General features: G+C 33.7%; 45 protein-coding genes and 1 tRNA gene. 21 read left to right on the top strand and 25 right to left on the bottom strand.

The annotated features are described in order from the left end of the window. Positions 1–320: 320 nt before the first annotated feature. The gene (gene odhB / locus FLACOL7796_RS06165; RefSeq protein ID WP_173969939.1) at positions 321–1,559 is read right to left on the bottom strand and encodes a 2-oxoglutarate dehydrogenase complex dihydrolipoyllysine-residue succinyltransferase; all 1,239 of its coding nucleotides are present in this window, start codon (positions 1,557–1,559) and stop codon (positions 321–323) included. 82 nt (positions 1,560–1,641) lie between these two features. Continuing rightward, positions 1,642–4,416, bottom strand: a complete 2,775-nt coding sequence (locus tag FLACOL7796_RS06170; protein ID WP_173969940.1) for a 2-oxoglutarate dehydrogenase E1 component — start codon at positions 4,414–4,416, stop codon at positions 1,642–1,644. Positions 4,417–4,532: 116 nt separating this feature from the next. Between FLACOL7796_RS06170 and FLACOL7796_RS06175 the strand changes: the two genes are divergently transcribed. After that, entirely contained in the window at positions 4,533–5,084 is a 552-nt protein-coding gene (locus FLACOL7796_RS06175; protein WP_173969941.1) for a hypothetical protein, read from the top strand. Positions 5,085–5,138: 54 nt separating this feature from the next. Further along, positions 5,139–5,702 carry a hypothetical protein gene (locus FLACOL7796_RS06180; RefSeq protein WP_173969942.1) on the top strand — a complete coding sequence of 188 codons (564 nt, stop codon included), beginning with the start codon at positions 5,139–5,141 and terminating at the stop codon, positions 5,700–5,702. A gap of 29 nt (positions 5,703–5,731) precedes the next feature. On the opposite strand, the gene FLACOL7796_RS06185 is transcribed toward FLACOL7796_RS06180, so the two are convergent. Beyond that, positions 5,732–6,085, bottom strand: a complete 354-nt coding sequence (locus FLACOL7796_RS06185; RefSeq protein WP_173969943.1) for a hypothetical protein — start codon at positions 6,083–6,085, stop codon at positions 5,732–5,734. A gap of 40 nt (positions 6,086–6,125) precedes the next feature. Further along, positions 6,126–7,151: a LacI family DNA-binding transcriptional regulator gene (locus tag FLACOL7796_RS06190; protein ID WP_173969944.1), complete on the bottom strand. Its 1,026-nt coding sequence runs from the start codon at positions 7,149–7,151 to the stop codon at positions 6,126–6,128. Positions 7,152–7,314: 163 nt separating this feature from the next. On the opposite strand from FLACOL7796_RS06190, the gene FLACOL7796_RS06195 reads away from it, so the two are divergent. The 3 genes from FLACOL7796_RS06195 (at position 7,315) to FLACOL7796_RS06205 (ending at position 13,130) form a co-directional block, all read left to right on the top strand. Next, complete coding sequence (locus FLACOL7796_RS06195; RefSeq protein WP_173969945.1) at positions 7,315–9,954, top strand: TonB-dependent receptor; 2,640 nt, start codon at positions 7,315–7,317, stop codon at positions 9,952–9,954. Positions 9,955–10,054: 100 nt separating this feature from the next. Continuing rightward, on the top strand, positions 10,055–11,275 hold the full coding sequence (locus FLACOL7796_RS06200; protein ID WP_173969946.1) for an MFS transporter: 1,221 nt from the start codon (positions 10,055–10,057) through the stop codon (positions 11,273–11,275). Next, the gene (locus FLACOL7796_RS06205) at positions 11,265–13,130 is read left to right on the top strand and encodes a trehalase family glycosidase (RefSeq protein WP_173969947.1); all 1,866 of its coding nucleotides are present in this window, start codon (positions 11,265–11,267) and stop codon (positions 13,128–13,130) included. Before FLACOL7796_RS06200 ends, FLACOL7796_RS06205 begins: the two co-directional genes overlap by 11 nt. Positions 13,131–13,384: 254 nt before the next feature. Here the strand turns inward: FLACOL7796_RS06205 and FLACOL7796_RS06210 are convergent, their stop codons facing one another. Beyond that, entirely contained in the window at positions 13,385–14,359 is a 975-nt protein-coding gene (locus tag FLACOL7796_RS06210; RefSeq protein WP_173969948.1) for a polyprenyl synthetase family protein, read from the bottom strand. A 268-nt stretch (positions 14,360–14,627) separates the two neighbouring features. Between FLACOL7796_RS06210 and FLACOL7796_RS06215 the strand changes: the two genes are divergently transcribed. The 5 genes from FLACOL7796_RS06215 to FLACOL7796_RS06235 all read left to right on the top strand — a co-directional run bounded on the left by FLACOL7796_RS06215 (position 14,628) and on the right by FLACOL7796_RS06235 (position 21,546). Continuing rightward, a complete protein-coding gene (locus tag FLACOL7796_RS06215) occupies positions 14,628–15,149 on the top strand; it encodes a YceI family protein (RefSeq protein ID WP_173969949.1) in 522 nt (173 codons plus the stop codon). Positions 15,150–15,256: 107 nt separating this feature from the next. After that, positions 15,257–15,856 (top strand): TetR/AcrR family transcriptional regulator, encoded by a 600-nt coding sequence (locus FLACOL7796_RS06220; protein WP_173969950.1) that lies wholly within the window; start codon positions 15,257–15,259, stop codon positions 15,854–15,856. 10 nt (positions 15,857–15,866) lie between these two features. Beyond that, positions 15,867–17,201, top strand: coding sequence for a TolC family protein (locus FLACOL7796_RS06225; RefSeq protein WP_173969951.1), 1,335 nt, complete (start codon positions 15,867–15,869; stop codon positions 17,199–17,201). Positions 17,202–17,210: 9 nt separating this feature from the next. After that, positions 17,211–18,278 carry an efflux RND transporter periplasmic adaptor subunit gene (locus FLACOL7796_RS06230; protein WP_173969952.1) on the top strand — a complete coding sequence of 356 codons (1,068 nt, stop codon included), beginning with the start codon at positions 17,211–17,213 and terminating at the stop codon, positions 18,276–18,278. A 91-nt stretch (positions 18,279–18,369) separates the two neighbouring features. Beyond that, positions 18,370–21,546 (top strand): efflux RND transporter permease subunit, encoded by a 3,177-nt coding sequence (locus FLACOL7796_RS06235; protein ID WP_173969953.1) that lies wholly within the window; start codon positions 18,370–18,372, stop codon positions 21,544–21,546. A gap of 116 nt (positions 21,547–21,662) precedes the next feature. Here the strand turns inward: FLACOL7796_RS06235 and FLACOL7796_RS06240 are convergent, their stop codons facing one another. The 5 genes from FLACOL7796_RS06240 to FLACOL7796_RS06260 form a co-directional block, all read right to left on the bottom strand. Then, the gene (locus FLACOL7796_RS06240; RefSeq protein ID WP_173969954.1) at positions 21,663–22,103 is read right to left on the bottom strand and encodes a retropepsin-like aspartic protease; all 441 of its coding nucleotides are present in this window, start codon (positions 22,101–22,103) and stop codon (positions 21,663–21,665) included. Further along, on the bottom strand, positions 22,055–24,718 hold the full coding sequence (locus FLACOL7796_RS06245) for a CHAT domain-containing protein (protein ID WP_173969955.1): 2,664 nt from the start codon (positions 24,716–24,718) through the stop codon (positions 22,055–22,057). The genes FLACOL7796_RS06240 and FLACOL7796_RS06245 overlap by 49 nt, the downstream gene beginning before the upstream one ends. Before the next feature lie 192 nt (positions 24,719–24,910). Beyond that, a complete protein-coding gene (locus FLACOL7796_RS06250) occupies positions 24,911–26,863 on the bottom strand; it encodes a DUF7849 domain-containing protein (protein ID WP_173969956.1) in 1,953 nt (650 codons plus the stop codon). Positions 26,864–27,046: 183 nt separating this feature from the next. Beyond that, positions 27,047–28,039, bottom strand: coding sequence for a hypothetical protein (locus FLACOL7796_RS06255; protein ID WP_173969957.1), 993 nt, complete (start codon positions 28,037–28,039; stop codon positions 27,047–27,049). Positions 28,040–28,227: 188 nt separating this feature from the next. After that, positions 28,228–28,533, bottom strand: coding sequence for a hypothetical protein (locus tag FLACOL7796_RS06260; protein WP_173969958.1), 306 nt, complete (start codon positions 28,531–28,533; stop codon positions 28,228–28,230). 236 nt (positions 28,534–28,769) lie between these two features. On the opposite strand from FLACOL7796_RS06260, the gene FLACOL7796_RS06265 reads away from it, so the two are divergent. The 6 genes from FLACOL7796_RS06265 to FLACOL7796_RS06290 all read left to right on the top strand — a co-directional run bounded on the left by FLACOL7796_RS06265 (position 28,770) and on the right by FLACOL7796_RS06290 (position 35,402). Further along, entirely contained in the window at positions 28,770–29,354 is a 585-nt protein-coding gene (locus FLACOL7796_RS06265) for an RNA polymerase sigma factor (RefSeq protein ID WP_173969959.1), read from the top strand. 2 nt (positions 29,355–29,356) lie between these two features. Next, the gene (locus tag FLACOL7796_RS06270) at positions 29,357–30,079 is read left to right on the top strand and encodes a tetratricopeptide repeat protein (protein WP_173969960.1); all 723 of its coding nucleotides are present in this window, start codon (positions 29,357–29,359) and stop codon (positions 30,077–30,079) included. Positions 30,080–30,346: 267 nt separating this feature from the next. Next, positions 30,347–31,993: a S41 family peptidase gene (locus FLACOL7796_RS06275; protein ID WP_173969961.1), complete on the top strand. Its 1,647-nt coding sequence runs from the start codon at positions 30,347–30,349 to the stop codon at positions 31,991–31,993. Between the two features lie 407 nt (positions 31,994–32,400). Then, positions 32,401–33,180, top strand: coding sequence for a TatD family hydrolase (locus FLACOL7796_RS06280; protein WP_173969962.1), 780 nt, complete (start codon positions 32,401–32,403; stop codon positions 33,178–33,180). A gap of 64 nt (positions 33,181–33,244) precedes the next feature. Then, positions 33,245–34,381 carry a 1-acyl-sn-glycerol-3-phosphate acyltransferase gene (locus FLACOL7796_RS06285; protein ID WP_173969963.1) on the top strand — a complete coding sequence of 379 codons (1,137 nt, stop codon included), beginning with the start codon at positions 33,245–33,247 and terminating at the stop codon, positions 34,379–34,381. Further along, complete coding sequence (locus tag FLACOL7796_RS06290) at positions 34,371–35,402, top strand: asparaginase (RefSeq protein WP_173969964.1); 1,032 nt, start codon at positions 34,371–34,373, stop codon at positions 35,400–35,402. Before FLACOL7796_RS06285 ends, FLACOL7796_RS06290 begins: the two co-directional genes overlap by 11 nt. A 194-nt stretch (positions 35,403–35,596) precedes the next feature. Here FLACOL7796_RS06290 and FLACOL7796_RS06295 read toward each other — a convergent pair whose 3' ends face one another. Beyond that, positions 35,597–36,832, bottom strand: coding sequence for an MFS transporter (locus FLACOL7796_RS06295; RefSeq protein WP_173969965.1), 1,236 nt, complete (start codon positions 36,830–36,832; stop codon positions 35,597–35,599). Between the two features lie 91 nt (positions 36,833–36,923). Between FLACOL7796_RS06295 and FLACOL7796_RS06300 the strand changes: the two genes are divergently transcribed. Then, positions 36,924–37,805: a LysR substrate-binding domain-containing protein gene (locus tag FLACOL7796_RS06300; protein WP_173969966.1), complete on the top strand. Its 882-nt coding sequence runs from the start codon at positions 36,924–36,926 to the stop codon at positions 37,803–37,805. 51 nt (positions 37,806–37,856) lie between these two features. Next, positions 37,857–37,943, top strand: a tRNA-Ser gene (locus FLACOL7796_RS06305). A gap of 42 nt (positions 37,944–37,985) precedes the next feature. On the opposite strand, the gene FLACOL7796_RS06310 is transcribed toward FLACOL7796_RS06305, so the two are convergent. Then, positions 37,986–39,278, bottom strand: coding sequence for a sensor histidine kinase (locus tag FLACOL7796_RS06310; protein ID WP_173969967.1), 1,293 nt, complete (start codon positions 39,276–39,278; stop codon positions 37,986–37,988). A gap of 240 nt (positions 39,279–39,518) precedes the next feature. On the opposite strand from FLACOL7796_RS06310, the gene FLACOL7796_RS06315 reads away from it, so the two are divergent. Further along, entirely contained in the window at positions 39,519–39,695 is a 177-nt protein-coding gene (locus FLACOL7796_RS06315) for a MarR family transcriptional regulator (RefSeq protein ID WP_173969968.1), read from the top strand. A gap of 292 nt (positions 39,696–39,987) precedes the next feature. Here FLACOL7796_RS06315 and FLACOL7796_RS06320 read toward each other — a convergent pair whose 3' ends face one another. The 7 genes from FLACOL7796_RS06320 to FLACOL7796_RS06350 all read right to left on the bottom strand — a co-directional run bounded on the left by FLACOL7796_RS06320 (position 39,988) and on the right by FLACOL7796_RS06350 (position 46,283). Next, positions 39,988–40,494: a GNAT family N-acetyltransferase gene (locus tag FLACOL7796_RS06320; protein ID WP_173969969.1), complete on the bottom strand. Its 507-nt coding sequence runs from the start codon at positions 40,492–40,494 to the stop codon at positions 39,988–39,990. A gap of 73 nt (positions 40,495–40,567) precedes the next feature. Continuing rightward, on the bottom strand, positions 40,568–41,533 hold the full coding sequence (locus FLACOL7796_RS06325; RefSeq protein ID WP_173969970.1) for a nitrilase family protein: 966 nt from the start codon (positions 41,531–41,533) through the stop codon (positions 40,568–40,570). 286 nt (positions 41,534–41,819) lie between these two features. Next, positions 41,820–42,638: a helix-turn-helix domain-containing protein gene (locus FLACOL7796_RS06330; protein ID WP_173969971.1), complete on the bottom strand. Its 819-nt coding sequence runs from the start codon at positions 42,636–42,638 to the stop codon at positions 41,820–41,822. 15 nt (positions 42,639–42,653) lie between these two features. Beyond that, positions 42,654–43,109 carry an isochorismatase family cysteine hydrolase gene (locus tag FLACOL7796_RS06335; protein WP_173969983.1) on the bottom strand — a complete coding sequence of 152 codons (456 nt, stop codon included), beginning with the start codon at positions 43,107–43,109 and terminating at the stop codon, positions 42,654–42,656. A 290-nt stretch (positions 43,110–43,399) separates the two neighbouring features. Further along, the gene (locus FLACOL7796_RS06340) at positions 43,400–44,167 is read right to left on the bottom strand and encodes an SGNH/GDSL hydrolase family protein (protein WP_173969972.1); all 768 of its coding nucleotides are present in this window, start codon (positions 44,165–44,167) and stop codon (positions 43,400–43,402) included. Between the two features lie 67 nt (positions 44,168–44,234). Continuing rightward, complete coding sequence (locus tag FLACOL7796_RS06345) at positions 44,235–45,017, bottom strand: DUF3050 domain-containing protein (RefSeq protein WP_173969973.1); 783 nt, start codon at positions 45,015–45,017, stop codon at positions 44,235–44,237. Positions 45,018–45,104: 87 nt separating this feature from the next. Further along, a complete protein-coding gene (locus FLACOL7796_RS06350) occupies positions 45,105–46,283 on the bottom strand; it encodes an acyl-CoA dehydrogenase family protein (RefSeq protein ID WP_173969974.1) in 1,179 nt (392 codons plus the stop codon). 168 nt (positions 46,284–46,451) lie between these two features. On the opposite strand from FLACOL7796_RS06350, the gene FLACOL7796_RS06355 reads away from it, so the two are divergent. Further along, positions 46,452–48,212, top strand: coding sequence for an AraC family transcriptional regulator (locus tag FLACOL7796_RS06355; RefSeq protein ID WP_173969975.1), 1,761 nt, complete (start codon positions 46,452–46,454; stop codon positions 48,210–48,212). 158 nt (positions 48,213–48,370) lie between these two features. Here the strand turns inward: FLACOL7796_RS06355 and FLACOL7796_RS06360 are convergent, their stop codons facing one another. From FLACOL7796_RS06360 to FLACOL7796_RS06380, 5 genes are all read right to left on the bottom strand, one after another. Further along, positions 48,371–48,505 carry an rSAM-modified peptide gene (locus tag FLACOL7796_RS06360; protein WP_173969976.1) on the bottom strand — a complete coding sequence of 45 codons (135 nt, stop codon included), beginning with the start codon at positions 48,503–48,505 and terminating at the stop codon, positions 48,371–48,373. A 58-nt stretch (positions 48,506–48,563) separates the two neighbouring features. Then, entirely contained in the window at positions 48,564–48,722 is a 159-nt protein-coding gene (locus FLACOL7796_RS06365; protein ID WP_173969977.1) for an rSAM-modified peptide, read from the bottom strand. Positions 48,723–48,829: 107 nt separating this feature from the next. Beyond that, a complete protein-coding gene (locus tag FLACOL7796_RS06370) occupies positions 48,830–48,973 on the bottom strand; it encodes an rSAM-modified peptide (RefSeq protein ID WP_173969978.1) in 144 nt (47 codons plus the stop codon). Positions 48,974–49,083: 110 nt separating this feature from the next. Continuing rightward, a complete protein-coding gene (locus FLACOL7796_RS06375; protein WP_173969979.1) occupies positions 49,084–49,215 on the bottom strand; it encodes an rSAM-modified peptide in 132 nt (43 codons plus the stop codon). Between the two features lie 134 nt (positions 49,216–49,349). Beyond that, positions 49,350–49,484 carry an rSAM-modified peptide gene (locus FLACOL7796_RS06380; RefSeq protein ID WP_173969980.1) on the bottom strand — a complete coding sequence of 45 codons (135 nt, stop codon included), beginning with the start codon at positions 49,482–49,484 and terminating at the stop codon, positions 49,350–49,352. 260 nt (positions 49,485–49,744) lie between these two features. Between FLACOL7796_RS06380 and FLACOL7796_RS06385 the strand changes: the two genes are divergently transcribed. Then, a complete protein-coding gene (locus FLACOL7796_RS06385; RefSeq protein WP_173969981.1) occupies positions 49,745–51,301 on the top strand; it encodes a vitamin K epoxide reductase family protein in 1,557 nt (518 codons plus the stop codon). 5 nt (positions 51,302–51,306) lie between these two features. On the opposite strand, the gene FLACOL7796_RS06390 is transcribed toward FLACOL7796_RS06385, so the two are convergent. Further along, on the bottom strand, positions 51,307–52,147 hold an 841-nt coding region (locus FLACOL7796_RS06390), incomplete at its 5' end, for an IS4 family transposase (RefSeq protein ID WP_173969982.1).

Genomic DNA, 52,147 nt, shown 5'->3' on the forward strand with positions numbered 1-52,147 from the left:
TAATTTGACCTTTAATATAGGCTCTTTCTTGTGCTGAGATACTTGTAGCAGCCAATAGAAAAAAGCAAAAGCTCAAAAAAGAAATTGTAAATTTATATTTCATTTTTATTTAGAATTGGTTTTAATAGCGCAAATTTAGTTGTTGATTATCAACTATACAAGCTATTTTTATTTGTTCTAAATAAAATATTTTTTAAAAGGTAAAATTTAAATTTGTGTAAAAAATTAACATCTTAAGCAAGATTTAAGCTAATATTAAGAAAAAAAAGCCTGTTCAAATGAATGAACAGGCTTTTTTGTATTGTTGAAAATTATTACAATTATAATTCTAAAGCACGTTTAGCGTCTCCGTTCATCAATAATTCTAAAGGATTTTCTAAAGCTTCTTTTACAGCTACTAAGAAACCAACAGACTCACGTCCGTCGATGATTCTGTGGTCATAAGAAAGAGCAACGTACATCATTGGGTGAATTTCAACTTTTCCGTTTACAGCAATCGGACGCTCAATAATATTGTGCATTCCTAAAATTCCTGATTGAGGAGGGTTGATGATTGGAGTAGATAACATACTTCCGAAAACACCACCATTAGTAATAGTGAAAGTTCCGCCAGTCATATCGTCAACAGTAATCTGACCATCACGAGCTCTAAGTGCTAATCTTTTAATTTCAGCTTCAATTCCGCGGAAAGATAAGTTTTCAGCATTACGAACTACAGGAACCATTAAACCTTTTGGTCCTGAAACTGCGATAGAGATATCAGCAAAATCGTAAGCTACTTTATAATCACCATCCATCATAGAGTTTACGTCTGGATATAATTCTAAAGCTCTAGTAACTGCTTTTGTAAAGAATGACATAAATCCTAAACCTAAACCACCATGTTTAGCTTTGAAAGCATCTTTGTATTCGTTACGGATCAGGTTGATTGGCGTCATGTTAACTTCATTGAAAGTTGTTAACATTGCTGTTTCGTTTTTAGCAGCAACTAATCTCTCTGCTACTTTACGACGTAACATTGATAATTTTGTACGCTCAGATCCACGGTTTCCTCCAGTTGGAGTTCCCATAGAAGGTACTGCGTTTACAGCATCTTCTTTAGTAATTCTTCCGTCTTTACCAGTTCCTGAAATAGTTGCCGGTGCTATGTTTTTTTCGTCTAATATTTTTCTTGCTGCCGGAGATGGAGTTCCTGTAGCGTAAGTCGCTGCCGGAGCAGGCGCTGCTTTAGGTGCCTCCGCTTTTACTTCTGCTTTTGGAGCTTCAGTTTTTGCTTCTGCTTTTGGAGCTTCTGCTGCCGGAGCAGATCCTGATGGTTTTGCTGCACTTGTATCAATTAAACAAACTACAGCTCCTACAGCAACTGCATCACCTTCTTCAGCTTTTAGCGTGATAATTCCGCTCATTTCAGCAGGTAATTCAAGAGTTGCTTTGTCTGAATCAACTTCAGCAATAGCTTGATCTTTTTCTACATAATCTCCGTCTTTTACTAACCAAGTTGCAATTTCAACTTCTTTTATTGATTCCCCTGGTGATGGGACTTTCATTTCTAAAATCATCTTTGTTTTTGTTTAAGGTTTGTATTGTTTAAAGCTTAAAGTGTTTGGTTCGACTTTAAGCCTTAAACGTTAAACTAATTTTTTATCTGAATAAATCTTTATCGAATACCATTCTAATTGCATCTGCATGACGACGTTTTGCACGTGTGTAACTTCCTGATGCTGGTGCAGCGTAAGCTTTTAATGAAGCCAATCTCCATTTTACAAGATCAAAGTTCATTAACATAAAGCTGTAAGCTCCCATGTTTTTAGGTTCTTCCTGAGCCCAAACATAATCATCAGCATTTGGATATTGTGCAATGATTTCTTTAAGTTGTGCAGCAGGGAAAGGGAATAATTGCTCAATACGAACAACTGCAACATCATTTCTTCCGTTGTTTTCTCTTTCAGCAACGATATCATAGTAGAATTTACCAGTAACAAAAACTAAAGTTTTTACTGCTTTTTTATCTACTGTATTATCATCAATTGTTTCTTGGAAACTTCCGTTTGCTAACTCGTCAACTGTAGATACGCATCTTGGATCACGTAATAAACTTTTTGGAGAGAAAACTACTAAAGGTTTACGGAAATTTGTTTTCATTTGTCTTCTCAACAAGTGAAAGAAGTTGGCTGGCGTTGTACAATCTGCAACATACATATTTTGTCTTGCACAAAGTTGTAAGTAACGCTCCATTCTTGCAGAAGAGTGTTCTGCACCTTGACCTTCATATCCGTGAGGTAATAATAAAACGATACCATTTTGGTTGTTCCATTTATCTTCACCACAAGAAATATACTGGTCAATCATGATTTGTGCTCCATTAGAGAAATCTCCAAATTGGGCTTCCCAAATCGTTAAAGCATTTGGATTTGCTAATGCATATCCGTAATCAAAACCAAGAACTCCATATTCAGATAAAAGAGAGTTGAACACTCCAAATTTTCCTTTTTTGTTCTCGATACTATTCAATAAGATTACCTCTTCTTCAGAATCTTCAACTTTTACAACAGCATGACGGTGAGAGAATGTACCACGCTCTACGTCCTGACCAGAAATACGAACATCGAATCCTTCTGTTAAAAGTGAACCGTAAGCTAATGCTTCTGCAGTTCCCCAATCAAGAGTATTGTTGTCGTATCCTGCTTTTCTGTCTGTAACAATTTTAGTTATCTTATTGATAAACTTTTTGTCTGATGGTAAAGTTGAGATCGTATTGATGATAGAATCTAATCCTGTTTTGTCAAAAGTAGTATTTACTTTTTCAAGCATTTGCGTATCTGTTACCTGAACAAATCCGTCCCATTCGTTTTTCATGAATGGAGTTATGATTGTCAAATCTTTTTTACGGGAAGCTTCTAAGTTTTCCTCTAAAGCAGATTTGTATTCCTTTTCTAAAGCATTTACATAAGATGCATCGATTACGCCGTCTGACAATAATTTCTCTGCATAAATATCTCTTGGATTTTTATGTTTTGCGATAATTTTATATAAAACTGGTTGAGTAAAACGAGGTTCATCACCTTCGTTATGACCGTATTTTCTGTATCCTAACAAATCGATAAATACGTCACGACCAAACTGCATTCTGTAGTCTAATGCAAAAGATACAGCGTGTACAACAGCCTCTGCATCATCAGCATTTACGTGTAATACTGGTGATAAAGTTACTTTAGCAACATCTGTACAATAAGTAGATGAACGAGCATCTAAGTAGTTTGTAGTAAAACCAACCTGGTTATTAATTACAATATGGATTGTTCCTCCGGTTTTGTAACCATCAAGCTGTGCCATTTGAATGATTTCGTACAAGATACCCTGACCTGCGATTGCAGCATCTCCGTGAACGGCAATAGGTAATACTTTAGAGAAATCATCAGCGTAATATTTATCTTGTTTTGCTCTTGTGATTCCTTCAATTACAGCTCCAACCGTTTCTAAGTGAGAAGGGTTTGGTGCTAAATTGATATTGATGTTTTTTCCTGTTCTTGTTTTCTTGTCAGCCGTAAGACCTAAGTGGTATTTTACGTCACCATCAAAATATTCCTGATCGTAATCTTTACCGTCGAACTCGCCAAAAATATCCTGAGTCGATTTTCCGAAGATGTTTGCCAAAACGTTCAAACGACCACGGTGAGCCATTCCCATTACGAATTGTTCAACACCTTTTTCAGCAGCTTGCTCGATCAAAGCATCTAAAGCAGGAATGATAGATTCTCCACCTTCGAGTGAAAACCTTTTCTGACCTACATATTTAGTGTGAAGGAAGTTCTCGAAAGAAACCGCCTGATTTAATTTGTTTAAGATAGTTTTCTTTTCTTCAGAAGAGAAATTAGGCTGATTAACATTTACAGCCAGTTTATCCTGAATCCATTTTACAACGCCAGGATTTCTGATGTACATATATTCAATACCAATATGTTGGCAGTAAATAGATTTAAGACGCGTTACAATATCTTGTAAAGTAGAAGGTCCCACTCCAATAGTTTGAGCAGCATCAAAAACTGTAGAAAGATCAGCAGTTGTTAATCCGAAATTTTCAATATCTAATGTTGGAGAAGATGTTCTACGATCACGAACTGGATTTGTTTTTGTAAACAAGTGTCCGCGAGTACGGTAAGCATCGATTAACTTTAGTACATTGAATTCTTTTTGTAGTTTGTCAGAAACAAGGCTACAATCTGTGTTGTCGCTAGTCACATATTCAACAATTCGTTGAACTGGATTTTCGTCATTATAAGTAGTTTGTCCAAAGTCGAAACCTTGAAAAAAACTTCTCCAGCTTGGCTCAACGCTATCTGGGTTTACTAAATACTGATCATATAATTGTGCGAAAAACTCTGTATGCGCTGCATTTAAAAATGAAAACCTATCCATAATATGTGTGAATATACTTTTTGTTAAATAGAAAGGCAAAAGTACAACAATCGCATTTATTTAAATCTTTTTTTTACGTACTTTTACGTAAAAATTTGTTAAAAATAGACTCAACTATGAATTATAATCAAATCTCAATCGTTTTCAAGCCTTTTTTTGTGATTTTGGTGATGTTGTTTTCAATTTCAGCATTTTCGCAGCAAAAGTATGTTATAGACAACAGCAATCATTTTTGGGAGAAAGTTCAGTTTGGTGGAGGACTTGGTTTAGGAATTGGTTCCGGCTACACCGATATTTCTGTAATGCCAAGTGCCATTTATAATGTAAATGAAATTGTGGCTGTTGGTGTTGGTTTGCAATTTGGTTATTTGTCTTCTAAAAGTTATTACAATTCTTATGTTTACGGAGGAAGTTTAGTGGGACTTGTAAATCCAATTCCGGAAATTCAGTTGTCTGCAGAATTAGAGCAGGTAAGAGTAAATACTGATTATAATTCGACTCCGTACAGACCAAGTTATTCAGATAATTATTGGAATACGGCCTTATATCTTGGTGCCGGTTACAGAACAGGAAGTGTTACTGTTGGTGCTCGTTACGATGTTTTGTATGATCCTAACAGAAGTCTTTACGGTTCAGGATTTATGCCTTTTGTGAGAGTATATTTCTAAGAGGTTCACAGGCTCAGAGGGACAAAGGTTCAAAGGTTTTAAATCTGAAAAATTTTGAAGAAATATATTTTCATACTTATTGTTATTGTATTTTGGAGTTGTAATGACTCTAAAAAAACAAATATTGAAAGTCAAAAAGTTGTAAAGAAAGAATTGCGACCTTTTTTTGATTCCGATAAGATTGATCACTATTATTTGAATTTTTCTGAGAAAGATTTTTTTACACTAGTTACTAAAGATAATAACACTAAAAAGGAAAAAGAATTTCTTAATATTTTCGAGTTTGAATTTCCCGATACTATTGCACAAAAAAACTTTGAAAAAATTCTATTAAATCATAATTACAAGAAATCCAATATTTCAGTTAAGCAGCAAAAAGAAATAGAAAATGTATTTAGCGAAAAGGATTCTTTGCAGATGAGTGCATATGCTTGTGTAGCTGAATACCGAGATGTTTTTATTTTTAAGAAGAAAGAAGAAACCGTAGGTATAGCAAAGATTTGTTTTAAATGCGGTCGTTTCCAGATCGTCGGAAGTAAACTAGATACTAGTGGATTTGGGCTTTGGACTGAATTAGACAGATTAAAAAATATTGTCAGACCAAATAGTAAAACTTAGAACCTTAGCATCTTAGCAACTAAGCACCTTTACTTATAATAATTTCTAAACCAAACTTTCTGCCATTCTCTTTTTAAAATCAAAAAAGCAACTTGTTCGGCAAGAATTACCAAATCAGAACCGTCTAGTTTTTTGATGTCATTTTCAGGAACATCAATAATGTAAAGCAGATTGAGATATTCAGCAAATTTGTACTGAATCATTCTGTAGATTTTTTCGTGAAGCTGAATTTTTAATTCTTCGGGAGAAATACTCATCGGGAAATCAATTCCTTCATTGGCTAAATTAAAGTCTTTATTGATTTGTTCAATCAGACTTAAATATAGATTTCCACTTTCGGCATCAGCCAATAAAATATCGGTATTTTCAGGAATCGGAAACATTGATGCTTTTTAAGATTGGGACAAAGTTAAAACTAAAAAATCATTTAACCGTTGATTCTCTTTCAATGATTCTTGTAGGAAGTTCAATAATTTGATGTGTTACCGGACGATGTTCTTTTATGTCGACAATTTCGTCAATTAAAAGCGAAACGGCCTGATGCCCCATTTCGAATCCGGGCTGATCAATTGTGGTTAATTTTGGTGAAATAACCGTACTCATAAACCAATTGCTAAAACCAAAAACGGCAACTTGTTCCGGCGTTTTTATTCCGGCTTCATTAAAGTATTTGATAATCCCTATGGCCACTAAATCTGTAATCGCAAAAATGGCGTCGATATCCGGATTTTCGGTCATGATTTTTTGAGCGTTTTCATAACCGTCTTCAAAATCAGTATTGTTATCGCAAACGTAAACCAATTTCGAATCGTATTCAATTCCGTGTGCTTCAAGGGCTCGTTTATATCCTAAAAAGCGATCGATTGAGTTTTGCGGAACATAAGAACCTCTAAAATGAGCAATTCTTTTGTATCCTTTATTAATAAGGTACGAAACGGCATCAAAAGCCGCTTTTGCATCATTAATAACGACTTTAGAGCAATCGACCCTTTTGGCAATTTTATCAAATAAAACTACCGGAGTATTTTTTCGAATGGCTTCATTAATATGAGTAAAATCATCCGTTTCATTTGAAAGTGACATTAAAACGCCATCCACTCGTTTTTGAATTAATAGAGCAAGCTGCTTTTTCTCGAGTTCGTATTTTTCGTTAGATTGTAATATAATGACCAGATAACCTCTTTTTTCAGCTTCTTCGAGAATACCATTCAATACACTCGAAAAAAAGTGATGTACAGTAGCCGGAATAATAACACCAATGGTTTTGGTTTCATTGGTTCTAAGATTTACCGCTACAGAGTTGGGCATATAGTTCATCGTTTCGGCCATTTCGATAACTCTGGCGCGGGTAGATTTACTAATATCCGTATATCCTTTTAACGCTTTTGAAACCGTAGTAACCGAAATTCCTAATGCCGAGGCTATATCTATTAATTTTGTGTCATTCATGAAATAAAAGTACTAAAAATAAACTGCATTGATAAAGTTTTAAGTTTCGAAAACGTTTTAGGTGTTTTCGAAAACGTTTTCGATTTTTAATTGCTATATTCCTTATTATTTGTTTTTAAGTTTGACAGTGATAACCATAATTACTAACTAACCGAACAAAAAAATGAAAAAGCTACACCAGTATTTAGGTACATTACTTGTAATGTTGTGCCTATTTTTTTTACCCAATAAAGGGTTTGCCCAAAATACCAATACGGTTTCCGGAAAAGTGCTTGACGATAGCGGCGTAACCGTTCCCGGAGCAAATGTATCGATTAAGGAAACAGGAAAAAGTACCGTAACCAATGAAAACGGAGAATATTCGTTCTCTAATATCGAAGCTGGAACGTATACCATTATTGCAACGAATGTAGGATATAAAACTTTCGAGAAAAAAATTGCGATAAAAGAAGGAGAATCTCTGGAGGTAAATTTACTTCTTGAAGGAGAATCACAAAGTTTAAAAGAAGTGGTGGTTACAGGATCATCAACACCAAGATCTAAACTCGAATCGAGTGTTGCCATTACCACAATGGGAGCAAAAGCAATCGAAGACAGAGCGCCGTCGAGCACAGCCGCATTGCTTCAAACTATTCCGGGATTTGTAGTAGAAGCATCAGGAGGAGAAATAGGAAATAACCTTTTTGCTAGAGGTATACCATCTGCGGGAGCTTATGAATATGTGCAAATTCAGGAAGACGGATTGCCGGTTTTTGAAGATGGAGCTTTGCAATTTGCCAACGCCGATACTTTTTACAGATTAGACGAAACGGTAAGCAAAATGGAAGCTGTTCGTGGAGGTTCTGCCTCAATTTTTGCCAATAATGCACCAGGTGGAATCATCAATTTTATTTCTAAAACGGGTCAGAATGAATTTATGGGAAGAGCAAAATTCACGACTTCAGATTACGGAATGTTCAGAACTGACCTTAATTTATCAGGCGCTTTAATTAAAGATAAATTATTTTTTAATGTTGGAGGTTTTTACAGAGCTGATAATGGTGTAAGAAATACAGGTTTTACAGCCAATAAAGGCGGACAAATAAAAGGAAACATCACGTATAAATTTGATGATAACGACTATTTAAGAATCAACTTTAAACACCTTGACGACAGGAACGCATTCTATTTGCCAATTCCGCTAAAAAGCAATAACGGAAAAGTAGAAGGAATCCCGGGATTTAACCCAAATTATGGAACTTTAACATCAGTAAACTTAAGTCACTTAAACGTACCTCAATATGGTGGCGGAACTTTTAGTGCAGATTTAGAAGATGGTTCTCACCCAATTATCAACTCTATTGGAGCTGAATTTAAAAAGAAAATATCAGAGAAAGTAACATTCAAAAATGCTTTCAAGAACACGAATATCGATTTAAATTACAATGCCATTTTTCCTAACGGAGGACCCTGGACACAAGATGCATATGCAGCAGATGTTCAAAATACTACGGCAAGCAATTTGACCTATTCTTATGTAGATAACGGACAAAAATTAGATCCAAACGCTTTAATCATGAGAGCTGATCTTTGGCACATCGAGAAAAAGATGAACAATTTTGCGAATAATTTCTCTTTTAATTTTGACTTAGATCCTGTAAAATTAACAGCTGGTTATTATTATTCTAATTGGAAATCAAATCAATACTGGAACTGGAATTCTTATTTAGTAGGTGTTTCTGATAACCCAAGATTATTAAATGTAAAAGACAATACAAGCGGAGTAGATCATACCTGGAATGGTATAGAAAGAATCACCTGGTTAGAAAGAGACGCACAAACAAAAGGAGTTTTGAATGATATTTATGCTGATGCAGAGATTAAAGCAACTGATAATTTAACATTCAACGCAGGTTTACGATACAACAAAGACAAGTATTCAGGATATAGAGACCACGCCAGATTTTTTGCCGAAGATTTAGGAATTTTAGACAATAATACAGCTGATGATAAGGTGACAACGGTAAAAGGAAATCCGTATACCTACTGGAGATATGATGTAAGCGAATGGTCTTATACTGCTGCGGGAAATTATAAATTTAATGACAAAATGGCTTCATATGTTCGTTACAGCCACGGTTTTAGATCTCCAATTGAAGAATCTTTTTATGAGTATGCTGATGATTTAAGCAAACTGAAAAATACAGAAGTAAATCAGTTTGAATTAGGGTACAAATATGCAAGTTCATTCTTCTCAGTAAATGCGAATTTATTTCACATGGGTTTAAAAAATGTTCCTTTTGCAGATATTTTATCTGATGGATCTTCAGAAAATAAATTTGCTGACGTAAACAATATTGGTCTTGAAGTAGAAACGAATGCAAGATATAGTATTGTAAAACTGAACTTTACATTTACTGTTCAAAAACCGGAGTACGATAATTTTACAGGAACAAATGCTGATGGTTCTACTTTTAACTTTAACGGAAATACGGCAAGAAGAATCCCTAAATTTTTCTGTAACCTAAGACCGGAAGTAGATATTACAAAAGATCTTACCGCTTATGTTCAGTTTTCTTATTACGATAAAAAATTCACAAATCAGGATAACAGACAAGTTTTGCCAGCTTATAAAGAAGTGGGAGCAGGTTTAAATTATACTTATAATAATCTTCGTTTCGCAGTAGATGCTTCGAACTTATTCAACGAAATTGGTTTGACCGAAGGAGATCCAAGACAAACAACATCTGCGGCAAGCGATGTGTTTATGGCAAGACCTATTTTAGGACGCGCGTTTAGATTTTCGGTAGCGATTAATTTCTAAATTTATACATACGGTATTGTAGAGGCGCACAGCAGTGCGTCTCCACACCGTAACCACACCGTAAATGTAAAACATCGGCAACAAATCACATCCGAAAAAAATGAAAAACATAGGAATTAAAATCTCTCTTTATCTTAATTATTTTGTCTTCGCTATTTTATTAAACAGCGTAGGTATTGTGATTTTAAAATCGCAAAAAAATTACGGAGTCGATGAAGTTCAGGCAAGTATTTTAGAAGCTTTCAAAGACATGCCCATTGCTATTGTATCCTTTTTTATAGCCTCTTTTTTACCCAGAATAGGCTATAGAAAATCGATGCTGATAGGCTTGGGTTTGGTTACTCTGGCTTGCATTTCTATGTATTTTGGAAATTCATTCGACAATGCTAAAATTCTTTTTGCAACCGTTGGAGTTTCATTTGCCTTAATCAAAGTTTCGGTTTATTCGCTAATTGGCACGGTGACTGAAACCAAAAAAGAACACAACGCTTTGATGAGTAGTATCGAAGGATTTTTTATGGTGGGTATTGCATTGGCTTATTTTCTATTTCCTGCTTTTAATAACGAAAACGATCCTAATTCATGGTTAAATGTATATTGGTTTTTGGCTGCATTATCGTTCCTGTCATTTTTGTTTTTATTTTTTGTAAAATTCAAAGAGCCCGAAGTTTCGGCAGGCGCAAATCTCAAAGATGATTTCATGCAAATGTTCAAATTAATGGCAAAATTGCTTACCGTTATTTTTGTTATTAGTGTCTTTTTGTTTGTCATGATCGAGCAGGGAATCCTTTCGTGGTTGCCAACATTCAATACAAAAGTGCTTCATTTACCAGAAAATATTAGCATTATGATGGCCAGTATTTTGGCTATTTCATTAGCTGTCGGGAGATTAATTGCCGGTATTGTAACCAAAAAAGTCAACTGGATCTGGGTTTTAAGTTTCTGTATTTTTTCGGCAATGTTAATTGTTGTTTTTGTACTTCCTAAAACCGTAGGTCTCGAGGTAAAAAACATCGATACACTTTCAGATATACCCTTAATTGGTTTTGCATTTCCTTTAATAGGATTATTTATAGCGCCCATTTATCCCTTACTAAATTCTATTGTGTTAAGTGCTTTACCAAAGAATTTGCAAAGCTCAATGACCGGATTAATTGTAATATTTTCTGCCCTTGGCGGAACATTAGGTTCCAGAATAACAGGTTGGTTGTTTAAAAATGAAGGACCGGAAAAAGCCTTTTACTTTACTTTAATTCCAATGTCTTTATTATTAATATCCTTTTTTATTCTCAAAAAAATAACTGCAAAAGATGAAATTTAAAATCCATATAGCCCAAACCATCGAAAAATTATTGGATCAGGAAGATACTGATGGCGATAAAAAAATAACGATTGATGATCATGGTCCAAAAAAGTTTTTGTTAAATGATGAAAACGGAAATTCTGCTTTGATCGAAGGAACTTATCAGCTTTCGAATTTATTGCAAGAATTGGCTTTGGCTAAAAAAAACAATACCGAATTTGCTGAAATTGATCTCAATGAAATTACCGAAGATCCGGTAAAAAGAATTTCCGGAAAAATAAAAAATCTGTATTGGAAAGGTCTTACCCGAACAATTGATGCTGATGGTGTAAAGAAAATTCTGGAAGACAATAAGATCGAAAATGAACTGGCTTATTTGTATGTGCCTTTTGGCGACGAAATAGTTTTTGATTATTTCAAAAAATTAGAAGCTGTAACGCCAAAATTGAAAGTGGTGCAAATGCCTAAGAATATTTCGCCAGAATATGTTTTGTCGCTTAATAAAAAGCCCGGAATTTTAGCTTTGGCACTTCAGATAAAAAACAATGAAATTTCAGGAGTTCCGTTTGTAGTTCCCGGAGGAAGATTCAATGAAATGTACGGTTGGGACAGTTATTTTATTGCCAAAGGACTTTTGATTGATGATAAAATTGAGCTTGCCTTGGGGATTGCAGAAAATTTTAAATATCAGATTGATCATTACGGAAAAATCCTGAATGCGAATAGAAGCTATTATTTAACTCGCACACAACCGCCACTTTATACGTCGCTAATTATAGATGTTTTAGAAAAATCGAATCCTGATATTTTCTGGATCGAAAGACATCTAAAAACGGCCATAAAAGAATACCAAACCGTTTGGATGGAAGAAGGAAAACGACTTACGGCAAATGGTTTAAATCGTTATAAAGCAGAAGGAATCGGACTTCCGTTTGAGGTAGAAGAGGGGCATTTTGATGATATTCTGGAGCAATATGCGCCAAAATATAATCTCTCAACACGCGATTTTGAGAAGAAATATCTCGAAAGAGAAGTCATCGACGCTGAACTCGATAAGTATTTTATTCATGATAGAAGTATGCGCGAAAGCGGACACGATACAACCAATAGATTGGTGGGAGTTTGCGCCAATTTAAATACTGTTGCTATCAATAGTTTACTTTATAAATATGAAACCGACATTGCATTTTTGATTAAAAAGTACTTTAAAAACGAATTTCAATATTTTGAAGACAAATCTTTTTCAAGTGAATATTGGCTTTCGAAAGCCGCTTCCAGAAAAGATAAAATCAATGAATTATGCTGGAATCCAGAATATGGATGTTATCTTGATTATGATTTTGTGAATGAAAAACAGCATTTCTTTGAAGCCGCGCCAACATTTTATCCGCTGTGGGCGAAAATAAGTACGCCGGAACAAGCAGAAATTTTGGTTAAAAAGACACTTCCGAGATTTAAAATGAAAGGCGGAATTGCCGGAAGTACCAAAGAATCGATTGCCGGTGTTGATGAAAATGCGCCAATACGACAATGGGATTATCCGTTTGGATGGGCGCCGCATCAAATGCTTTTATGGGAAGGTTTGCTTAATTATAATTTTAATGAAGAAGCGCAGGAAATGGTGTATCGCTGGCTTTGGCTGATTACCAGAAATGCAGTTGATTATAACGGAACCATTCCGGAGAAATTTGATTTATCGATAAGCTCGCACAAAATCTTCGCAGAATACGGAAACGTAGGAACCGAATTTGATTTTATAACCGAAGAAGGTTTTGGCTGGATGAACGCTTCTTACCAATACGGATTAACAATTTTAGAAGACGATTTAAAACAAAAATTATCAGATTTAGTTGATCCTGAGGATTTGTTTTAGAATAGGCCACAGATTAAAAGATTTTCACTGATTGTATTATTTCTCAAATAATAAACCCGACAGTTTTTTACAACCTGTCGGGTTTACTGTATGTAAATGTGAAATTTTTTTGCCACGAATTTCACCAATTGTCACTAATTTATTTTAGGATAAAAATTCGCGGAGATTCGTGAAATTGCTTCGCCTGTTCACTATCGCTCGAGTCGTGGCGAAAAAAAATCTTTCTAATCCTTTAATCTGTGGCAGAAAAAAAACTAAACTTTTCTTCCCATTAAATTTTCACCAAAAGTTCTAAGAATATCTTTCTTTTCGGTGCTGATATCCATTTTATCTAAAGTTTCAAATGCCTTAAAAGTGTACATTTCTATAGCATCTTGTGTTGCTTTTGAAGCTCCCGATTCATTAAAAATAGCTTTTGCAGTGGCTATTTTTTCTGTATTATCATCTAGTTGTAAACTGAATAATTTTTCTAATTCTAATGCTTTTTCAGCTGATGAAAATTCGCGTGCTTTCAGGTACAAATACGTTTTTTTATTCACCATAATATCACCGCCAACCTGTTTTCCAAAAGTTTCCGGATCTCCAAAAGCATCCAAATAATCATCCTGAAGCTGGAAAGCTAATCCTAAATTTAATCCGAAATCGTAAATAAAATCGGCTTCTTTTTCGGTAGTTTTGGCTACAATGGCACCCATTTTCATGGCAGCAGCTACTAAAACAGCGGTTTTATATTCGATCATTTTCAGGTATTGCGGAATCGTAACATCATTTCTTTTTTCGAAATCAACATCCCATTGTTGTCCTTCGCAAACTTCAAGCGCTGTTTTGCTAAACAGTTTTGCCAAATCTCTAAAAACAGCCGGTTCGTATTGTTCAAAATATTGATAAGCCAGAATCAGCATTGCATCGCCGGATAGAATTCCTGTATTCAGATCCCATTTTTCATGCACCGTTTCTTGTCCTCTTCGCAAAGGCGCATCATCCATAATATCATCATGAACCAAAGAGAAATTATGAAAAACTTCAACCGCCATTGCTGCCGGAAGCGCTACTTTATAATCGGTATCAAAAACTTCTGAAGCCATTAAAGTAAGTACAGGACGCATGCGTTTTCCGCCAAGACCTAAAATATATTCAATTGGTTCATAAAGGTTTTTAGGCTCTTTACTAATGGTTTGTTTTTCTAAATAACTGATAAAAAAATCCTGGTATTGGCTAATATCGTGCATAAAATATAATCTGAATTGCGAGCTCCAAAGATACGATTCATAATGAATTATTCCTTTCTTAAAGTTTTAAATGCGAGTTTCCACTTCAAAGTGCCTCTAAAACCCTTAATTCTTAAGGTGTTAAAATTATTTTTTAAAAAACTTGGAAACTTTTTTGGTGTTTAGAGTTTCCTGTCTATATTTGCACTTTTAATTGGAAACTCAGAACACTGTAAAAGTTTCCATTGGAAATTTGAATGATTTATAAATTCACTAAAATCAAATATTTATGAAAACAACATGGACCTTAGATTCTAGCCAATCAGATGTTTTAATCAAAATGAGACATTCGATAATTGCTTATATGGGAGGAACGACTAATAAATTTGATGGTTATGTGAACATCGAAGACAATGAAATTGAGGATGCATCGGTTGAGTTTTCTTTAGATATCAATAACAAAAAAGATAGTTTTCAACAAATCGATACTTATTTACAACTTCAGGATCTTTTTGATGTAAATGAGCACCCTATTATTAGTTTCAAATCGACTTCTTTTCAAAAAGTAAACAATAACATCAATTTCTTCAAAGGAGATTTAACGATAAAAGATGTAACCAGAGTAGTAGAACTTGATGCTGAGTTTATTGGCGTTAACAATTACAATGGCGAGAAAAAAGTAGCTTTTGAAATTAAAGGAGATATCAAACGTCAGGATTTTGGTTTAGATTATAATTCGTTCAATCATAACGGAGGTTTAGCTTTAGGAAAAGATATTAAACTAATTGCAAATTTAGAGTTTAGTATATAAATCTTACACAATGAATAAGTTAATGTAAAATTATTACAAATATCATGGAAACTATTTTTCTGATTTTAGTTTCCTGAGTATATTTGTAATATAATTTGAAAATTAAAATGAAAGAGAAAATTATATCAAAAGCGACCGAGTTATTTTTAAAACTGGGTTTTAAGAGTGTTACGATGGATGATATAGCAGGTGAAATGTGTATTTCGAAAAAAACGATCTACAAATATTTCTGTAATAAAGAAGTCCTGATCGAAGAAAGTACCTCTACAGTTCACCAGCAAGTTCATGACGTTATTGATACTATTGTAGTGAAAAATTATAACGCCATTCATGAAAATTTTGAAATTAGAGAAATGTTTCGCGATATGTTTAAAAACGCAACCGATACATCACCTCTTTATCAGTTAAAAAAACATTATCCTGAAATCTATCAAAATATAATGACGCATGAAATCGATCAGTGCAATCATTATTTCAGAGATAATATCTTAAAAGGAATCCGTGAAGGTTTATACAGACCGGACTTAAATATAGATTTATATGTAAAATTTTATTACACCTTAATTTTTCATATAAACGCCACAACAGTCTCAGAAAGAGAAGCACAAAAAATAGAATTAGAAGCATTGGAATACCATACAAGAGCTATGGCAACCGAAAAAGGAATACTGGAATTAGAAAAACAACTTAAAAAAATTACTATTTAATCATCAATCTATGAAACGAATAATTCTTATATTTTTGTGTTCAATTGGCTTGTCTGCCAACGCACAAGTCAAAACACTAACCCTGAAAGATGCTCTTGTTTATGCGCTTGAAAATAAAGCCGATGCAAAAAAAGCAAGATTACAGGTTGAAAATAGTGAGTACAAAATTCAGGAAGTGCGATCAAGAGCGTTGCCACAAATTTCTGCAAACGGAAACTTAACACACAATCCGATCATTCAGACAACTGTTATTGATGGAGCAGGATTTGGTCAGCCAGGAACTACGATTCAAGCAGCATTTGGTCAAAAATGGACTTCAAACGCAGGAGTTTCATTAACTCAGACGATATTTGATCAATCTGTTTTTACAGGATTAAGAGCAGCGAGATCTACTCGTGAGTTTTATCAAATAAACGATCAGTTGACAGAAGAGCAAGTAATTGAAAGAGTAGCTAATAACTACTATTCAGTTTATGTACAAAAAGAAAGATTAGTTTTATTAGACAGTAATTACGTAAACACAACAAAAGTTCGTGACATCGTAAAAGGACAGTTTGATAACGGTTTAGCTAAAAAAATTGACTTAGATCGTATCATAGTTAAAATGTCGAACATAGATACTGAACGTCAGCAAATTAAAAATCAAATTACTTTACAGGAAAATGCATTGAAGTTTTATATGGGTATGCCTATCGAAACTATAATTGATATGCCAAAAGAAGAGTTTGAAGTTGTTCCTGCAGCATTAACAGAAGTACCAAATGTTGAAAACAGAACAGAATATTTGCTTTTGAAAAAACAAGAAGAGCTTTTAGTTTACAATAAAAAAGCTGTTGAAGCAGGATATTATCCAACACTTTCTTTAACTGCCGGTTATAATTATATTGGTCAGGGGCCACAAATGCCTTGGTTTGCAAAACCTTCAGATGGGGTTTATTGGTCAGATTACTCAGCAATTGGATTAAACCTGCATGTGCCAATTTTTACAGGATTCGGAACTCGTGCTAAAGTAAGACAAGCCGATGTAGAAATCAGATCGCTTCAGGAAGATATGAAAGATACCAAACTTTCACTTGATTTAGATTACAGAAATGCAATGGCTGATATTGATAATAATCTTGTAACGATTAAGAATCAAAAAGAAAACATGCAATTGGCTACTGAAATCTTAAGCAACACAAAAAACAATTACCTTCAGGGATTAGCATCATTAACAGATTTATTAGATGCTGAAAATGCACAACTTGAAGCTCAAAATAACTTTACCAGAGCAGTATTGAATTACAAAATTGCCGAAGTAGCACTAATCAAATCAAAAGGCGAACTTAAAACTCTTATTAAATAACTAAACAAAATGAAGAAAACTATTATAACAATCGTAATCATAATCGCAGCGCTGGGTGTGATTGGATATGTCTTAAATAATAATAAGAAAGAGAATAAAGAAAAAACAGATATCGTAGCAGAAAAAAATGCTGCAGTTTCAGTAAAAGTAGCTCCTGTAAAAACAGAAGAAGTTTCATTAGATTTCGTAGCAAACGGAAACTTTCAACCCATTCAGCAGTTAACATTCTCTGCTGAGAAATCAGGAAAAGTAATTAGTGTTTTAGCTAAAGAAGGAGATTACGTAAAAGTAGGTCAGACTTTATTAACAATGAGAGGTGATGTAATTAATGTAAGCGCTCAACAAGCTCAGGCTGTTTACCAAAATGCAAAATCTGATTACAGCAGATACGAAAATGCTTTTAAAACTGGTGGAGTTACTAAACAACAATTAGATCAGGCAAAATTAGCTTTAACAAATGCTGAGTCTAACTTAAAACAAGCAAACATTAATGTTGGAGATACTAAAGTAAAAGCTCCAATTAATGGTTTTATCAATAAAAAATACATTGAGCCGGGATCTATCTTAACGGGTATGCCTGCAACTGCTTTGTTTGATATTGTAAACGTTTCTAAATTAAAATTAGTTGTTACAGTAAACGAAAATCAGGTTGCTAGTTTAAAAGTAGGAAACCAAATTAATGTAACAGCAAGTGTTTATCCTGATAAAACGTTCTCAGGAAAAATTACTTTTATTGCTGCAAAAGCAGATGAGTCTTTAAATTTCCCGGTTGAAATTGAAATTACAAATAATGTAAATAACGACCTAAAAGCGGGTATGTACGGAACTGCAAACTTTGCATCAAACCAACAAAAACAACACCTTATGGTTGTACCAAGAAATGCTTTCGTAGGAAGTGTGAGCAGCAACGAGATTTTTGTAGTTGAAAATGGTGTGGCAAAATTAAGAAAAGTAACTGCTGGAAGAATTTTAGGAGATCAGGTTGAAATCATCAAAGGATTATCTGACGGAGAAACTGTAGTAATTACAGGTCAAATTAACTTACAAGACGGTAATACTGTAGAAATTATTAAATAATTGTAGGCTATAAGCCGTAAGCTATAGGCTTTAAGCGTTTCTCAAAAGCCTAAAGCCTATAGCGTAAAGCTTAAAGCATAAAAAAACATATATGAAATTAGCCGAAATATCCATAAAACGTCCATCGTTAGTAATTGTATTGTTTACGATTCTAACCCTTGGTGGATTGTTTAGCTACAGCCAGTTAGGCTATGAGCTGATCCCAAAATTTGAACAAAACGTTATTACTATTTCTACTGTTTATCCGGGAGCTTCTCCAAGTGAGGTAGAAAATACCGTAACCAAGAAAATAGAGGATGCGATTGCGTCTTTAGAGAATGTCAAGAAAATTGACTCGAAATCATACGAAAGTTTATCTATCGTTTCGATTACTCTAACATCAAATGCAAAAGTCGATTTTTCTCTAAATGATGCACAGCGTAAAATAAACGCGATAATTAGTGATTTACCGGATGATGTAAAAACGCCGGCGCTAACCAAGTTCTCGCTGAGTGATTTACCAATCATGACGCTGGGTGCCAACGGAAAAATGGATGAAGCAGCATTTTATGACTTAATTGACAAAAAAATTGCGCCTATTTTATCTCGTGTACAAGGTGTTGCTCAGGTAAATATCATTGGTGGTTCAGAGCGTGAAATTCAGGTAAACCTTGATGCGTTAAAAATGCAGGGTTACGGATTATCTGTTCCTCAGGTACAACAAACTATTTTGACTTCGAACTTAGATTTCCCAACAGGAAATATCCAGACTCGTGATCAAAAAATATTAATTCGTTTAGCGGGTAAATATAAAAGTGTTGAGGAATTAAGAAACTTAGTAGTTTCTTCTCAAAACGGAATTCAGGTTCGTTTAAGTGATATTGCCGATGTTCAGGATACGCAGAAAATTGCTGAAAAAATATCACGTGTAGATCAAAAAAGTGCTATCGTTTTACAAATCGTAAAACAATCTGATGCGAATGCGGTGGCAGTAAGTGAGCAATTATTAAAAACAATTGCTATTCTTGAAAAAGATTACAAAGAAAATCAGTTAAAACTAGAAGTTGCAAAAGACAGTACCGTTTTTACACTTGAAGCAGCAGACTCTGTAGTACACGATTTATTAATTGCGGTAGTTCTGGTAGCATTTGTAATGTTGTTCTTCCTGCACAGTATTAGAAACTCGTTGATCGTAATGGTTTCTATTCCGGCATCATTAATTGCAACCTTTATTGGTATCTATTTAATGGGATACACCCTAAACTTAATGAGTTTATTAGGATTATCTCTTGTGGTAGGTATTCTGGTCGATGATGCGATTGTGGTACTTGAAAATATCTACAGGCACATGGAGATGGGTAAAAGCCGAATTCGTGCATCGTACGATGGTACGGCCGAGATTGGTGGAACGGTAACTTCGATTACATTAGTAATTGTGGTAGTATTTTTACCAATCGCGATGAGTTCAGGATTGGTTTCTAATATCATTACACAATTTTGTGTTACCGTAATTATATCAACTTTACTATCACTTTTAGCTTCGTTTACTATTATTCCTTGGTTATCATCTCGTTATGGTAAATTAGAGCATATTGAAGGAAAGAATTTATTTGGAAGAATTATTCTTGGTTTCGAAAGTTATTTAACACGTTTCACTAACTGGGTTTCTGAATTATTAACCTGGTGTTTAGATCATTATTATAAAACTCTTGCTGTTGTATTGATATTATTCTTCGGATCTACAATAGGATTAATGGGAGGTGGATTTATTGGAGGAGAGTTTTTCGCATCATCTGATAGTGGGGAATTCTTAGTTCAGATCGAAATGCCAAAAGATGCTTCGTTAGAACAAACGAACTTCATGACTCAAAAAGCCGAAGCTTATTTAAAAGCACAAGAATACGTTCATAGCCAGATTACAACGGTAGGACAAACCTCAGAAGGTTTTGGAGCATCGCAGGCTACAGCTTACAAAGCAGAGATCGACGTAAAAATGATCGAACAAAAAGATCGTAAAGATGACGCGAATGTTTATGCTGCAAAAATCAAACGTAAGCTTGAAAAAGTATTAGTTGGAGCAAAAGTAAAAACAGTTCCTGTAGGTATCTTAGGTACTGCTGAAGATGCTACATTAGGATTAATTGTAACAGGTCCTTCTACAGAAAGCGCTATGGCATTTGCTAAATTAGCTGAAGCTGAATTACGTACAATTCCCGGAACAACAGAGATTAAATTAACTGTTGAAGACGGAAACCCTGAGATTAACGTAAAAGTAGATCGTGATAAAATGGCTGCTTTAGGATTAACACTTCAAACAGTTGGTTTAACCATGCAAACTGCTTTTAGTGGTAATACAGATGGTAAATACAGAGCTGGTGAATACGAATACGATATCAACATCAGATACAATGCATTCGACAGAAAAAGTATTACTGACGTAAGTAATTTGATATTTATTAATGCAGCAGGACAACAAATTAAGTTATCGCAATTTGCTGATATTACAGAAGGTTCAGGACCTAGCCAGTTAGAGCGTAGAGATAAATCTGCTTCTGTAACTGTAAAAGGACAAAACGTTGGGGTTCCTTCAGGAACAATCGTAACACAATGGCAGGCAAAATTAGACAAACTTAAAAAACCAGCCGGAGTAAACTATATCTGGGGTGGTGACCAGGAGAACCAGTCTGAAGGATTTGGTACTTTAGGAATCGCTTTATTGGCCGCAATTATTTTGGTTTACTTAGTAATGGTGAGTTTGTACGACAGTTTCGTTCACCCGTTTGTGGTATTGTTTGCTATCCCGCTTTCGTTTATCGGGGCGATGTTAGCCTTAGCATTAACAAACAACTCATTAAATATCTTTACGATTTTAGGTATCATCATGTTGATTGGTCTGGTGTGTAAGAATGCGATCATGCTTGTCGATTATACCAACCAAAGAAGAGCAGCAGGAGAATCAATCAGAACGGCATTAATTCAGGCGAATCACGCTCGTTTACGTCCGATTCTTATGACAACAATTGCGATGGTATTTGGTATGTTCCCAATTGCATTAGCATCTGGAGCAGGAGCTGAATGGAAAAACGGATTGGCATGGGTAATTATCGGAGGATTAATTTCTTCTTTATTCTTAACCCTGATCGTAGTTCCGGTTATTTATAATATCATGGAGAAAATAATTCATAAATTCTCTAAAGGAGAAAAAATCGATTACGAAGCTGAAATGCATGCCGATTATGTGCACACAGAATTAAGCGAAGACGGTTTTAATCCGAAACATACCCATTAATTGATTTAATTTTAGACTGAAAAATCCCAAATTCCGAAAGGAGTTTGGGATTTTTTTATGGCTTATATTCTAACGCCAGATTAGAATTTGGAATTTGGAATTTTTTTATTTGGAATTTAAAGTTTAAGGTACAAATAATGATTATAATAATCGATAATCGCTTTGCCTTCTAATAGAACATCAGCACCAATAATACCGTGAACCGGTTTTGCTTTATAAGCCTCCAAAGCCTCATTTACATGCGAAAGATCAAAAATCACAAGGTTGAAATCTTTGTTTTTCCAGCTTCCTAATTGCAAGTGGTTGTTTGATGAAATCTGTGTTTTCATGCCAGTTCCTCCTGCTCCTGAAGCTTTGGTTTTCGATTTTTTGGCATTCAGTTCAAAACGTTCAATACTTTCAAAACCCACACAAGAATTCGACGCTCCGGTATCTAAAATGAAATTTCCTGAAACACCATTAATCTTTGCTTTTATTAAAAGGTGTTGTGTCTTGATGACCTTAAATTTTATTTTCTTGTATTGCTCTTTTTTGAGAACTTCGTGAAGATTTTCCATTTTCGATAATGATTGAAAACCAAAAATAAACCAATTACAATCAATAAACTAATGATGTAATAGATATAATTTGTTGATTTTTCTTCAACCGAAACAGAACCGTAATACACAAATGAACTCCAGTAATAAGGAGATTTCTTTGCATTCGGGATTGATTTGTCTTGCAAAAAAGCAAGTTTTGCATTCGTATTGGCTTCAAAATACGGAACATCATTTTTGATGTTTTTATAAAAATCAGTCATAAAAACCGATGTGGTATAATCGTTCACCTTCCATAAAGAGAACAATAAATTTTGTGCTCCGGCAAACTGAAAACCTCTCGCCACACTCATCGCACCTTCGGCTTTGTAAAGTTTGCCAATTCCGGTTTCGCAGGCACTTAAAACCACTAAATCCGGATTAATATTTAAGTTATATAATTCCGAATATAAGATTTCCTGATCATAGAATTTAATGCTTGCCGGAGTTTCGATATCGCCGGAAGAAGCATGCGTACTTAAATGTAAAATCGAATATAGGCTGGCATTATTTTTAAAGTTAGAAAAACTTGCCTCAGAATTTTCTAAATATTTGCCTTTAAAATTACTTTTGATAGATTCTAATTCTTTCTTCGAATAACTCAATTCAAAAGCAGTTTTTTCAAAAATGGGAAAAATCCCTAAAACTGTTTTTTTAGATTTTGAAATAGGTTTTGAATTCAGATAATTATTAGCCGAATTATTATAAGCAATCCTGAAATCATTTAGTAAATAATGCATTTTAGCAAAATTCGTTGTTGATGATTCTTGTGTAATCAAAGCCTCAAAAGGAAGAAAATTTAAAATTCCGTCAGGAACAATGATGAGGTTTTTACAGATCGTGTTTTGAGGTAATTTTAGCATATTATAAACGGAATTTCCAACGCGATTATATCCCGAAATATTATTGATAATATTAGTTGCATTACTAAAATAATCTATAAAATCGCCAATAAGTGGTATTGCAGTATCAGTAATATAAATATGATTGAGAGTGATTTTTTGATTTTGTAAAGTGAAATAATAAAGCCTTTCAGAACCCATAAAATAGTAAAGCAATATCGCTTTATCTTTTTCAAGTTTTGATAAAAGTGCTTTTATGTCACAGTTTTCAGGAATATAATTCGAGCTTTCGGTTTGGATTTTCTTTAAATAAAGCATCAATTCGTTTTGCTTTTTTATGGCCGAGTTGATATTCGAAATATTAGCCAAATCTCCTTTTTGCTGCTCTTTTATAATGTTATTGTTTAAAGTTTGAAGTTGGTGTAAAAGCTGTTTTTCTTCTACAGAAGCATTTTTAATATTCGAACGATAACCTTTTAAAATGCCTGATTTTGTTTTTTCAGACAATTGAAAAGCTTCTTCCAGATATTGAATTTTGTTTTCCTTTTGATACAAACGATCATAGATAGAAATACATTTTTCAGTACGATTTCGTGCTCTGATTTGTGTAATGATTTTTGAATTTTCGTAAATCAGAACATTCATCAACAAATCTTCAATATCAAAAGAAAGTTTAAAAGCATCGAGTGCCTTTTTGAGTTGATTTTGTTTAGAAAATATTTCTGCCTGTAAATCCAGAACATCAATCAAAACCGTTTCGGCATACAATTGATTCTGATTGGGAAGTATGTTTTTTGAATTATAATTCGGAATCAGGATTTTAAAAATAACCTGAACTTGTTTTTCACTTTCATCATATTTTTCTTCATCAAAAAGCAAAAGCGCTTTTTCATAATACAGTTTTGCGAGTTTTCTGGGTTGACGATTTGTAGTTGCTAAAAACAACTTTTCGGCCTTTTGCATAAAAGAGTCGGCAATTTCAAATCGTTGCCATTGTCGATTCATCGAAGCTAGATTTCGATAAGAATTCGATAACGTTTCTAATTGGTCTTTTTCGTTTTTTAAATATTTTATGGAAGATTCAAAAGCTTTCTCTGCATTGTCCGGTGAATTTCTAATCAATACAATTTGTTTCGAGCCTAACCAATAATTATTTCCGAGATTATTCAATAAAATCCCTTTCTGAGAATTGGATAGTTTTTCTGTTTTTAGAGTATTTTCTAATAATTCGATTGCCAACGAAATTTTACCGGAACTCTGATACACATTCGATAAATTCAGGATCGCAGCAAATTTTTGTTTCTGAGCGTCGGGATAATTTTTAGCAGTATTTACAATAAAAAAGTATTGCTTTATCGTATTTTCGGCGCTGTCATAATCGCCCAAAACCGTATATAAATTGCCTAAAGGTTTCAGGCAATATTCTATAATATCATAACTGCTCAGTTTGTTTTTCTGATAAATTTGCCAGGCTTTTTCGTAGCTCGCAATTGCTTTTTCGGTTTGCCCGAATTGGTTTTCATAATACGCTTTATTGCAATTTAAAACCACAATTGATAATAATTCGTCTTTGGTTTTTGGTTTTGAATTTTTCCAAAAAGCCGCTTCAATCTGGTTTAAATTTTCTATGGTTTTCGCCGAAGGATTTGCTACAAAAACATCAACTGCGTTATATATTTTATCTTCCTGACTCTGCGCTGACAGATTCAGACTGAAAAAAAGAAAGATTAAACCATATAAGTTATATAAGTTCATATTATATTGGTACGAATAATTTTAAAGTTAAGGCATAAAGTGCATATTACAATTATGTTGATATGCTTTTGTCCGTCTGAGCGAAGTCGAAGACCTTTTCTATAAGCCTTCGACTTCGCTCAGGGTGACATTGGTATTTAATAAAACAAAGTAAATAATATGAACTTATATAACTTATATGGTGAAAAAAAATTAAAACTTCCAGATTCCGTAAAATTGAAAGTAGTTGAAATTCTGTTCAAAATTCATCACATATCTTGCGCCCAAACTTGGTCCGATTCTCGCGAAACCTAATGTTAAATCGAATAAAAGACCTGTTTTTAAATTGGCAAACGAGTTTTTCTCCGAACTTGATTCGGTTCTGGTATCCATTAAAAACTGATCGGTTCCGCCTTCGAAGCTTTCAATTTTTTTGTTTATGGTTTGTTCTGATGAAACATCAAAATTGGCCTGAACTCCGGCGCCAACGCCAATATAATTATTAATGTTATATCTGATCAAAACCGGAATTTCCCAGTTTACGCTTTTGTTTTCAGTAGTGGTAGTGGTGCGTTGAAATTGTTTTACACCATTTGGGTTTACCACATTTTGATCGACTACTGTTGCAGCATCTTCGTATTTGTTGATCGCGTTTAACCATTCGGCTTGCCAGTAAAAACGATACGATTTAAAAGGCGAAATGGTCGCGCCAACAAAGTAACTCGTCGATTTTTCGAGATCAGGATATACATTATAACCCGCTTTTGCACCAATCGAAATTCCGGGCAGGAATCTGGTAGTGGCATAATTGGTAATTATAGGTTCATTTTTATCAAAGATAATTGCGGTACGGCTTCGGGTTTTTACTTTATGAAAATCTTCGGCAAATTTCATAGAGTATTTTACAAAGCCTTTTGTGCTGTCTTTTTCGTGCACATTTTTTTGCTCACTTCCGGGCAAATAAATGTTTTTGAACGTAAAGAAAATTTGATTTTTCTTGATGATCGTATCGAGGCAACTCACGGTAGGAACTTCATCTTTTGGACAAATGGGACATTTTGGGTACATGTCTTCGACCTTAAATGTTTTTTTGTCGAACATATCCGGAACATCGGTTTCGAGCCTGATCATTCGCGCGGGACCTTCGCCATTGTTTTGGAAACGTGTTTTAAAGTTTACGCGTTTAAAACGGACTAATCTGTAATTCATAAAACTTCCGTTAGATCCCATTTTGTTCGGATCGTGAGAAGTTACGATTTCCATTTCGAGGTTTTTTATTTTGTGATTTTTGTAACTTCGGTTGGGTACAAAAATACCGCGCATGGTAACGGTTGCGCTGGTATCTTTGATCATTTCGGGAGTGGTTTTAAACGTATAAAATACATTGTGCGTTTCCCCCGGATTAGCATCATCAAATTCTAAAACCGAAACGTTATGATAGGTTTTATTAGCTTCTAATAAAGAGGCGTCAAGATCTTCTTCGGTAGTGGTGTTTCTGTATTTTTTGGTTTTGAAACTATTTTCGGCGGAAGCCAAATATCGATTAGAATCCTCAAGATCGTTTACCGAAGCAACGGTTTTTTCTTTTACTTCGCGTTCGTTCGCATAAGTCCTGAAATCGACCAATTCGAAATTATTACTCTTAAATTGTTTCTCATTATAAAACAAATAAAGCTTTCCGCTCGAGACATAATTCTCCATATTTTGATAACCTACTACGACTACCATTTCCTGATCCGGAATGGGGTCGCAATTTTTCAGGATTGCAAATCCGTTTTGGTCTGCGATTGAGGCTATGTCTTTATAATTGGTGTCGGTAATATCGTTTATGGCGACTTTTTTAGGTCGCGTAGCAGGAGGTTTTCCATTGTCGTAATTGTTGGTTACGGCAAGTCTTGTGGTGTACGTTCCTTTGTTTTTATAGACGTGTTTGGGTTCGGCTTCTTTGCTGTAATGTCCGTCGCCCAATTCCCATAAGTACGAATAACTTGGTTTTGGTGCGCCGGCAATAGGTATTAATGGCGGCGTTTCGGGTTTGTAGGTAACGGTATTTCCGTTTTGTATAAAAACAATATTGGCTCTACGGGTTATGGTGTCTTTTACTTTGGTTTGTCCTATTGAGAGAATAGAAAATAGAATAAAGAAAATAGACGATAGTGGTTTCATAACTTGAGGTTTTTTAGCCCTGATAGAAGTGGAAATCCTTTTGTGCCGGGGTTCGGCATAAAAGATTGCAACGGATAGCAGGATTAGCTTCTAAAAATAATCAGAATTGAATTTGAAAACTGGATTAAATGTAAAAAAAAGTGATGAGCAAATCACCACTTTTTCTTAAAAGTATTTTGTAAGTTACTGAATAGCATTGATTGCGGCTACAAGTTGGGCTTCGGTACCTACAGTTGTTTCGGCCAAAGTAAAGGTGTAAACATCGTTTGCAGCAACGGTTACCGCTTTGATCGCATAACGCCATTGACCATTAGATTCTGTTGCAAAAATCACATGACATTTTAAACCAATCGGGATTTGTCCGTAATGTTCGCTAAATAATCCTGCAGGTGTATAAGTATCTAGTTTTGCCAATGCGTTGTTGCCTTCGCCATCGTATGATAAATAAACCGCACTATTGTTGTTGTCGTAACCCGTAGGAGCAGCCACAAGAAGAGTAGTTTTAGGTCTTGGATCGCTATAGAAACGGTCTACGTTTGTCCAGCCAAAGTTGCCAAAAGTTACGTAATAATTAGCTCCTTCGCCTTGTACGCCACCTTTTCCGCCGCCAGTTCCGTCGGCATTTGGTTTGTTTTCTTTCCAGGCAAGTTCTCCTTTTTCATCAATTGTGCCATTCCATAAAGTCATGGCATTGTCAAGTCCGTCAGTTAAAGCAGTTGGTACAATTAAATTCATGCTGCAGGAAGTTTTAAGTTCTACGCCGCCTTGTGTGGCTTTTATGAAAAATTCTCCTCCGGAAATTAGTAAGTTTTTCTTTCCTTCAGCTGTTATACCCATTGTAGGTTTGTTGGTGATTAGCATCGTTCCTTTGTCAAAAAGCTCGATGTATTCGATGTCTACAGCTCCGGTTACGGCAACTCCGTTTTTAGTCAAACAATCTCCGTTGATGTTTAGTTTTACTCCTTTTGCAGAGGTTATGGTTACAACACCGGTTCCGGCAGTAATAGTAAATTTTTGTGTATTTTTCTTAACTCCTTGTTCGCTAATGCTCTTAAAAGTGGCTGCGGTTGGTGGTAAAACAAGATTTTCACTGTTGTTGTCATCGCCGTTGTCGCAACTTACGAAAGTGATAATCAATAAAAATAAAACTCCTAATTTTTTAAAATTTGTGTTCATGATTTCTAGTTTTTATAAATCTGTTCTGATTGTTTCAGTTGGTTTACAGATTTTGGTTGTTAATTATATTGTTATATTAATTTGGGTTTGATATTGTTACCCCTGGTTTCGAAAATTATTTTTTGAACTTGTATTCTGATGTTATATCAACTGGCTTATAAAATTGTTACCCCTGTTTTTATTATTGTTTAATTTTCTTTTGAAAGGCATTTGTCTTCGAATAAATTTCCGTCTTCGTCTACGGCAACGAGAATGTTTTTTTTCCGCGAAAGCGTAATACTTAAATAAATCCAGACAAGCGACCAAAGCCCGAATGTGATGCAGGTAAGAAACAAATGAAGAGAATGGTTGATTGCTTTTTTTTCTTTGGATAAAACCACATAAGGAAGTTTGTCATTATGTTCTGTGATTACAAAGCCATTTCGGGTTTTGGCCGAAATCATTTGGTTAAACTGTTCTATGTTTTTTTCGTTTACAAATTGATAGGTTTCCATTTCGTTTATTTTTTTTGCCACGAATTGCACGAATGAGCACGAATTTTTTAATTAAATAATCTGTGAGAATCCGTTTGATCCGTTTAATCTGTGGGCTATTCTTTACACTTTATATTGAACTTGATTGTCCAGAGACTCTTTTACTACGATATATCAATCAGATATGTTAATTGTTACCCTATAATGTGAAATTTATTTACAATTGTTTTTTAAATTAGCTACAAAAAGTTTTTTTTATGGGAAAAGGTAAAATTCATCCTGATCAAATGTATATTGAGGGACTTGCGGCAAATGATTCGGCTATTATTGCGACGATTTATAAAAAGTTTGTTCCCAAAGTAGTAATGTTTATTATGAACAATTCCGGTGATAAAGAACATGCTCAGGATGTGGTGCAGGAAATTATGATTTTACTTTTTAATCAGGCTAAAGCCAATACATTACAGCTTACTTGCCCTTTTGATGCTTACTTTTTTTTATTGTGTAAAAGAAAATGGCTTAACGAACTCAAAAAAACATCGAACAAAGGGGTAACAATTAACGAAGATGTTTTATCTATGAATGAATCTGCAAGAGAGCTAATTGGTCAAACTGAAGAATTTGACGAAAAACAACAGCTTTTTGATACGATGTTTCTAAAATTAGGAGATAAATGTCAGGAGTTATTAAAACTGAGTTTTACCACTAAAACAATGGAAGAAGTTGCCGAGAAACTTAACGTTACTTACGGTTACGTGCGTAAAAAGAAATCGTTATGTGTGGGCCAATTAACGCAGTGGATTCAGGAAGCCAAAAATTTTAAATCGTTAAAAAATAATTAGTCATGAACGAAGAACGCTATATATTATTCGATCAATATCTTCAGGGAGAAATGACTGTTGAAGAAAAAGATAATTTTGAAAAACAATTGTCTGAAGATCATGAATTGTCTTCGGAATTTGAAACTTTCAAAGAAGTACAGTTGCGCCTGAAAACTAAATTTGAGTTTGAAGATGAAAGAGAAGCGTTTAAGGCAAACTTAACGGAGATTTCAGACAAGCATTTTAATACCAGTAAACCTAAAGTTGTCCTGATGCGACCTTGGTATTATGCCGCCGCCGCATCTGTTATTATTTTATTCGGACTATTCTTTTTTGATTATAATAATCCGTCTTTTGCCGATTATGATAATCCGGAAACAGCTTCGTTTGTAGAAAGAGGAGATACCAATCAAGCATTGATAGGAGCGCAAACGGCTTTTAACGATGGAAAATATGCAGCAGCAATTCCGCTTTTTGAGGAGATTTTAAAACAAAATAAAACACCTGAAATTCAATATTTTTATGGAGTTGCCTTACTCGAAGAAAGTAAATACCCAAAAGCCGAAAGTGTTTTTAATGAATTAAAATCAGGAACATCTGCTTATAAAGACAAAGCTACTTGGAGTCTGGCCTTATCTAAACTGAAACAAAAAAAATATACAGAGTGTAAAGAAATCCTTGAAACCATTTCGCAGGATTACGAAAATTATGACGATGTAGAGAAACTTCTCGATGAGTTGAATTAGAATTAGAAGTTTATAAAATATGTAAACCTTTGTCAAAGTTTTAAACTTTGACAAAGGTTTTTGCTTTTCAATAAAGAAAAAAATCCGTTTAAAATCCGTGTTTTTACGAGGTAAATCCGCGTCATTCGCGTGCTAATAGCTTCAAATTCGTCAAGTTAGATATAATAAAAAAAATGTTTTTACGTGATCCCGTAATCCAATGTGGATTTTTAGTTCTAAATTCGGTTTCTTTTATTAAAAAAATTCCAAAAACAAACCAAAACCTACATGAAAAAAACTACCCTCTTTTTTCTCTTAGTTCTTTCACAAATTACCTTTGGCCAATCCAAAATTACAGAAAACGAAAAACTTATTGCAACCTGCAAAGTTTGGGGATTCTTAAAATATTACCATCCAAAAGTAGCCAACGGCGAAGTAAAATGGGATAATCAACTTCTTGAAGTTTTACCCAAAATAGAAAAAGCACAAAGCAAAGAAGAATTCTCTTTAGTTCTCGAAAACTGGATTGATGATCTTGGTCCGGTAAGAGAAATCGCTCCAATCATTGTACCTAAAAATGTAGAATATTTTGATAAAAACTTTGATTTAAGCTGGTTTAATAATAAGTTATTTTCGAAAAAGCTTTCTAAAAAATTAAAATTTATAGAAAACAACAGATTTCAAACCGAGGAAGAAATTGGTCCGGGATATAATCCTCTTAAAAACGGAGATTATTTTAATCTAAAGTACGACAATAAAAATTCAAAAATAGTATGGACGTTTGCATACTGGAATCTAATAGAATATTTTTTCCCTTATAAATATCTAATGGATCAAAAATGGGATGTTACTTTAGAAAAAATGCTTCCGTTAGTTCTTGAAACTAAAAATGAAGATGATTTTTATACAGTAGCCAGAAAAATGTCGGCTAAACTTAATGACACTCATGTTGAATTTGCCATATATAAGAATAATCATTTTGAGGAAAACAGAAGATATTTTCCTGCTACCGGCAAGATCATTGATAACAAATTAGTAGTTACCGAAATTTTAGGAGATAGTCTGGCTCAGGCCGATAATATAAAAGTAGGCGATGCAATTACGAAAATAAATGACAAAACAATAGAAGCGCTTGTTGCAGAATACAGGGATTTATTTTCTGCTTCTAATGAACCTGCTCTTTTAAACAAAGTTGTTAGAAAAATTCTAAACGGATATTCAGACAATGTGAATGTTGAATTTTTTAAAGATGGAAAATACACAACAAAAGCAATGACATGGTTTAACTACCATGATTCTCACAGAAATGAATTTAAAAAAGGAGCAAAGAAAAAGAAGAAAGAAAAATTTAAACTTCTGGAAAATAATATTGGCTATGTCGATATGGGTGTAATAAAAGATACGCATATTCCTGACATGATCGAAGCCTTAAAATCTACCAAAGCTATTGTTTTTGATATGAGGAATTATCCAAACGGCACTTATGAGCAGATTGCTAAATTCTTGAACGCCCATGAAGAAACTTTTGTAATTTATACCTATCCTGACTTTAGTTATCCGGGAAGATTTAAATGGACAGAAGGAACAAAATGTGGTTCTGAAAACAAGGATTATTACAAAGGAAAAATAATAATGTTGCTTAATGAAGAATCGATGAGCCAGGCAGAATGGACAGCTATGTGTTTTCAAACTGCTGGTAACACGACAATTATAGGAAGTCAGACCGCAGGAGCAGATGGAAATGTAATAGAATTAGATTTTAAACCATTTCATACCCGATATTCCGGAATTGGAGTGTATTATCCTAATAAGCGCGAAACCCAAAGAATCGGAATCGTTCCTAACATTGAAGTAAAACCAACCATAAAAGGTATTCAGGAAGGAAGAGACGAAGTTTTAGAAAGAGCAATTTTGTTTATAGAAGGAGGAGTTTAGTTTTAAATTGCTCGATAGATTGATGCTGAATAAAGTCAGAAAATAACACAAGTAATTCCGTAAAGTTTTTGCGCATAGTAAACCCGACAGGTTTTTAAAACCTGTTGGGTTTCGTTGTGTAATGTATTGGTTGTTTATTTATGATGCTATTTTATGCAATGAAAAAAAATCCGCGCCAATCCGCGTTTTTACGAAGTAAATCCGTGTCATCCGCGTGCCATTAATTTCGCTCAAGTTTAATATAAACCTTTGTCAAAACTAAAATCTTTGACAAAGGTTTTTGCTTTTCAATAAATAAAAAAATCCGCGCTTTAACGCAGTGAATCCGCGTCATCCGCGTGCCATAACATTCCAATTGGGAAAGTTTTTAATATTGTCGTAATTTTGAACCATTAAAAATTATACAATTGAATTCAACACCCATAATTACCGATACACACACACACTTATATTCTGAAGAATTTGATCAGGATCGCGACGAAATGATGCAAAGAGCTATAAACGCCGGAGTAACACGCTTTTTTATTCCTGCTATCGATGCCGCTGCAACGCAATCTATGTACGATCTGGAGCAAAATTATCCTGATTATGTATTTCTGATGATGGGTTTGCATCCCACTTACGTTAAAGATAATTACGAAGATGAGTTAAAACACGTAGAAACCGAACTGGCAAAAAGAAAGTTCTATGCCGTTGGTGAAATCGGGATCGATTTGTATTGGGATAAAACACATTTAAAAGAACAACAAATCGCTTTTAAGAGACAAATTCAGTTAGCTAAACAATATAAATTACCCATTGTAATTCATTGCCGTGAAGCTTTTGATGAGATTTTTGAAGTCCTCGAACAAGAGAAATCAGATGATTTGTTCGGAATTTTTCATTGTTTTTCAGGAACACACGAACAAGCACTTCAGGCGATATCTTACAATATGAAGTTGGGAATTGGAGGAGTAGTGACATTTAAAAACGGAAAAATCGATCAGTTTTTAAACGAAATCGATTTAAAACATATTGTTTTGGAGACAGATTCTCCCTATTTAGCCCCAATTCCGTACCGCGGAAAACGCAATGAAAGTAGTTATTTAGTAAATGTTATTAGCAAGCTGGCCGATGTGTATAACGTTTCTGAAGAGACAATTGCAACTGTAACAACTCAGAATTCTAAGGACGTTTTTGGGATTTAATTTATACCTTACAATAGTTTAATTTTTTTTTTGTTCTTTTGCCCACTTAAAACCAATATAAATAATGCAGAGATTTGATGCCATTCGACCGTTTTATGATTCTGAAATAAATGAAGCCCTTCATGGTGTTGCTAATCATCCGATGATGAAAGCCATGATGAACTTTACTTTTCCGGAAGTAGAAGATCAGGTTTGGAAAGATCAATTAAAGAAAACACATTCTATTCGTGATTTTCAATGCAACTTTATTTATAATACAATTCAAAAAGTTTTAGAGAAAAGTTCTGAAGGATTAACAACTTCAGGATTCGAGAAACTGGAAAAAAACGAATCATACTTATTTATCTCCAATCACAGAGATATTCTTTTAGATACAACCTTATTAAACGTTTGCCTTTTCGAACATGGTTTAGTCATGACAGCATCGGCAATTGGAGACAATTTGGTTAAAAAAGCATTTTTAAACACTTTGGCAAAACTGAATAGAAACTTTTTAGTTTTAAGAGGTTTAACGCCAAGAGAAATGCTGCAAAGTTCTAAGTTATTAGCTGAATATATTGGACATTTATTGCTTCGCGAAAATCGTTCGGTTTGGATTGCTCAAAGAGAAGGACGTACCAAAGACGGAAACGACGAAACCAATCCGGGGGTTTTAAAAATGATCGGAATGGGTTCTGATGAAGCCAACTTAATGGATTATTTTAAGAAGTTAAAAATCGTTCCGGTTTCTATTTCATACGAATACGATCCTACAGATGTCCTGAAAATGCCACAATTAATGGCAGAAGCAAATAACGAAGTGTATATTAAAGAAAAAAACGAAGATTTCATGACCATCTTAAGTGGTATCATGGGAACTAAAAAAAGAATACACATTTCTGTGGGAGATGTTCTTGATACAGAAATTGATCAAATTGTGGCAGAAAATGACAATGCCAACAAACAAATTCAGGCTTTGGCACAAACTATTGATGATGTAGTTTTAAAAAATTATCAATTATGGCCAACCAATTTTATTGCTTACGATATTTTAAACGAAACTGATAGATTTGCTCACAAGTACAAAGAGAGCGAAAAATCACTTTTTGAGCGTCGTTTAGAAATGCGTATTGGAAGCGATAATCCGGTTACCAGACAAGGATTTTTATCCATGTATGCCAATCCTGTAGTTAATAAATTAAAATACCAGGATGTCATCTAAAGCTAAAATATTGCTAATTTATACCGGAGGAACCATCGGTATGAGCAAAGATTTTGAGACAGGCGCGCTCAAAGCGTTCAACTTTGGTAAATTATTGCAAAAAATCCCCGAAATCAAACAATTAGATTGTGAGATTGAAACGGTTTCATTTGAAGAACCAATAGATTCATCAAACATGAATCCAGGCGAATGGACAAAAATTGCTGAAATCATAGAAGAAAATTACATTGCCTACGACGGTTTTGTAGTGCTTCATGGTTCTGATACCATGTCTTATTCGGCTTCTGCATTGAGTTTTATGTTAGAGAATTTGGCAAAACCGGTAGTATTTACAGGATCGCAATTGCCAATTGGAGATCTTCGTACCGATGCTAAAGAAAACCTGATTACAGCCATTCAGATCGCATCGCTTCAGGAAAACGGAAAACCAGTTATCAATGAAGTTTGTTTGTATTTTGAATATAAATTGTACCGCGGAAACCGAACCTCAAAAGTAAATGCCGAACACTTCAAAGCCTTTACAGCACCTAATTATCCTGAATTGGTAGAATCTGGTGTTCACTTAAAATTAAACCGACATTTATTTCTTCCAATACAAGAAAATGCGAATCTGATTGTGCACAAAAACTTAGACAATCACGTTGCTATCATAAAAATGTTCCCTGGAATGAGCGAAGTCGTTTTGTCTTCGATTCTGGCGATTAAAGATCTTAAAGGTATTGTTCTGGAAACTTACGGTTCCGGAAATGCCCCAACCGAAGATTGGTTTTTGAATCTAATTCAAAAAGCCATTCAGTCTGGTTTGCACATCGTGAATGTAACACAATGTTCAGGCGGAAGCGTAAATATGGGACAATATGAAACCAGTACGGCTTTAAAATCTCTTGGCGTAATTTCAGGAAAAGACATTACTACAGAAGCTGCCATTACAAAACTAATGTATTTGTTAGGCCACAATATTCCTCAAACCGAATTTAAAAACGTTTTTGAAACCGCATTGCGTGGGGAAATTTCGTTATAAAATTTTCACCATATTTTTTCACTATTTAAGTGATATAAGTGCATTTTAGTAAAGTAAAACGACTTGTTTTGTCATCCTGACGTAGGAAGGATCACACTAGCAGCTCGACAAAGATTGGCGAATTTCTATATGGAGTTTCTTGTGTGATCCTTCCTACGTCAAGGATGACAAGTTTGCGTTCAAATTGGAATTTATCAATTTTTATACGGAACTTGACAAGTCTCTAAATCATCTTCATCAGAAGTATGTCTTTTATAATACACATAAACAATTACTGAAAGAATACAAATAATTCCCTGAATCGCAACCGTATTTCGGGTTCCTATAATGTGCGAAACGTAACCAATAATTAAACTTCCCACAGGAATCATTCCCTGATACGCCATCAAATAATAACTGATACTTCTGGAACGCATATTTACAGAACTTTGCGTCTGAATGTAAATATTTATAGATGAGGTTTGCGCCATCATACCCACACCACTCAATGCCATGCAAATAAGTGCAACAGTTAAACTATTTGAATACGCTAGTATAATGATGCTAAAACCTAATAATAAGCTCGCAGCGATCATTATTTTACCCATATTATCTGCTTTTTTAAGATTAGCCAGATAAATAGCTGATAGAATAGAGCCAATTCCGGCCGCGCTTTCGAACCAACTGAAAGTTTGAGCATTTCCGCTAAAAATATCTTTGGCAAAAACTGGCATTAAAGTATTAAAAGAAATCACGAACAAACTGCTGCACATTAACATCAAAAGCATTTTGGCCATTTCGGTTTCTTTTCTAACATAATCTAGTCCTTCAATAAAATCATCATACATTTTAAGTTTATCGGTTGCTTTAATATGCGGCGTTATTTTCATCATCAATAAAGAAATCAAAACCGGAATATAGCTTAAGAAATTCCCAATAAAACAAATATCTTCGCCATAATTGTGCAAAATAATTCCGGCTAATGCAGGACCGGCAATTCGGGCAAAATTGTTCAAAGTAGAGTTTAGTGCAACTGCATTTGGCAAATCCTCTTTATTATCTACAATATCAATCATCATGGTTTGGCGGCAAGTCATATCAAACGAGTTGATAATTCCCTGAATTAAACTCAAAGCAAAAATAAAGTTAATGTTGTATATTTTTAAGTAAATCATTAAAGCCAAAGCTCCCGCTTGCAGCATTGCCATAGATTGCAACAAGATCATGGTACGATGTTTATCATAACGCCCAATAATACTTCCGGCCAAAGGTGCCAGAAATAAAGACGGAATCATACTTAAAAAAGTGGCTAATCCTAATAAAAAAACCGAACCCGTAACGCTGTAAACCATCCAACTTACGGCCGTTTTTTGAAGCCAGGTGCCAATTACCGAAACCGATTGTCCGTAAAAGAATAACTTGAAGTTTTTTGATTTTAACGCTTTAAACATGATGCCTGATATTTTTTTACAAAGTTCGCGATTATGATTTCATTAGAAAAATTAATAATTTTACTTATAATAAGTAGTAAAACTTATCGATATGGAGATTTATCAATTAGAATATTTTATTAAAACGGCTGAAGTATTGCATTTTACAAAAGCTGCCGAATTGTGTTTTGTTACACAATCCGGATTGTCCCAACAAATAAAAAAGTTAGAAGAAGAACTCGGAATGCCTTTATTTATAAGAATTGGAAAGAAAGTACAACTTACCGAAGCTGGTTCTGTATTCCTGATTCATGCCAAACAAGTCATCGAAAATGTACAAAGCGGTAAACAGGCGATTGATGATTTGAACCAAATGATAGGCGGCGAATTACGGATTGGTGTTACTTATATTTTTGGTTTATTAATTCTGCCTGTTGTTAATGCATTTGCAAAAACATATAAGAATTTAAAAATCATAGTAGATTATGGTACAACAGAAGCATTAGAACAAAAGTTGATTAACAATGAATTAGATTTAGTACTCGTAATTTCATCGCATGAGATTGGTCCCCCAATTCAAAAAGTGCCTTTATTTACCTCAAATATGGTAATGGCAGTTGCTAAAACACATCCTTTGGCTTCTTTAGAAAAAATGCCGTTTAAGAAAATAGAACAAGTGCCACTAATTCTTCCTGGAAAAGGATCGAATTCCAGAGAATATGTAGAAATATTGTTTGTAAAACATCACATGAAACCGAAGATTTCAATAGAATTAAATTCGATTAATGCTTTATTGCAAATGGTAGAAAACAGCGACTGGGCAACTATAGTAGCCGAAAAAGCATTAAAAGGCTGGGAACATAGTCTTAAAGCGATTCAAATTACAGGAGTTGCAACCAAACGAGAATCTTTTATGCTCACGATTGGAAGTTACCAAAAGAAAGCCGTAAAATTATTTATGGAAGAATTTAGTAAGAGCATTAACGAATCTTAAAAATTAACGTTGCGTAACTCGATTTTTTTTGTGTTCTTTGCAGACCAATTTAGAGAGGTGTCCGAGTGGTTGAAGGAGCTAGCCTGGAAAGCTAGTATATGGGTAACTGTATCGAGGGTTCGAATCCCTTCCTCTCTGCAAAAGGCTTTTGTGGTGATATTCACAAAAGCCTTTTTTTATTTACACCACCGGAATATAAATATCAAATTTAGCTCCCTGATTAACTTTTCCCGTTGCAGTAATAATTCCGTTGTGGTTTTCTACAATCTTTTTTGCTATGGCAAGACCAATTCCGGTTCCTTTATAATCTGTTTTGCTGTTTAGTTGCTGGAACATTTCGAAAACCCGGCTTTCAAACTGAGGATCAAATCCAATACCATTATCCGTTATAATAATATGGCAATAATCGGCCGATGATTTATTTTTCTTTGTTTTGGGTTTTGTATAAAGAGTTTCTATCGTAATATGAGGCGCTTTTTCTTCTGTTGAGAATTTCAAAGAATTACTTATCAGATTGCATATTAATTGATGAAACTGCGATGGAATTATAAAAACGCTACAATTTCCGGATATTTCGATAATGGCTTTTTTAGCCGTTATTTCTTTATTTAAATCTTCCAGAACTTCATCTATAATATCATTAAGGCTGACATTTTCGAATTTCTTTTCGGTTACACTTGTTCGTGAATAAGTTAGCAAATCATTTATAAGTGCTTGCATATGAGACGCAGAAACTTCGATACGATCAAAATAAAACTTTCCTTTCTCTGTCAGGTTTTGATGCTCATCAGTTGTAATTCTGTTCGAAAAAACCTGTATTTTTCTAAGAGGTTCCTGTAAATGGTGGCTTGAAATATAAGTAAAAGCTTCAAGCTCGTTGTTGGCGAGAATTAATTCGGCAGCACGTTTCTCTTTTTCATTGTTCTGAAAAGTCAGTTCTGCATTGGCAACAAGAAGTTCCGCTGCACGATTTTCTTTTTCCTTGTTCTGATACGCCAGTTCTTTATTGGCGATCACAAGTTCGGCAGCACGTTTTTCTTTTTCTTTATTCTGAAAAGTCAGTTCTTTATTCGCAATGGCAAGTTCAGCAGCACGGTTTTCTTTTTCCTGGTTTTGATAGGCTAGTTCTGTATTGGCGATCACAAGTTCGGCGGCACGTTTTTCTTTTTCTTTATTTTGAAAAATAAGTTCCGCATTCGCAATACTTAACTCATCGGCACGTTTTTGCTTTTCTTTATTTTGATACGCTAATTCCCTGTTTGCAATAACAAGTTCAGCAGCGCGATTTTCTTTTTCTTTATTTTGATAAGCAAGTTCAGTATTGGCAATAAGCAATTCAGCAGCACGTTTTTTGCGCTCTTCTATTTGTTGAGCAAGCCTTTTATTAACCCGCAACAATTCGTCATTGTGATTTATTTTATTCCTTTCGGGAAAAGTATTTTCATCATCTGGAATATTTTTTTTTTCACTCATGTTTTTGGCGCATTTACCCAAATGTAACCTAACTGAATTTAAAGTCTTTGATTTAAATATAATAACTTAATTTATAAGAGATAATTAACGTTATCACTCATAATACGTGATTTTTTATTTAAGTTTTTTCTTATATTTTTATTTATGGTTGGATTAAAGAGAGCCTATTCGCAAAAAGTTTCCTTCTTTATTTTTGAAAGAAAATATTTACTATTTTTGCATCTTAAATGAAAATGAAATATGGAAATTAAAGATCAGGTATTAGAGGCTATGAAAAAAGCCCAACAGCCTTTAAACGCAGGAAAAGTAGTTGAGCTAACTAAATTAGACCGTAAAGATGTAGATAAAGCAATGAAAGTTTTAAAGGACGAAGGTTTAATTATTTCTCCTAAACGTTGCTTTTGGGAAGCAAAATAAGTTTTGAAAGACAATTTTAAATTTAAACCAAAAACAGGCTGTCTCAGAAGGACAGTTTTTTTGTTGAACGAAATATTCTGTATCTGTAAAGCCCCAGCGGGGTAAAATATTTATAGAACTAGAATAAGACAAATAAAAAGCTCCGTAGAAGTGACATATATTTAGGTTATAGAAAAAATATGTCCCTTCTACGGAGCTATATGTTGTAAACATTTATGCTTTGCTATAAATATTTCGCTTCTCCGAAGCTTATAAAAAGAGCTATCCTTCTGAGACAGTTTGTTTTTGGTTTTTAAAGCTTAATCTCAAACAAACTAAAAGAACCTTCTTTATAATGTTCCGGTAATTCGCTTGTCCATTCGATCGTGCTGATTCCTTTGTATTCGAAACCACAGCTTGTGTAGTATTTGTTTATTCTTTCGTTTCCGCTATGCGTGTCAAGACGAATGTATTCTTTGTTATTTTCTTTGGCATATACTTTAACCCATTCGATGATTTTTTTAACGTACGATTGTCCTCTGAATTTTGGGTTGGTAGCAATGCGGTGTAGATAAACCGCAGGATCTTGTGCCGCCTCTTTCCAAATAATTAAATCATTAAAAGTAAGTACAAATGTACAGGCAACTTCATCTCCTTCTTTGATGATAAAATGACGATTTTCGGCAATTTCTTTTTCGATTAAAGCTCTTTCAAAACCTCTCCAGCTTTTATTATTCACTGTTTTTTGATAAGATGTCGCGGCATTATAAATATCGAAAACAGCATCGATATCTGTATTTGTAGTTTTAAAAATTTCCATTATGGGATTGTATTCTGTAGATTAATGAATCTTCAAAGATAAATCTTTCAATAGCTTTAGAGGGCAGAAATACTTAATTTATGTTTTTTTTATCAGAGTTCAGCCAAACTACATTTTGCTCAGATTCGTGGTTTTGTCCAATAATATCACGGTACAATTCTGGTCTTCTCGCTTTTATATAACGGCTTCCTCCAGCCTGATTGCATTTCTCCGGAGTAAGTATTGCGGTTGAAAAAGAATCATCAAAAGAACGGCATTCGGCCAGAATATCTCCAAACGGATCAATAATCATCGAACAGCCATTTTTTAACTGATCGTCATCCATACCAATCGGGTTCGAAAAAACGGCATAAATAGCATTGTCGTACGCTCGTGCCGGCAACCATTTCATTAACCAGTCACGGCCTTTCATTCCGTCGAATTCTAAACGTAAAGAAGTTGGATCAGCTTCGCGATTTTCCCAAAGTTCAGGGGCAACAAAACCAGCTCCAGGTCGGGTAGAAGGTGTGCACATCGTGACGTGAGGCATGAAAATAATATCAGCGCCCAAAAGTTTTGTCGCGCGAACATTTTCGATAATATTATTGTCGTAACAAATTAAGATTCCGCATTTCCAGCCTTTAATTTCAAAAATGCAATAACGATCTCCGGGTGTTAAATAAGGATTTATAAACGGATGTAGTTTTCTGTATTTTGCAACTAAACCATTTTTGTCGACACAAACGTAAGCTTTGAATAAATTATCGTTTTCATCTTTTTCGAACAATCCGGCTAAGATTACAATATCGTTATTTTTAGCAATTTGGGTAAGTTTCAGTATACTTTCTCCGGTCGGGATGATTTCTGCTAAATCCAGCATTTGTTCTTTCGATAAATGTCTTGCAAAAGTATATCCGGTTATCGAACATTCGTGAAACGAGATCACATCACAACCTTCATTCGCCGCTTTTTGCGAAAGTTTTTCGATTACTGATAAATTATAGTTTTTATCGCCGCTTTTATTCTCGAACTGAGCTGTGGCTATTTTTAGATTTTTCATATTAAACGCTATTAATTTCAGTCAAAAGTAGCGTTCATTAGATTTTATAAATTGTATAAAACCGACATTTTAAAATATTAAAGCGAATTTAAGGTTTGAAGATGTGCCTTTAGGCATTAAATATTGGTAGAAAAAAGGAAGAGAAATAAATTTAGCGTGCCGTAGGTACGTAATAGTTATCGTTATGTTGCGTACCTACGGCACGCTTGCATAATACGAACATAATTTCTACCAATATTTAATGCCTAAAGGCACAAATTGCAAACTTTCAACTTTTAATTTGGCATTATAATGCTGGAGAAGTTTTGATGAGGTTATTGGTTAGTTTTCCGGAACTAAATAAATATTCTTTAGGAGTTATTCCGGTATGTTTTTTAAATTCTTTTATCAAATGAGATTGATCCGAAAATCCAGCATCATAACAAATTGATGTTAGATTGCCATCATTAGATTTATTTTTAAGTAGTTTTAAGAAATGATGTAGCCTTATAACGTTGCCAAATTTTTTCGGGTTTAACCCGATGCATTCTTTGAACTTTCTTTCGAGATGTCTTTCGGTATAACCGGTATAATCTACCAATTGTTTTAAGGTAAAATCTCCTTTGTTGGCAATAATAAAATCTAAAGAATGATCGATTATGAACTGATTTGAATTTGGTTTTGCAGCGATTAAAGTGCTGAAAAAATGATTTAAAAGCGCTACCCTTCCCTGATTATTTTGTTCTGATAATTTTTCCTGAAGTTTGTCCATTTTTTGACCAAATACATCTTCAACAGGAATTATAGCATCCTGAAATTCATGAGCAGGAATTCCAAGTAATTGATGAATTCCGTTGGGTTGAAAAACGATAATAATCAAAGATATTTCATTATCAGAATAAATATCTTTAAAACCGTTAAGTTGTCCGTATAAAAAAGAATCGGGCAAATAATTCTTTATTTTATAATTGTCAAGACCGGAAATAAGTTTATTTTTTAGAGAAAAGACAACACCGGTATTACCATCAGAAAACAAACGAAGTTTTTGTATAGCCGTTGCTGTATTATCTAAAAAAAGATAATGTTTTATGTAGGGAGCTAATTCTTTTGGTGGTGAAACTTGCATGGGTTTACAACTTATTTAAGCAAAATTATAAAGATCATTATTGATTGTTGCGCCTTTGTTTTCTAAATCGGCTAACATTTCTTCTTTTCGATATTGTACATCGTCTCCGGTAGCTATAAGCTCTGTTAAAAGTACTACTTCATAACCTGATTCTAATGCATCAATAGCGGTTTTTTTGATGCAATATTCGGCTAAAAAGCCACACAATAAAAGCTTTTGAATTTGATTGTCTTTCAGAAAGTTTTTAAATTCTTGAGATGAAAAACTACTATGTTGTGTTTTTGAAATTAGTTGAAAAGAAGTATCAAAATCAAGATCGATTTCATGACCTTTTGTACTTTCGATGCACATCGAAATTCCAGCTCCGAATTGATCCTTTTGATAATTAGAATAAATAATGACAAATCGATTTTGGTCTAGTTGTTTCGTTAGTTCATTTATTCTGGCTTTTACTTCTTGTATTTGATTAATGCGATGATTTTTCGCGTAAGCGCCCTAAATATCAGTAAAGTCTTTTTGTGGATCTATGATTACGAGTAATTCTTCGGCGGCTAATTTCATGGACTATTTTAATCTGCTTTTATGGAGTTGGAGTGAAGAACTGGCTTTTAGCAAAATTAAGTATATTTTTCCTGAAAAACCGAAAATTTCTAATTTAGCCCCGATAGCAGCGATATCCTCTATTGGTGGGGTTCACCAATAGAGATATAGTGAATAGCGGGACATTTGGTCTTTTGAAAACTGATGTTGTGCTTCTAAAATTAATCCTGCAAAATCATTTTTACTTTTGGAAGAATACGATCTGTAAAAAGTTTATAGGCTAATTCTGAAGGATGTAATCCATCTGACGCTACGAGGTTTTTATTGCTGAGTCCCTGGCGGGTGATGTCTGTAATCGAAACAAAACTGACCCCGTTGTTGATGCAGGTATTTTCGGCAAAAGTATTGTATTGCTCTATTTCGTCTGAGATTTTTGTGCGGTTTGCCTGGCTATAACCGGAAGCAAAAGGTGTGTAGGCATAATCAGGAATCGATAATACCAGTACATTTTTTTTATCGCCTTTGGCTAATGCAATTGCTTTATTTAGTAATTGAGGGAATTCTTTTTGATAAAGCGAAAAATCACGTTGTTGATATTGATTATTTACTCCAATTAGTAATGTAACCAAATCGTAATTAGCATCCGGATTTTCATTATTTATTGCTGAAATTAGATCTGAAGTTGTCCAGCCTGTTCTGGCAATTACTTTTAATGAAAAGTCGGTTTGGGGATAAGTTGTCTTTAAAATTGCTTTTAATTGTTCAGGATAACGGCAAGTTTCGCAAACACTTTGACCAATGGTGTAGCTGTCGCCCAGAGCTAAATAGCTTATGGAATTGGCAATTGGAGTTGTAGGGTTTTCTGTTACAGGTGGTACTATTACGGGTAATGTTGTAACGGGGTTTTTTGAAGCTGAATCGTCAGAACTGCAGCTTAAAAGAAATATAGAGAGGATAACAATAACTATTTGTTTGCAATGTGATTTCATAATTTGGATAAATTAAGTTTCGTGTCATTTTAAACAAATAGTTACGTTATATAAGGTGTTTTGGTTTTTAGACCATTTCGGCTTTCATCACGATTTCTTCTTCGATCGCATTCCAAAGTCCGATTCGTTTTTCTAATGCAAGGATTGAAATTTCTTCGACTTCTTTCCATTTTTGGGCATCATCTTCACATAAATCAGTAATCATTTGCATTGCCATTGGGCCGTGTTCATCGGCATCCAATTCTATATGTCTTTCGAAATAATAAAGCAATTTGCTTAAATCAGTTTCAGGAAGATTTTTTTGAAAGTTTTTTAGGATTGCTGTAAACATACTTGGTATTAAATCTTCTCTTCCAAAAGTAAATGCTGCGGCAATTTCATGTGGTTTTCCTTCTTCGATCACTCTAAAAGTAAAATCTAAAAAAGCTTTTGTATCCGGATGCAAGGCACTTTGTTTGATCGCAACGAATATATTATGAAGCGAATTTACTTCAGACAAAAAGGTATTGATTCCGCTTGTATCAGCACCACAATCTTCCATGGCTTCGATATACATTTCATAATGACTTTGTCTTCTTCCGTCGATGCTTAGATCCGTTTCTTCGGCAAGAACAATTTCGTTGATTAAATATCTTGTTTCAGGATTTTTTGTAGCAAACCAAGGTGTTGTAGTACAAGTAAGTTTGGCCTGTAATGCTTTTAATAATGACATAAAATCCCAAACCGCAAAAACGTGGCTTTCTAAGAAACTATGTAAGTCATCGATGCTTTGAATTTTATTGTATAAAGAATGTTGTAAAAGTTGATCTTTTTGAGGTTGAATGCTATTGTGGATAGTTTCAATATTCATTTTCGTAAATTTTTTGCAAAGATAAAAAGCTTCCCGGTTAGAAGAAGCTTTTTATATTGTTTTTGTATATATTTTAATAGTTGTTTACTATTTAAAAGCTGGAATTCCAGTTACATCCATTCCGGTTATCAATAAATGAATGTCGTGTGTTCCTTCATAAGTAATAACACTTTCGAGATTCATCATATGGCGCATAATCGAATATTCGCCGGTAATCCCCATTCCGCCTAACATTTGTCTGGCTTCGCGAGCGATATGAATTGCCATATCGACATTATTACGTTTTGCCATCGAGATTTGAGCCGTTGTTGCTTTTCCTTCGTTTCTTAAAACGCCTAAACGCCAGGTTAATAATTGTGCTTTTGTGATTTCGGTAATCATTTCTGCCAGTTTTTTCTGTTGCAATTGCGTTCCGCCAATTGGTTTTCCAAACTGAATTCTTTCTTTAGCATATCTTAAAGCCGTATCATAACAATCCATGGCAGCACCAATTGCTCCCCATGCGATTCCGTATCTTGCTGAATCTAAACAACCAAGTGGTGCGCCTAAACCGGATTTATTAGGTAATAAGTTTTCTTTAGGAACTTTTACGTTATCAAAAATTAATTCTCCTGTTGATGATGCACGAAGCGACCATTTATTATGAGTTTCCGGAGTTGTAAAACCTTCCATACCGCGTTCTACGATTAATCCGTGAATTCTCCCTGATTCGTCTTTTGCCCAAACTACAGCAATATCAGCAAAAGGGGCATTCGAGATCCACATTTTGGCACCATTTAAAAGGTAATGATCTCCTTTGTCTTTAAAATTGGTAATCATACTTCCGGGATCAGAACCATGATCTGGTTCTGTAAGTCCAAAACAGCCCATGAATTCTCCTGTAGCCAGTTTTGGTAAATATTTCATGCGTTGTTCTTCGGTTCCGTATTTCCAGATAGGGTACATTACTAAGGAAGACTGAACAGATGAGGTTGATCTTACGCCAGAGTCTCCACGTTCGATTTCCTGCATGATTAAACCGTATGAAATTTGGTCTAATCCTGCACCTCCATATTCAACCGGAATATAAGGGCCAAAACCACCAATTTCTCCAAGTCCTTTAATAATTTGTTTTGGAAATTCTGCTTTTTGAGCATATTCTTCTATAATAGGAGAAACTTCTCTTTTTACCCAGGCACGAGCTGATTCGCGAACTAATTTATGCTCGTCTGTTAATAGATCGTCTAGGTTATAATAATCTGGAGCTTGAAATAAATCTGGTTTCATTTGTGATAGTTTTTACAAAAACAAATTTACGTAATAAAAATATAACAAAACAATGTTAAATTGTTATATTTTTAGAAGACTAAAAGAAGAAAATTAGTATAAACCTTAATTAATTTTAGTTTATTGAAAATTTATAAGCTATTTTTGAGATTCCAAAAAACAAATTTAATGAGGCTGATCATCTCTTTTTTACTTTTTTTTGTTCTGAATACGGCAGTTTCTCAACAGAAAAATGCTTTAACAGAACAAGAGTACTTATTATTGAAGGATAAAATAAGACTAACTGCAAATGCTAATGTAGATAGTGCTATAGTATTTGCTAATCAAATGGTAAAATCTAACAACAATAAACATTTGGCTTTTGCAAATGGAGCGTTGTCTTATTTAATTCAGTTAAAAGGTAATTCAGCCAAATCTAAAGAAAAATATCAGCTTGCATTAAAGTACCTGGACAAAATGCCTGATGACCGGGATAAAAAACAGCTGAGGTCCATTTTATACAATTATAATGGTTTGTCCGAATGGAAAAGAGGAAATTTTAGTGGAGCAATCGAAAGCTATCAGCAAGGGATGAAACTTTCTGTAGAAATTGGAGATATTATTCAGATTGTAAAATTTAAAAATAATATTGCTTCGATAAATGTAGCAGTTGGTAATTATCGATTGGCTATAAAAGATTTAAGGCAGCTCAATGATTTTGTAGATAAAAATGAAGGTGTTTATACCAAAGAGCAATATTTAAATAACAAAAGTAATATCAACATTAGTTTAGCGGGTTCATATGAAGCTTATTATATGAAAGATGCTAAGAGTAAAATGTTATTAGATTCTGCCGAATATTTTTATAAAAAAACAGTAAGTTATTCTCAAAATTTCCCTGATAATAAGATTGTCGCAAAATTAAGTCTGGGTAATATTTATAGTTGGCAAAAAGATTATGCAAATGCTGAAAAAACCTACTACGACATTGTTTTTTTAGCGAATCAAAATAATATGCCTGAAATATTATGTACAGCAAATTATAATTTAGGAGACCTTCATTATACAACCAAAAAATACGATAAGGCTTTAGTGTTTTTTAAAAAATCAGATTCAATAGGGGAACATACCAAAACGAATCAGATAGATTATCTAAAATCAAATTATTACCAGGCAAAAATTTATAACATTCTAAAAGAACCTGAACTTGCTTACAAACATTCGAAAATTTATCTGGATAATTACGAAAAGTCAGAGTCAAAATTAAACGACGAAATTCTCGAAGTCAATTATAAATTAGGTGTAGGAGATCTGACGAATGAAATGGTCACCATTCAGGAAAAATATAAATATGATGTTTTTCTAAATAAAGCATTGAAAGTTTTTTACGTTGTTTTATTTGTCGCTATTGTTTTTTTATTAATTAAAAACATAAGAGATAAAAATAAGGCGCATAAAAAGATGAATGATTTAATAGAGGAATTTAAAGCTAACTTAGAAAAGAAAGCAAATGCTCCTGAGCAAGAACAGGTACAAGAAATAGAAGAAGTTTTCGAGCAGGAAGAGATTTTACTCAAGAAAGAAAATGCCAATTTGAGTATCGATGAAGCTAAAGAAAACAAAATAGTCGAAAAATTACTGGCTCTAGAAAGTAAACACGAATATCTTAATGCCGATTTTACTCTACCATATGTTGCAAAGAAAATAAAAACAAATACCACTTATTTATCTTATGTGGTAAACAAACGATTTGGTAAATCTTTTGGTGAATATTCTAACGAACTCAAGATCAATTATGTGATTAACGAAATGATTACCAATCATATGTATCGTAAATATTCGACCCAGGCAATTGCAGAAAGTGTCGGATTTAAAAATGCGGTTTCATTTGCTAAATCATTTCGCAAAAGAACTGGAGTATCTCCAGCTCAATTTGCGAATAATATTTAATACATCATAGAATACTTTTTTTTGACTAATTCTATGATAGTTCCTTTTCATCCTTGATTTGATGAATTGGCAGAATTGCATTTTAATAAACTGTTTATTGATTTAGAGATTCTTAATTTGAAAATCTTTAATTCAAAATTTTAATTTCTAAAATATTTTTACAATCTCGTGTTCCCTTTTCCGTCACCTTTATTTGGATCAATCGGATCATCACCGCCTGAAATTGTTTTTTGTTGTTTTTTAGATAATTTTACAGTTTCAAAATCGCTGATGTTTAATTTTATATTTGCCATTTTTTTATTTTTTAATAATTAAATTTTTTATGTGAAGTTTAAATTGATAGACCGCTAATTAAGGTTTTGGAAATTCATTTCTAGCAGTGCTTTCTACAGTATTCCCTTTTCCATCTCCTTTATTTGGATCAACGTCACCGCCTGAAACTGTTTTTTGTTGATTTTTAGATAATTTTTCTGTTTGAAAATCGCCGATATTTAATTTAGTATTTTTCATTTTTAAATTTTTTGAGTTAATTTTTTTATGGATAGTTATAGTTGATATAATTTTTTTGGATGTTCTATATCCAAAATCTTAGATTTGAGGAAATTGACTTTTGATATTTATTTAATAGGTACTATTGTATTTCCTTTTCCGTCACCTTTATTTGGATCAACCGGATCGTCGCCTCCTGAAACTGCTTTTTGTTGAGTTTTAGATAATTTTTCTGTTTGAAAATCGCTGATATTTAATTTAATATTTTTCATTTTTTAAGTCTTTTGAGTTAATTTTAATATGGATAGTTATAGTTGGTGTAAATTTTTTTTGGAATATTTTTATCTAAAATCTTAAATTTTAAGAAATCGAATTTTGATGTTTATTTAGGTACAGTATTACCTTTTCCGTCTCCTTTATTTGGATCAATGTCACCTCCCAAAATTGTTTTTTGTTGTTTTTTAGATAACTTTGCAGTTTCAAAATCGCTGATATTTAATTTTAGATTTGCCATTTTTTTCTTATTTATAGATTAATTATTGAGTTAAAAGTCGCTCTCAGATTAGGGGAACTTCATGTTATTTTTTAGATCTATTTTGTGAGAAAATAAACCGTTTTTATGTTTTATATTTTACTGCTAAAATATTTTTAAGATATCGTATTTCCCTTTCCATCTCCTTTATTTGGATCGACATAATCGTCACCTCCCTGAATAGTTTTTTGTTGGTTTTTAGATAATTTTTCTCTTTGAAAATCTGTTAATTTTAATGCCTGATTTGTCATGTCGTTGAGTATTAGGGTTTATGATTTATCAAAACTAGACAAAAAGGAAAACCCTTAATCGAGATTCGGGTTTTGGAGGTTTTGAGCGAATTATAATCGATTTAACTTATTGTTATTCAGTTATTTGAATGAATCATTCAGACTGCTATAATTTATAAATTGTATGTAGTATAATTGATAAAATGTTTGCCTCTAACGTTTTTTTTCGAATAAAAACAACAATCTTTGTGTTGTAATTATGATTTTAAAGATTCGAAAAGATGTTAAAACTTGTCCAAAAATTTCTACAAATAAATAGATACTCGGAAATTAAAAATGAGTTTAAAGATTTGTTTCTTTCTCATCCAAATTATCCTAGTTTATTTGCTATAACAGATTCTCTTGATTTGCTATCTGTAGAGAATGCTGCGGTAAGAGTTTCGAAAGAACAAATAGTAGATTTACCATCTAATTTTTTGGCCTATTTTAAAGAGGAACTTATCCTGGTCGAAAAGGCTAAAAATTTTGTTAGTATTCATACTATAAAAAAAGGAAGGTTAAAAATGTCGTACGAGAAATTCCTGTTAGACTGGAATGGAGTAATCGTTGCGATAGAACCAAATAATGTTATTGCAAGAGAAAATCTAAAAGTTGAGTTTAGTTGGTTAAAATATACTTTACCACTTTTACTTTTAGTTGGGCTGTCATTTTTCTATAATACCTATAATTTGTTTAGCGTTGTTTTTTTAGCAACATCAATTTTAGGACTTATTGTAAGTGTTTTTATTGTTCAGGAAAAATTTGGTTTTAAAAACGGTATTATTTCAAGATTTTGTAATCTGAGTTCAAATTCTTCTTGTAATTCTGTTATCAATAATAAAATAGGAAATAATAAATGGATTAATTTTTCAGATCTGCCACTTATTTTCTTTGGTTCAAGTTTGATAGCGATTTTAATCAAACCACTTGAATCGTCAATTTTTATAGGATTCTTAAGCTTGTTGGCAATTCCGGTAATTGTATCCTCTATTTGGATTCAGAAGTTTGAAATTCAAAAATGGTGCGTGATGTGCCTTGTGGTTTCGGGTTTAATATTTATGCAAAGTGCCGTGTGGTTTGCGTCAGACTTGTTTACGCTAAGTTTTAGTTTCGATGAGATTTTTCCTTTTGTGTTTTCTGTTGTCCTTCTTATTCCAATTTGGTCAGTATTAAAAACAATTATAAAAAATATTCTGGGCAATGAAAGTTCTTTGAAAGAGATGAAAAAGTTTAAAAGAAATTATTCTTTATTAAATTTTTTATCTAAAAAAGTACCTTATACAAATGGCTTTGATGATTTAAGAGGTTTACATTTTGGAAACCGAAATGCTGGAGTAAAACTTGCGATTATTATAAGCCCAAGCTGCGAACATTGTCATAAAGCATTTCAGGAAGCATTTGATTTAGTATTAAAATTTCCGGATAAGATATTTTTAAATGTACTATTTAATATTAATCCTGAAAACGCCGAAAATCCTTATAAATCAGTTGTAGAAAGACTTTTAACTATAAACAGAGTAACACCAGGAAAAACGGTTGAAGCAATATCAGATTGGCATATTAAAAATATTGGACTTAAAAAATGGTTGAAAAAATGGCATGTTGATAATGTTAGTATGATGATCAATCAGGAAATACAAAAACAATACGAATGGTGTTCTAAAAATAATTTTAATTATACACCGGTTAAAATTGTAAATGAAAAAGTTTTTCCTAACGAATATGAATTAAGCGAATTGAAATATTTCTTAAATGATTTTGTTGAAGAAGTTGAAATTCTTGAGAAAAAAATAGCGTAGTACGGCTACCGTCTGGACACATCTCTAAAGAGTATCCAACCTTGCATGACTGAATTGAATTTTTGCAGGCCAATCCAAAAAGTTGTGATGCCAGGTTTTCTTTCAGAAAGATAACCTTTCCATCCTCCTAATCTAGCAATAGCCCATATATATCGTTTCAAATCGGACGATTTATATGGGTTTTTTAGTTTTTCAGTTTTACCTTCTAATTGTTTGATTTGCAACTCTAAACATTCTATTTCTTCTTCTGAAAAACAGCTTCTGGGTTGGGATTCTTCTTCGCTGGCATAAGCTATTTGCATGATAAAGAGCTTTATAATAGTCTCCAACATCAAAAGACATAGTTTGCGAACTGCTTTACCTTGGGATAATTCGCTGGCTTCTATATTGAACCCCTCTTTTTTTAAAATTCTAAATACTTCTTCGATAGTCCACCTGTAGGTATACCATTCAATACAAAGTAATGCAGTTTGCAGATCTTCAACTTTCTTTGTCGTTAGCAATCTCCAAAGTATTGGGTTTTCAATATTTTCTCCTACTTCTTTTGCTTCAATAGCGTAAAGATTGATTTTATCGGGAAGATGTTTCCCTGAATATTGATGTTTGCCTATTGTTATTTCTGAAAAGCGTACTTCTATAGTAGCTGTTCTTTTTTGGATCTTTCTTCTTTTATCTCCTTCTAGTTCAATTGCATACCTTCCTTGAAGTGGCTGAGAACTAAGATGATCGAAAAGTTTTATTTTATTATCAAGCAATCTATTAAATCGCGATCTAATCAGTAAATGCGTTTTACTGTCGGGAACAAGGCAAAATTGTTCGAAAATATCTCCCTCTCTGTCCTGAATA

Origin of the sequence: Flavobacterium bizetiae (genome assembly GCF_902804475.1) — a bacterium.
Classification (GTDB): domain Bacteria; phylum Bacteroidota; class Bacteroidia; order Flavobacteriales; family Flavobacteriaceae; genus Flavobacterium; species Flavobacterium bizetiae.

Bases quoted from the DNA above. Each gene is read 5' to 3' on its own strand.
- odhB (WP_173969939.1), bottom strand. From the start codon at position 1,559: ATGATTTTAGAAATGAAAGTCCCATCACCAGGGGAATCAATAAAAGAA.
- FLACOL7796_RS06170 (WP_173969940.1), bottom strand. From the start codon at position 4,416: ATGGATAGGTTTTCATTTTTAAATGCAGCGCATACAGAGTTTTTCGCA.
- FLACOL7796_RS06175 (WP_173969941.1), top strand. From the start codon at position 4,533: ATGAATTATAATCAAATCTCAATCGTTTTCAAGCCTTTTTTTGTGATT.
- FLACOL7796_RS06185 (WP_173969943.1), bottom strand. From the start codon at position 6,085: ATGTTTCCGATTCCTGAAAATACCGATATTTTATTGGCTGATGCCGAA.
- FLACOL7796_RS06190 (WP_173969944.1), bottom strand. From the start codon at position 7,151: ATGAATGACACAAAATTAATAGATATAGCCTCGGCATTAGGAATTTCG.
- FLACOL7796_RS06195 (WP_173969945.1), top strand. From the start codon at position 7,315: ATGAAAAAGCTACACCAGTATTTAGGTACATTACTTGTAATGTTGTGC.
- FLACOL7796_RS06200 (WP_173969946.1), top strand. From the start codon at position 10,055: ATGAAAAACATAGGAATTAAAATCTCTCTTTATCTTAATTATTTTGTC.
- FLACOL7796_RS06205 (WP_173969947.1), top strand. From the start codon at position 11,265: ATGAAATTTAAAATCCATATAGCCCAAACCATCGAAAAATTATTGGAT.
- FLACOL7796_RS06210 (WP_173969948.1), bottom strand. From the start codon at position 14,359: ATGCACGATATTAGCCAATACCAGGATTTTTTTATCAGTTATTTAGAA.
- FLACOL7796_RS06215 (WP_173969949.1), top strand. From the start codon at position 14,628: ATGAAAACAACATGGACCTTAGATTCTAGCCAATCAGATGTTTTAATC.
- FLACOL7796_RS06220 (WP_173969950.1), top strand. From the start codon at position 15,257: ATGAAAGAGAAAATTATATCAAAAGCGACCGAGTTATTTTTAAAACTG.
- FLACOL7796_RS06225 (WP_173969951.1), top strand. From the start codon at position 15,867: ATGAAACGAATAATTCTTATATTTTTGTGTTCAATTGGCTTGTCTGCC.
- FLACOL7796_RS06230 (WP_173969952.1), top strand. From the start codon at position 17,211: ATGAAGAAAACTATTATAACAATCGTAATCATAATCGCAGCGCTGGGT.
- FLACOL7796_RS06235 (WP_173969953.1), top strand. From the start codon at position 18,370: ATGAAATTAGCCGAAATATCCATAAAACGTCCATCGTTAGTAATTGTA.
- FLACOL7796_RS06240 (WP_173969954.1), bottom strand. From the start codon at position 22,103: ATGGAAAATCTTCACGAAGTTCTCAAAAAAGAGCAATACAAGAAAATA.
- FLACOL7796_RS06245 (WP_173969955.1), bottom strand. From the start codon at position 24,718: ATGAACTTATATAACTTATATGGTTTAATCTTTCTTTTTTTCAGTCTG.
- FLACOL7796_RS06250 (WP_173969956.1), bottom strand. From the start codon at position 26,863: ATGAAACCACTATCGTCTATTTTCTTTATTCTATTTTCTATTCTCTCA.
- FLACOL7796_RS06255 (WP_173969957.1), bottom strand. From the start codon at position 28,039: ATGAACACAAATTTTAAAAAATTAGGAGTTTTATTTTTATTGATTATC.
- FLACOL7796_RS06260 (WP_173969958.1), bottom strand. From the start codon at position 28,533: ATGGAAACCTATCAATTTGTAAACGAAAAAAACATAGAACAGTTTAAC.
- FLACOL7796_RS06265 (WP_173969959.1), top strand. From the start codon at position 28,770: ATGGGAAAAGGTAAAATTCATCCTGATCAAATGTATATTGAGGGACTT.
- FLACOL7796_RS06270 (WP_173969960.1), top strand. From the start codon at position 29,357: ATGAACGAAGAACGCTATATATTATTCGATCAATATCTTCAGGGAGAA.
- FLACOL7796_RS06275 (WP_173969961.1), top strand. From the start codon at position 30,347: ATGAAAAAAACTACCCTCTTTTTTCTCTTAGTTCTTTCACAAATTACC.
- FLACOL7796_RS06285 (WP_173969963.1), top strand. From the start codon at position 33,245: ATGCAGAGATTTGATGCCATTCGACCGTTTTATGATTCTGAAATAAAT.
- FLACOL7796_RS06290 (WP_173969964.1), top strand. From the start codon at position 34,371: ATGTCATCTAAAGCTAAAATATTGCTAATTTATACCGGAGGAACCATC.
- FLACOL7796_RS06295 (WP_173969965.1), bottom strand. From the start codon at position 36,832: ATGTTTAAAGCGTTAAAATCAAAAAACTTCAAGTTATTCTTTTACGGA.
- FLACOL7796_RS06300 (WP_173969966.1), top strand. From the start codon at position 36,924: ATGGAGATTTATCAATTAGAATATTTTATTAAAACGGCTGAAGTATTG.
- FLACOL7796_RS06310 (WP_173969967.1), bottom strand. From the start codon at position 39,278: ATGAGTGAAAAAAAAAATATTCCAGATGATGAAAATACTTTTCCCGAA.
- FLACOL7796_RS06315 (WP_173969968.1), top strand. From the start codon at position 39,519: ATGGAAATTAAAGATCAGGTATTAGAGGCTATGAAAAAAGCCCAACAG.
- FLACOL7796_RS06320 (WP_173969969.1), bottom strand. From the start codon at position 40,494: ATGGAAATTTTTAAAACTACAAATACAGATATCGATGCTGTTTTCGAT.
- FLACOL7796_RS06325 (WP_173969970.1), bottom strand. From the start codon at position 41,533: ATGAAAAATCTAAAAATAGCCACAGCTCAGTTCGAGAATAAAAGCGGC.
- FLACOL7796_RS06330 (WP_173969971.1), bottom strand. From the start codon at position 42,638: ATGCAAGTTTCACCACCAAAAGAATTAGCTCCCTACATAAAACATTAT.
- FLACOL7796_RS06340 (WP_173969972.1), bottom strand. From the start codon at position 44,167: ATGAAATCACATTGCAAACAAATAGTTATTGTTATCCTCTCTATATTT.
- FLACOL7796_RS06345 (WP_173969973.1), bottom strand. From the start codon at position 45,017: ATGAATATTGAAACTATCCACAATAGCATTCAACCTCAAAAAGATCAA.
- FLACOL7796_RS06350 (WP_173969974.1), bottom strand. From the start codon at position 46,283: ATGAAACCAGATTTATTTCAAGCTCCAGATTATTATAACCTAGACGAT.
- FLACOL7796_RS06355 (WP_173969975.1), top strand. From the start codon at position 46,452: ATGAGGCTGATCATCTCTTTTTTACTTTTTTTTGTTCTGAATACGGCA.
- FLACOL7796_RS06360 (WP_173969976.1), bottom strand. From the start codon at position 48,505: ATGGCAAATATAAAATTAAACATCAGCGATTTTGAAACTGTAAAATTA.
- FLACOL7796_RS06365 (WP_173969977.1), bottom strand. From the start codon at position 48,722: ATGAAAAATACTAAATTAAATATCGGCGATTTTCAAACAGAAAAATTA.
- FLACOL7796_RS06370 (WP_173969978.1), bottom strand. From the start codon at position 48,973: ATGAAAAATATTAAATTAAATATCAGCGATTTTCAAACAGAAAAATTA.
- FLACOL7796_RS06375 (WP_173969979.1), bottom strand. From the start codon at position 49,215: ATGGCAAATCTAAAATTAAATATCAGCGATTTTGAAACTGCAAAGTTA.
- FLACOL7796_RS06380 (WP_173969980.1), bottom strand. From the start codon at position 49,484: ATGACAAATCAGGCATTAAAATTAACAGATTTTCAAAGAGAAAAATTA.
- FLACOL7796_RS06385 (WP_173969981.1), top strand. From the start codon at position 49,745: ATGTTAAAACTTGTCCAAAAATTTCTACAAATAAATAGATACTCGGAA.